Below are 57,671 nucleotides of genomic sequence, written 5' to 3' on the forward strand. Positions count from 1 at the left end.
CCCCCCCCCCCACTCCTCCGCCGCCTCCTCCGCCGCCTCTCCCTTTTCACAAAAAGGCTATTAATAAATTAAAACGCATGGCTAGCTCTTTTTTACAAGCTAGAGGGTAGATAGCCACTGTTTCACACCCACCACACAAGAGAACAAAGCGATCAAAAAAATTAAGCGCATATCCACCACCGCCCTAAAGTTCGTAAAGATGAATACTAAAAAGTTGTGAAAACTATTTTCACATGTTACGATCTGTTCTTGGGCTTTTGGGAACTGTACCTATTGCAAGGGTATAAATATCTTTTTGCATACTTTATTAATGTGTAGTAGAATATTTACAAAGTATCCTAAAATTTGCATGCACGTTGTGCAGTCAAAGGCAAAAAATTGCTCCCGTCCAAAAATTAACAAAACCTACATGTTTTCCACGAAGCGCCAATTGTAATGGTATTTTTAGGCGGTTAACTTGATTGTGAAAATAAACATGCTTAATTCCGCCCGCTATAACCTTGATAGAACCCTCTTTGTCTTTGCTTAGGTAAGAACTTCTCTTTTTAATCTCTATGTTAGCAATTTCTTTTAACTTGAACAACTCCCAACCATTATCAAGATAGATATGTAAATTTTTTATAGCTTGCATGGGAGAATGCAAGACTAGGCCGGCCTTGATAAGGACAATCTTTAAAAGGTCTTAAGTCTCTCTTATTGATCTTGAATAGCCTTTACCTTATAATTTCCCTGTTAAATGCCTTCTTAGAACCTCCTCTTTTTGTGTTTCTAGGCTTGCGATCTCGCTCTCTAGGGTGTTTATCTGGCTTTCTATTGTTTCTACCACTGTTACGATCTGTTTTTGGGCTAAAAGAGGGGGGAGGGGGATTGTAAGATTTCTGATAAAACTTAAGTTAGCCATCACAAAGTCGCCCAATTGTTTAAACTCAGAATCAAGCCCCAATGCTGCAAAGTATAAAAATTTGTCATTAAGAGTATTTTTATTTAAGGGATATAATCCTGCTATATTTTGGTTTGTTGTGCTTTCAAAAGTGAGATAACCAACTTTACCAATCGTTGCTCCGACCAATGCAATTAGCACAGACCCTTTTTTAAATATTTTTGCTGAGGATTTGTTTAGTCCTAATTCTGTGATTCTTTCTTTAATTTGATCTTCATAGATGTAACAATTTTGGCACGCTTCAGACCTGAGCCAATTTACATTTCCATTCCAATACGCCATAATCTTTCTATCTGGAGTACCTCCGCTTTGAATGTCTGCTACCTCCCCCAACTTCTTAAGCTCCCACCCCTCCACTGGTGGCACAGGCAAAGCTTCTAATTGGTTTTGCAATTCTTTTAAGTTAGGTGGCTTACTTGCATTTTTTAAAAGCTGAAGTTGCAGATTTTCTAGGGTTTTTAAAATCTCTAAGAGGGTGTTTTCTAAGCCACTAGAGGCAAAGTTATTCCCCCCCCCCCCCCCCCCCCCCCCCCCCCCCCCAATTAAAATAGCTTGAATCAATTTTTTATACTCTTCTATACTCATGCGTACCGCTTTATAGCGCTCCTCAATGGCGCTACATTCTGCCACGATCTGGTGCTGGATTTCTAAGGGGGGTTTTGGAATACGCATGTCTTGTAAAATACTTAGATTAATATTTTTTTGTGAAGTTGTGATTACTTTATCAAAAAGTTGGAACTTATAGTAGCCAACAGCATACATCAAATACTCACCTATAAAATCTTTGTTCGGGATAATAGCAACTATAGCTTGGTTAGTGGCCATGTCTGCTCCTAAAATCCCTACCCTACCAATGGTTGCATAGATAGATACCACCACAGCGCCTTTCTTGATAATCTTGGCACTAGATGCTTGTAGTCCCGTTTCTGTAATCCTTTCCTTTGTTTCGGTGATGCTTTGGTATTCTATATAATCGCCTATAGTAAGCCACTTGATATTTCCATTCCAATACTGCGGATTTTTTCTTGAAGGTGTGCCTCCCATTAAAAACTCGCCACAAGTGTCTAATCTAACAATAGAGTATAAAGAAATTATTTCTTGGCATGTTTCCTTAGGATTTAAACTAATCACCTTATTAAAGCTAGCTTTACTAAAATCTAGCATTTCTCTAAAACAGGCTTTAAAGAGTGTATAACCACAGGTGTTTTCCTCTAATTTAGCGGTGTCATCTTGTAGTTTAAAGGGCTTATTTTCCATGCAATCTTGCATAAACTGCGCTAGTACAAAGGCTAGCTTAGTTTCATCCTCTGGGTTAGTAGGGTTATACAGAGGCGTATCAATGTTTTTAATAGATTGCATGTTTTTTATCGCCTGTTGATCTTGATCTAACTCCTCTTGATTCTTTTTATCAGAGGGGCTATTATCCTGCTTAATTTTATATTTAATCCCCTCATCGCCCTTACGCGCGCTCCACTCATAACCTAAAAATTGGGTGATCTGCTTTTTATCACTCTGCGGACTTTTTAAGATCAAAACTTCCTCATCTTTAATCAATGCAAAAAAGTACATCTTCTCTAATTCTAGTTTTTTGATCTCCTCTAAAAAAATTTGTGTGTGCCATTTTTGCGCGGCATTTTTATAATCTTGACTTTGCTCAAAGCTTTTAAATCTGCTTTTATACTCTTCACTCTTTTCAAACCATTTTTCATCGTTCTGTGTAAGTTCTTGGCTCTGCTTTTGTTGCTTTCTATAATCCGGTTGCTTTGCAAGAAATGCTAAGTAGCCTGCCTCATACAAAGGAGAATTCCTAAACCACTCTTGCTTATCCTTTTCTGTAGGCTTTCTTTTCTTAAAGACTTTTGGATCTTTGCTTTCAAAATCGCTAAAATACTCTTTAAAGACAGGGGCTTGTTTGAGTGTTTCAGAGAGACAAAGACTAGCAAGAAAGGCGCGGTATTCCTCTGTATTATATTTCATAAAAGCGCAGTACTGCTCTAAAAAATCTCTCTCTTTAAAATCCCCATCTAAAGCCTGTTTAGAGAAATTCTCCTTTTTGAGTTTCTCTACTAAATCAGTCCCGTATTGTGTTACTTTTTGTGCCCATAACATAATGGTCTGCGTGCCTGTACTCCCAAAGGTGCGCGCATTGAGTTCTACAATACATAAAATTTTAAAGTGCTCTAATAAAAACACGCGGGTTTTTTCATAAATCCCGCTCTTTTGTAAAATACTCACCGGTAAAATTAAGGCAAAAATCCCCCCTTCTTTTAAAAAGTAATCAGCGCGCTCTATAAAAAAGCATTCTATGGCGTTATTACTCTCATAACTCTTTTTCTCTATACTTTTAATTAAGCTAAAGGAATTAAGCACGCTTTCCTCAAGGGTGCTTAAAAACCCTTTAACAGAGTATGGCGGGTTACTCAAAAGCAAATCAAAACTACCCTGTTCGTAGCTTTTCTTATATTGAGGCTGGATAGAATCTAGGGCGTCTTGAAAAATAATATGGCTATTGCTCTTAGGGTTATGCAAAATACAGGCTAATTTAGCCACTTTAGAGAGGTCTTTATTCTTTTCAATGCCATAAACCTCTGCGCTAGAGTGATAAGCTCCCATCTCTGTTAAAAAATGCCCCGCTCCACAAGCAAAATCAAGCACTTTAAGATGTGAACTGAGTTTGGGCAAGGAAGCAATCATGAAATTAGTAAGAGGCATGGGAGTGAAAAAGCGCCCTTCTGTTTGGTGTACTGAGCGGTTTAAAAACCCTTCAAAGAGATCGCCTAAAAATTGGTTAGATTCGCTTTTACTCAAGTATAAATCTTGAATGAGTCCAGATACTTGCACTAACACTTGGAAGTTTAAGTAAAACTCCTCAGCGTTTTCTACTTCAATGAAATTAAACTTTTTGATATTGAAGTATTTTTGTTGATCAAAGATGTTATCTAGCTCTTTTTTAAACTTGCCCTCATAGCGCTTAGCTTTTGTAAATAACCTGCTAATTGCGCTTTTTTGCACATTCACTACTTTTTTGTTAAATAACTCTTTAACGCCCATTTCATAGAGATTTAATAGCCGATCACAATAAGCAAAAGGATTATCTGCAATTACACCCTTGTAGGTAAATTGCAAATCCTCTGGGTTTTTGATCTCATCTATTACTTTACATAAAAACAAATCCACTAGAATATAAAAACTATTCTCATAATTGCCAATGGAGTAGTGGCGTAAGATTGTGGCAAATTCGTGGTAAATGCTTGCAATTTGATCTTTAGAAACAACAGATAAATCGCTTATTTTGTATTTTTCCTTGCCAATTTTATAGGCCTCTATATCTGTTTCAAAAAGGCCTTTAGTGGTGGAGGCTGTAGAATAGGTTTCCTTCCACACTTCAAAATAACTTGTAGCATTGGTATTAGCCGGATCATTAAAACCGCGCTTTTTATCCTCCTTTTTAAGTGTAGCGTTGATGCGCTCTAAGTGATCTAAATTATCCTGCATAGAAATTAAGTGCATTTCATACTTGTTTTCATTTTCAAAGGCTAGTAAACACAGATAGGGGGTTTTATTCACCGCATAGTAACTAAAGAGTTGGCCGCCATTTTTAAGCATGTTATTCCACTCCTTACTAAACTCGCTCCCATAGGTTTTATTCTCAATTAAAACTAAGTTTTTAAATTCCTGATCAAGCACTAAAATATCGCCATAAACCTGTTGGTTATGCCCCACTTTAAAGCTAGGTTCTAAGATAATATGCTCTGGCTTATAGCCTTTTTCTAAAAGTTTATCTACAGCCACTAAACACACAAAGTTTTCATTAGATTTAAAATTAGTGGTGGTGTTTCTATGGATAATAAAACCCTTGCTAGGCTTATCCAAACTTGGATATTCCCCCTCTTTGAAGTCTGGATCAAGGGGTGTATATGTGATGCTTTTCTTTGTAAAATCCGCCTCAATCCTAGCCCCCACTTCATAGGATTTTGTAAGCACACTATCCCCTTTAAACCCTAAAGCTAGAAGTACCTCTTTTAAATTTTCTGTAGTAATCATCAATTAGCCTTACTCACCTTTTGCTAGTTTGCCTTTGTTAGTTTTTCTAATCCATGCAAGTACTCTATTGTGTTCTCTTTTTTAGGGCTAGAACTGGCTTTAAAGCGGTTATACACTTGGCTTTTAAGGCTGTAGTTACCATGTTTACTAAAGAGAGTTTTAATTTCCTCTAAATTTAATAACCCCTCATTGTTATAACTTAAAAAGATAAAGCGTGCGTTGGTGTGTTCAATCACATATTCTAAGGCCTTGTATGCGGCGTGTTTGTTGCACCACGCAGATTTTTGATAAACCCTAAGACCGGTTTTACCTTGCGGGATAAAATCATCATAAATAGCAATGCTGTTTAGCACATGGTAATTAGCCCCATATTCGCGTTGGTTATAGGGGGGGTCTAAATATAAAACATCGGTTTTAATTTGTCTAATAAGCTTACTAGCATCAGTTTGGTAGGCATAGTGAGAATTTGTGCTTAATTCTAAAGCAGCCGGGTATAAAAACAAATCTTGTTGTGCACTTTTTTTAAGGTGTTTTAAAAAGGCGCCATAAATAGAGGCCGTGTTAGCCACTTTATCCGCACATTCTAAAAGCGAGGTGAGTAAAAAGTAAAATTCGGCTTGGGTGATGGCTTGTTTTTCTTGCCAGTGCGCAATCTGGGTACGCATGCTATCAATTTTCATGGCATTTAGATCGCTAAAATACTGCCGCTTCTCACCGCCCCCTAAAGCGTAGTGTTTATAAATTTTACCCTTGATAGGCCGGAGATGATTAAGGGTATTGATAAGTTTGATAGCCCGCTTTAAGGGTTGTGTGTTTTCAATATAATGCTTGGCTAGTACAAAGCTATAAAATTCTTGATCATTACTCAGTACTTGTTTTACATGGTTTTTAAATAGCCTCCCTACTGCTGCTGTTCCGGAAAAAAGGTCGGTAAAAACGCAGTCTGCAAGGTAAACCCCATGGGATTTTAAAGTATCCTGAATACTACTCAATAAAAAACTAGATAGCCTGCGTTTAGAGCCAATGTAATTCACTACATGCCTTAATTGGATTAAGATTTAAGGGTGCGTTGGCCATTTTGATTATGCGTATAACCTAAATGATCAAAATATTCTAAATAGGCGATGCAGTATTTGCGTGAGAGAGATAGATTCTCTTTAAGTAAATGGATATTTAAACTCCTATGCGTGTTTAATAAATCTCTCATTAAACACACCATCTCCTCTAAAGCTTCTTTTTGCACAAACACATTATGGCATAACCGTATCACCTTGCGTTGTTGGCATAGAGTTTTTAAAGCTAGATCCCCAACTCTTCGATCCACATCTAAGAAATCGTAGAGATTATAGGGAGCTTGGGGGCTAAATTTAGCCTGCGCAATGAGTTGATAAAGCTTATCTTGGAGTTTATCTTGTAATTTTTCTAAAATCAGACCCTTTAAAAACCACAGCCCTTTTTTTTCTTGTAATTGCCCTCTTTGTTCTAAAACTTTAAACGCTAGAGTGGCCAAATAAGGGCTAATGTAGTTGTGTTTAGAATTGAGGCTCTTAGCGCTTAAAAGCGCTTGGGGGTTGTTTTTATAAATGTTTAAAAGAGTGTGGATTACATTTTTAAGAGTGCTAGGGGCATAGAGTACACATTCTTGTGAATCTACTAAAATATCCGGAAGTGTACTAGCTATTTCTAAGGCTTTATGCGTTGTACAACCAAAGCGTTGCATAGAGGAGAGTAACCCAAAGCCTTTTTTATGGGCTTTAGTTAAAATATTAAAACTTTGGGCTAAATCTTTACAAGATAGCGCTTTAAGTAAAGCTAATTTGATAGGTTTTTTGAGTAAATCAGTAATGGGGTTAAGTACTAAGGCTGCTCCCCAAACACGCTGGTTAATGCTAATCATGATTAAATCTAAATAACATGCAAAGATTTTTTGGCTACAGATTAAGGTAGCATAAGGGTATTGTAAAATCAATACCCTAGCTTGTAGTTTGAGTGTCCCAATTTGTAGGGTGATGTGTTGGTTATGCTTGAGTGCGGGGTTATTGTAGGTGCGCAATTCTACATCAATGCTATCAAATCCACGCAAATAACCCTTAAGGGTTAAAAGCATGCCTTCTTGTAATTCTGTGGCCTTTACATTTTGTAAATGCAATGCCACCCGTTCATGGATGTGAGCTTGTTTAACTTCCTCTCCATGTTGGTGCAAGGTTTTAACGCTGACTTCTTTAGATAAAGGCGCGATCGTGATTTTATCCCCTTGTTTAATACAGCCTCCAAGCACCGTGCCGCTTACAGCCACCCCTCGCCCCTGCACCATAAAAACACGATCAATATAAAGCCTAAAAAGATGGTTTAAATCTTGGTTATTCTGGCGTTTGCTAAAGGGATATTGGAGTAAAAAGTCTTTAAGCGTTTGGATACTCTCAGGGTTATAAACACTACAGGCTAACACATCTAAAATACAAAGAGAATAAGGTTTAAGCGCTTCTATTATGGCTTGTTCTTGAGCCTTAATATCCGGGCATTTATCGGCTTTGCTTAAAATAATCAGACAGGGGATTTGTAATAATGCAAGCACTAAAGCATGTTCAAAACTTTGTTCTTTTAACCCCTCAAAGGCATCTATGACAAGCAAGGTTGCATCTAATCCAAAACTCCCCCCAATCATCGTAGAGACTAAATTTTTATGTCCGGGTACATCAATAAAACCTAAAGTTCGTTTAGAGGTTTTTAAACTTGTAAAACTTAAATCAATGGTGATGCCGCGCATGCGTTCATGTACACTAGTGTCTCCATCAAAGCCTGTTAATGCTTTAATCAAAGCGCTTTTGCCATGATCAACATGCCCACAAGTGCCTAGTAGAAAATATTGCATCAGCGCTTGAGAGGTTCTAGCCAAACTTTAATCCCTCCCTTTAAAACAAGAGGGTTATTCACATCACTGACCCGCACGAAGCGTACCTTATCTGTAATATCTAGGCTAATTTTTTCTGTAGGGGTATCTGTGGCTGTGTAGTTTAGCATGTGCAACATGGCGTCAAAAAAACTAACTTGGGGTTGCCACTCCTTATCATTAGCCGCTATAATTAATTTACCACTATCAGTCATGTCCAGCCAATACACCCCGCTAATTTCTTTTAACTCTATTCCATCATTAACCGGGATAATGGGGGTGGCATGGGCTAATTTTGGGGTATTAACTTGGAAGGTATAATTCCAGTCTTTAAGGCTATTGCGCTTTAAATCTAGGAGTGTAAAGCCTTGTTTGGCAAAGAGTTTAGCAAGAAGGGTAGGATCAAGGGCATATTCTGTAGTGAGGGCAAAGGTGGCGCTACTATCATCTTGATTATGCGTAACCTCTAAAATGGGGAAATAAGCATATCCCATAGAGGAAAGTACGCTTCGAATCGTTTTAAGTAAAAGAAGTGGGGGGGTTTTTGCCTCAAAACGCACGCGTAAAGAGCCGGGTTTTTTAAACTTAAGGGGTAATAGGCCATTTTCTTTAAGAGCATTGATCACTTTTTGAATCTGTAAAGTCCCTTGTTCATAAAAGGCCTCTTTATGGCTAAAGACTCGCTGGATAAAATTTTTATTGGTTTGATAAAAGGTGTGATCCATGAGACTTTTAATTTTGGTATCTAGGGCATCAGCGCTTAAGGAGAAATAAAACGCGATGATGAGTAAAACCAACCTCACCGGCTACGCTCTTGGTAGTGGGCTAGGCTAAGGCGTCGTAACCCTCCTTTTGGGGTATAAAGAAAACGCAAGGGACGCTCGCGACTAAAGTCTAAGAGTTTGCCATTAGCTTTAATGGATAAATTCCCATGCCCAAAGGCTAAGAGCCACTTATGCCCCTGTGTGTTTAAGCTAAAAGGTTCTTTAAGGATTGTTTGCTTTCTATCCCTAGTGTGTAAATCAATGCTTTCCATCCACACATCTTCTTTAGGGGTGATCTCAATAGTGGGGTATTTTTCTGCCTCTTCTGTGGGGGGTTGCTCCTCTTTAGAAGGGGGCGATGGTGGCGTAGCTACACTTTTTAAATCAGAGTGGGAAGGCTTTGAATCTAAAGATTCTTGAGCGGTTTTTAGCTGTGCTTGGTTTTGCTCTGAGGTTTTGGTTTGCGTGCTTTGTTCTTGTGGAGTGGGGGAGGATTGCGTACTAGGAGAGGTTTGAGGCTGAGGGGGAGGGGGGGAATCTAGGGTTTTTGTTGGGGGGATATTTTCTGCGCTCTCTTGGATAGTATGGGTGTTATAGTGCAAATACAAACCAAGAGCCAGAGCTAGCACGATGATAGGGGCGATAAAAACCCATTTAGAGGTTTTTTGTTCATAGGAGATTTTAGGGGGGGGTAAATCCCCCACGCGCTTGGCGTCTAAAAAAGGCAGGGGTTTTTCTTGCTCCTGCTTGGACTCTTTTGGCACTTTTTGCTCTTGTGGCGCTGGAGCGGGATTTACTTCTTTAGGGCTTTCTTTAGGGCCGGCAAAAGAATTTTTTTTATCGTACTCCACCAACCACTGGCTTAGATCAATCCGGTACTCTTTTTCTAAAATCTGTAAAAACCCTACAGCATGCACTCTTTGCAAAGAATTAAAATCTTTTTCTAAAATTGCCTTGATTCGTGGGTTAGCAATCTTAGTGGTTTGTACAATCTGAGCAATCCCTTTTTCTTTTAACATGGCTAGCGCCTGATCTAGCGCTTCTATTTTTTCTTGTTCATTCATCCTCTTACCCTATCCATTAAAATTGCCCCCGCTACACTCACATTTAAAGAATCCATTTTACCCTGCATTTTGATATGTAAAAGCTGATCCATTTTATTTAAAATCCTAGAATGTAAACCCATTCCCTCACTGCCTAAAAATAAAGCTAATGGGTGTGTAAACACTACATTTTTCACATCTTGCCCCCTAATATGCGCTCCATAGCAAAATACCCCCACCTCTTTGAGTTCACAAATAACATCTAAAATATTTTGGCACACACAAAAGGGTACATCATACAACGCCCCCAAACTAGAGCGCACTAACCCCTCATAGGGCATGTGCAAATCTAAAATCACCCCCTCAAAACCCAAAGCAACTACACTTCTAAATAAAGCCCCCACATTGCCCACATCGCTTAACCCGCAAAGCACTAAAATTTTATCAAGGGTTTTAATATCTCTTAAGGTGCTTTTTTGTGGAGGCAAAACTTCTGCTAAAAAACCTTGATGATTAGCCCCTTTAGCCATTGCTTGGGCTTTTTTAAAGTCCAGATTAATAATTTGGCTTTGATACTTCCCTTTATGTGCTCTAAATAAGCTAAAGGTTTTTTTATCCACCTCTTTAGCCAGATATAATACAGAAACCCTATCTGGATAATGCGTGAGCATGTGCAACACGACTTGTTTACCAAAGACAATCATGGGTTTTTATAAGCGCGCGTATACAATTCTTTAGGGCTTATCTGTGCTAATTTAGCCAATAATTTAACCTTAATCTTAGGGGGTAAATCCATGCGCTCAATTTCTATAGCCGATAAACTAGGTTCTTGATTAGTTTGGCTTTCTACCACCAATACCCATTCTCCTTGCAAAGCCTTAGCACTCGCACCTCTAAGTTTGTCATAGACAACAGAGATCTCTCCTTTATAGTATTGTTGGTGTAATTTAGTCATTTCTTTAATGACAAATACTTTCGCATCTGAGAAAATCTCTTTGAGATCGGCTAGCATGTCTAACAGACGCTTAGGGCTTTCATAAAAAACTAAAAGGGGAGCAACACCGCGTAATTTAGTAAGTACAGCGCGCCGATTCAAACTCTTAGGGGGCAAAAAGCCTACAAAATAAAAAGAAGGGGATTGAAAACCACTGGCGCTATAAGCATTAATACACGCGCTTGCCCCGGGTAAAACATCATAGGCAATCCCATGTTCTTGGGCAAATGCCACTAATTTAGCCCCCGGATCGCTCACACAAGGACACCCCGCATCGCTAGCAAATACCACATGTTGGCTAGTGAAAAAAGAGGGCTCTACTTGGTTTAAAAACGCCTCTTGGTTATGAGAATGAAAGGGTAAAAAGCGTTGAGGTTGCGTACTTTTTAACGGGGCTGCCCAATCTTGTTGTTTGAGTAAAAACACTAGCCGTTTAGTGATACGCACATCTTCACACAAACAAACATCACAATTAGCCAAAGCCTCTAGCGCGCGCATAGTCATATCTTTAAGGTTGCCAATAGGAGTGGGTAGCAAAGTGAGCAAAATTATTGCATTTTGTATTTTTGTCTGAATTTTTCCACGCGTCCGGTGGTATCGGCAATTTTATCGCTACCTGTGTAAAAAGGGTGGCAAAAGCTAGAAATATCAATCCTTAATTCGCTTTTAGTGCTCAGTACTTCAATTTCTTTGCCACTAGTTACACAAGTAACCTTACATGGAATGTATGCAGGATGGATGCCTTTTTTCATGAAAATTCTCCTAAAAAATTTTTAAGATTATATCTAATCTTTGCTTAGTTGTGAGGCTAAAAAATTGATTAATCGCCACACTATAGCTAGGACTAACAGCTTTCTTTTTAGAGTATAGCCCTCACTTTGGCGGTGATAGTACAAAACCTTTAGTGAGTGTTTCAATTTATTTAGCCTTGCGGGTTTATAGCTAGGGGTAATTTTCACTTTTTAGGTATGCTACTTTGTTGGAGTGTTTGTAATAAATGCGCCACCCCACCCTTAGAACTCATTTTTTTAGCTAAATCTTTCACTTGATCAAAACGCTTTAAAATGCGGTTAATCTCAGCTACTTCTAATCCGCAACCTAAGGCGATGCGTTTTTTACGGCTTCCATTTAAAATACTTGGATCGTTTCTTTCCTTAGGAGTCATAGAAGAAACCATCGCTTTGATTTTCTTAATTTCTACTGAGTTTTCTAAATCCGTTCCCTTAAGCGCACTAGCCACATTATTTAGCCCGGGGATCATGGAAATTAAAGAACTCAGAGAACCTAATTTTTTAATCTTTTCAATTTGTTCTAAAAAATCATTAAAGTTAAATTGCCCTTTTTTGAGTTTTTTAGACAGCGTTTTAGCATCTTTGCTATCAATCACACTCGCCGTTTTTTCAGCTAAACTTGCAATATCCCCCGCTCCCATTAAACGATTAGCGATGCGATCTGGCATGAATATATCTAAATCCGGGATCTTCTCCCCATGCCCGATAAAGCGCAAGGGGATTTGTAACTGGTGGGCAATGCCTAGCGCAACGCCGCCCTTGCTATCGCTATCAAACTTACTTAAAACCACCCCACTTAAACCTATTTCTGTGTGGAAAGTTGCAGCTGAGCGCACCCCATCTTGCCCACTGAGCGCATCGGCTACATAAAAGGTTTCTGAAGGTTGGATTAAAGTTTTTAAAGCCTTAAGTTCTTGCATTAAAGCTTGATCAATGGCCAAACGCCCCGCACTATCTACAATCACCACATCAAATTGGCCTTCTTTAGCACGCTCTAGCGCTCCCTTAGCAATTTCTAAAATTGAGCCTTCTTGGTAAAAAACCTCTACTCCAATTTGTGTACCTAAAACCTGCAATTGTTCCACAGCAGCCAAGCGTTCTAAATCACAAGCCACTAATAAAACCTTTTTGTGGCGGGTTTTAAGATAGTGTGCTAGCTTAGCACAAGTTGTAGTCTTTCCTCCTCCTTGTAGCCCACACATCAAAACAATAGTCGGGGGAGTGGGAGCATAAACAAATCCGCTAGAACAACCCGGTACACTTAAAATTTCTAATAAACTCTCTTGCAAGGCATCAAAAAATTGTTGCTTGCCAATGCCCTTAGCTTTAGTTTTAGCCTCAATATTTTTAACCAGTTCTTTAACCACTTTATGGTGGACATCATTGCGCAAAAGGGCTTTTTTTAGCTCCTCTAAAGCTTTTTCTAGAGCTTTTGTATCGTCTTGGAAACGGATTTTAGCGAGGGCATTTTTGAAAGATTGGGTTAGCGTATCAAACATTTAATTATCCTTGTAATATTTTAAGTTCTTTTTCAATTTGGGTTTGTCTCTCTTGGATTTCTTGCAGGCGTGTTTGTAGTGTCTCTAAGAGAGCTTTGGGGGCTTTAGCTAAAAAATTAGGGTTATCTAAATTAAGCTTGCTTTTTTCTTTGTGCAGTTTTTCTAATTGGTTTTGCAAACGCGCAATGAGTGCACTCAGATCAACCCCCTCTAAACTCACATGTACACGCCCTAATTCGCCTGTATCACTCAAGCTCTTAACAGGTTTACTATCCACTAACTCTAAATGTGAGACTTTACTAAGTTTGCTAATAAAGTGTAAATCCTCTGTTTGTAAACCCACTTTACTTTCTAGATACACCTTTTGAATTGGGGCATTTAAAAGAATTTTTAGCCGCCTAATGGCTGTAATAGCCTCTTTAATCGCATCAAAACGCATTTCTAGTGTGTGATCTAAATCCCCTCCTTTAGGATAGTGGCTTATCATAATGGAGGGGTCTTTTTCTAAAGAAGTTGCGCTTAAATGGTGGTAGAGATATTCGCTAATAAAGGGCATGAAAGGGTGGAGTAGCAATAAAGCTTCTTTAAACACAGAAATGAGCTCGCTAAAAACTTGGGGGGCTTCTTGGGTGTTTTTGCTAGCCTTAGAAAATTCTACCACCCAATCGCAAAATTCCCCCCAGAAAAAACGATATAGAATCGTAGCCGCATCATTAAAACGATACAGTTCAAGCGCAAGGCGCACTTCTTTAGTGGTGGCATTTAAGCGCGATTTGGCATACCGCCCTAGTGTGCTATGACACTCTATTAAATCTGTTTGCAAATTCCCCCCCGCCTCTATCAAACTTTTAGATAAAAATAAACTTGCGTGGTAGAGTTTATGGGTGAAGTGGCGCGCTTGGGTGATCACTTCTTTATTTAGGCGCAAATCTCGCCCCTGCACACAAAGCATAGCCAAAGCAAAGCGTAAACTATCACTCCCCTCTGTATTAATGATCTCTAAAGGATCAATAACATTACCCTTAGATTTGCTCATTTTCTCGCCCTTTTCATCGCGCACGAGGGCGTGTAAGTAGATATGCTTAAAGGGCAACTCGCCCAAGAAACTTTCCCCAGCTAAAAGCATGCGCGCTACCCAGAAAAATAAAATATCAAAACCGGTGATTAAAACGCTATTGGGGTAAAAATCTTTTAAATCATGCAGATCAAATAAAACCCCCTCTAAACCTAGATTTTCTTGAGCCCAGCCTAAAGTGCTAAAGGGCCAAAGCCCTGAGCTAAACCAAGTATCTAGCACATCAGGGTCTTGTTCTAAATGGGTATTAGCACATTTAGGGCAAGTTTTAGGCGTATCTAAACTGACAAATTGGTGGTGGTTAGCACAGGTAAAAATAGGAATACGATGCCCCCACCAGAGTTGGCGGCTAATGCACCAATCGCGTAGTTGCTCCATCCACGCGTTGTAATTATTGCGCCAATGGGAGGGAAAGAAGTGCGCTAAGCCTTGCTTGATTTTTCTAATAGAATCTTGTGCCACCTCTTTTTTAACAAACCACTGCTTAGAAATATAAGGCTCAATAGAATTATTACAGCGATAACACTTGCCCACTTGGTGGGTGTGATCTTCAATTTTTTCTACAAAGCCCCCTTTTTGCAAGGCTTGCACAATTAAATCTCTAGCCTCTAGGCGATCGTGATTAGTAAATGTACCTGCATGGCTATTTAAAATACCTTTTTCATCAAAGATCACTAAAGGGTCTAGCTGGTGGCGCTTGCCCACCTCATAATCGTTAAAATCATGCGCGGGCGTTACTTTAACACAGCCACTCCCAAAACTAGGATCTACATAAGAATCAGCAATAATAGGGATAACCCGCCCATTTAAAGGCAAAATAGCCTTTTGACCGATGAGGTGTTTATAGCGTGTATCTTCGGGGTGTACCATCAGCGCTACATCGCCAAATAAGGTTTCAGGGCGCGTAGTGGCTACTATGACTAATCCGCCTTGCTCTAAAAAGTAGCGTAAATGATAAAGCTTACCCTGTTCTTCTGTATATTCCACCTCAATATCTGCTAAAGCCCCGTCTTTACAACACCAGTTGACCATGTAAGTCCCTTGCACAATCAGACCCTGATCAAACCATGTTTCAAACGCTTGTTTAACCGCCCTTTCTAACCCTATATCCATCGTAAAGCGCAACCGACTCCAAGCACAAGAAATACCTAGTTGTTGCATTTGCTCTACAATCTGCCCTCCGCAAGCCTCTTTCCATTCTAAAACCTTTTGGATAAAAGCCTCACGGCCAATATCCTCTTTTTTAATCCCCTGTTCTAATAGTTGCTTTTCTACGATATTTTGCGTGGCAATGCCGGCATGATCTAAACCGGGTTGGTAGAGTACGCGATAACCGTCCATGCGTTTAAAGCGCGCTAAAATATCTTGCAAACTAAAAGTGAGGGCATGCCCCATATGCAAGCGACCGGTGATATTAGGCGGGGGCATCATGAGGGCAAAGGGGGGTTTATTTGTATCTTTATCTACTTCAAAATAGCCTCTGTCTTGGCAAATGCTGTAATAATGCTTTTCTAAGGCTAGATCAAAGGGAGGCAAATCCATAAAAATCCTTAGAATTTTTATTTTATTCTAACCTGAAGTGGCTTAAAAGAGTAATCTCTACCTTTGTAGATCAATAAAAAACTCCACATTGCCCTCTTTACCCTTGAGGCTTGATTCTTCTATCCGCACCACTTTTAAACCATAGCCTTGCGCTTTTCTTATAAAGTTTTCTAAACACTGCCTTGTAGCGTTTAAATCCATAACCACCCCTCTTTTATTGCGCTTAACAAAACGACCCACTTCAAATTGGGGTTTAAAAAGCAAGAGATAGCGCTGACTTAAGGGTAAGAGAGTTTTTAAAAGCAAATGCAAAGAAATAAAGCTCACATCACAGGTTAATAAATCATGGATTGTACTAGTTTTAAAATAGCGGATATCACACCTTTCATGTAATTCAATTTGTGGGTGGGTTTTAAGGCTTGGATCTAACTGATCTTTGCCCACATCTACACATATAACCCGCATCGCCCCTTTTTCTAAAAGCACTTGTGCAAACCCACCTGTACTAGAACCCACATCTAAAACAATTTTATGATAACAATCAATGGGGTATTTTTCCAGATAATGCCAAAGCTTTTGGCCTGCACGGCTAACAAAACGCTTAGGTATAAGGGTTAGATTTTGCTCTAAACTTTCTAATAGCGCTCCCTTAACCTCTAAACTAGGCTTACTAAGAATATAGCCATTAGTGCAAACCTTCCCCTCTAAAATCAGTTGCTTAGCCCATGTCCGGCTCTTAACCAGCCCTTTTTCAACCAGATATTGATCTAAACGCATTTAAACCTGATATTACACATTTGCTTAAACTCCTATCTAGGTGTTATAAAAAACCAGCTAGCATACAAAAAACTTGTTTTCATGTTATGATAACGCGATTAGATTACAAGGAGTTATTGTGAAAAAAATGGCATTAGGCGTCTTATTAGCATGTGGGCTAGTCCATGCAACTAGCATTGATACCACTAAGGTTAGCATGGGCTTTACAGCTTTTAAGACCGCCAAAAAGGTAGGGGTAAATGGGAGTTTTGATCATGTGGCCTATCGCTTTGGTAAGGACACTTCTAGCATCGCACACATGCTAGATAAGGCAAGCGCTACTATTGATGTTTCCCATGTCAATTTAAACGATCCAGTTAAAACTAAAAATGTTAAAGAGGCGTTTTTTGATCTATTCAAAGATAAAACTCTCAAAGTCATTTTTAGAAATGTGGTAGCAGGCGATGGACAGGGCAGTATTTTAGCTAGCGTGCGCATGAATGGTAAAAGTGTAAAAGTACCCATGAGTTATCACATTACAAATAAAGAACTTGTAGCTACTGGCGTACTAGATATTTTAGAATTTGGGTTACAAAATGAGTTTGCTAAATTAGCCGCGCAGTGCCATGCCCAGCATGAAAAACTCACATGGTCTCAAGTAGAGATCACTTTCAAAGCCGCTCTTAAAGAGTAATTACATGGCAAAAAAAGAGTTGGAACACCCGCTCTTACACAGTATCAACGATTTTAATGAAGCTAAACAGGTGATTGTGGGGGGGGTTAATTCGCCCGTGCGGGCTTTTAAAAGTGTAGGGGGAACTCCCCCCTTTATTTTTAAGGGCAAAGGCTATACCCTCTTTGATGTAGATGGAAACACTTATGTAGATTTTGTTCAAAGTTGGGGTCCTTTACTCTTTGGGCATGCTGATTCTGATATTGAGGCACAGGTAATCACCACTTTACAAAGAGGTTTAAGCTTTGGTGCGCCTACTGAGTTAGAAACCACTTTAGCTAAAAAAATCGTGTTGAGTTATGAGGGTGTGGAAAAGGTGCGCTTGGTCAGTAGTGGCACAGAAGCTACAATGAGTGCAATCCGCCTAGCTAGGGCCTTTAGCGGTAAAGATGATATTCTTAAATTTGATGGGTGTTATCACGGTCATAGTGATAGTTTATTAGTGAGCGCAGGCAGTGGCTGTGCTACTTTTGGCCATCCATCATCTTTGGGAGTACCAGAGGATTTTAGTAAACACACTTTAGTAGCCCGTTATAACGATATAGCCTCTCTTAAAGCTTGTTTTGAAGAAGGAGATATTGGCTGTGTCATCATTGAACCCATTGCGGGTAATATGGGGTTAGTGCCGGCTAAATTAGAGTTTTTACAAGAATTACAGCATCTTTGCCAAACTAAGGAAGCGGTACTAATCTTTGATGAGGTGATGAGTGGTTTTAGGGCATCTGCTAGCGGATCACAAAGTTATCACCACCTCGTGCCTGATTTAGTAACCTTTGGTAAGGTTATTGGGGGGGGCTTGCCTCTAGCTTGCTTTGGAGGGCGCGCAGAGATCATGGATATGCTAGCTCCTATCGGGGGGGTTTATCAGGCGGGTACGCTTAGTGGTAATCCAGTAGCCGTAGCAGCCGGTATTATGGCCTTAGAAAAAATCCAGCATGATCTTAAACTCTATTCTCGCTTAGAAACACTGGCCACACAATTTACTCAAGGGTTGAAAACAGCGGCGGCCTCTTGTGATTTAGCGTTACAGACTTGCGTAAGAGGGAGCATGTTTGGGTTTTTCTTCACGGATAAAGAGGTACAAAACTTTGAAGACGCCCAGCAATCAAATACCGCCCTATACGCTACATTCCATCAAAAGATGTTACAAAAAGGGGTGTATTTACCCGCCTCAGCCTTTGAAACTAGCTTTATTTGTACACCTATGGATTCTTCTATTTTGGAGGCATGTTTAAGCAGAGCTCAGGAGAGTTTTTATGAAATCGCCCATAAAGTCTGATCCTAAATTTAAGCCCGTTGTAGAGGGGGCAAATGCTTTAAGTTTAGGTATTTCTATTGTGGTTGCGCTTTTGCTAGGGGTTGGTATTGGCTATGGTCTTGTTAGGCTCACCAAAATCTCTTGGCTCTTTTGGTTAGGGGTTTTTTGGGGAGTGGGCGGGGCTATTTTAAATGTGTATAAAGCCTACAAACAAGCCAAAGCAGAGCTAGATAGTTTAGCCTCTGATCCAAAATACCAACACCATAAAGTCTAATGTGTTGCTTAAAATGTACTCTGCTACTTTTGCTTTATAATGCCTTACTGACAACTTTAATAGCCCTAAAATGGGGAATGAGTGGAGCTATTAATTTTGAGGCTAGTTTTTTAGGTTTTTTAGGCGTTTTACTAGCCGGCTATAGACAACTTGAAACTAGGTTAAAAAATAGAGCTGAAATCCCTCCCAAGTTTTCAGCCTTTATTTTGGGGTTAAAGACCTCCTTTGGGTTTTTAAAACTGGGAGCATATGCGCTATTTCTCTTTATTCTTTTCTATCTCTTACACATTCATGTTTTCATGCCTAAACCCTATTTTTTAGGACTGGGAGGTTGTTTGGTGGGGGTGTTGGTTTTACAAGCGTTGCGTGTTAAAAAATAAAGAACATGGACAAATACCAAATTGTGATAGAGAGAAACTCGTTTTATTTTTCAAATGCAAGAGTTGCAAGGAAGAAATTTTTGTAGAATTTATCCAAAGCCATGAACTTGGCTTAGAAGCCCTGTTAGTACTCAACGCCCTAGCCCATGAAAATCTCAAACGCATTCTCACAATAGCAAGGATTGTAAAGGATAGAGAATTATCTAAACTTTTGTTGCTAGAGGAATGGGAATATACAGAAAATGAGGGAGAGATTAAAGAGTGGGGTAATATCAAGATAAAAAATCTTATTAGAGATAATAAGGGTTTTGCTCGTGGGCTTATTAATTTATTTTTCAAAGGCTCTTCTAACCCCTTTCTAGCCAAAACCCTACCCTTATTTGAATTAAATAAACTCAATTTATTAAAAATAAATTTTGAACCCCACGCTATGCTAGATACTTTAATCCGCTACAGACAAAAAGGCTCTTATAGTGGCTCTATGGCTAATAACCCTGAAGTAGCGATTAAAGAAATTTTAAAAGCCTGTGAAATCTCTTTTGAAAGTGGGGATTTGCCTCTTTTAAGCGCGCACGAAGGACTTAAAAAGCGTACTATGGATTTTATTATCCCTAATAAAGAAAACCCACAAATTATTATTGAATCCTCATTTTTAAGCACCACAAGTAGCGGGCAAGGTGATAAAGCAAAAACAGAACTAGCAATCTCACATCTTATTAAAAAATATTATCCTAAGGCTAAGTTTGTAGGTTTTACAGATGGTATTGGATGGTATGTTAGAAAGCAAGATTTAAAACGCATGGTAGAGGCTTACCAAGAAGTTTTTACTTTTAGAGTAGATGAGCTAGAACGCTTTAAAGTATTTGTACAAGAGAATATTAAATAACTCATTTGCCTTTAAATCAAATTTTACATGGGGATTGTTTAGAATTATTTAAAGAAATTCCTAATAACAGCATTGATTGTATCTTTGCCGACCCCCCTTTTAATCTCAAGAAAAAATATAATTCCCATAAGGATAAATTGGAATGTTCAGAGTATTTACAGTGGTGTCAAGAATGGATTGGTGAATGCTTAAGAGTGCTTAAAAAGGGTGGCTGTCTTTTTTTGCATAATATCCCCAAATGGCTAACCTTTTACGCCTCTTTTCTTAATACGCGGGCTATTTTTAGGCACTGGATTAGCTGGGATGCGATGAGTGCGCCTATGGGTAAGACTTTACAACCCGCTCATTATGGTATTTTATTCTATTCTAAAGGAGAGCTAAAGGGGCGTTTTAAGGAAATCCGCTACCCACATAGAAGAGATAGGAAAGGCACACTCTTAAAAGACTATGGAGGCAAAAAGCAAATGCTACACCCCTTTGGACCGCTTTGTTCAGATGTGTGGAGCGATATTCATAGAATCCGCCATGCTAAAAAGAGAGATAAACACCCCTGCCAATTACCCCCGCATTTGCTAGAACGGCTTATATTGATGAGCATGGAAGAGGGTGAGGTGATCTTAGATCCTTTTTTGGGTACAGGCACTACAGCCATTGCTGCTAAGAGATTACAAAGAAACTTTATAGGCTTTGAAAAGGATTGGCAATATTGCCAAATAGCCCGCGAAAAAGTGGATACAGAAAAATTTATCTCTAAGTTAGGGAATGTTTATGTGAGTTTTTATCTCCATGAAGTGATCACGCTAAGAGAGTGTGATTGGCCAAGTAGTGCGCTTTTAACCTCTTGCGTGATATTGGCCACTCCCATTGGGGTAGTAACGCTATTTGGCAAGTTTTCAAGCGGCGGAAGATGTTTTCTTAGATAATCTAGTGTAAAACAGCCCACAGCATAAGCCGCATAAAAACGCATAAGCAAAAGCGGATTAGTGCCGCGGATTAGTGCCGGCCGGGATTTTTGGCACAACACTCAAATAATCCGGACGCATGTTGCGCCTTAAAATGATCGCGTTTTCTATCGTTAAAGGCTCTTGGAGTTGTATAACTAGTGGCCTACATGCAAATAAAAACGCATAGCTTAGCGTATATAAATCATCGGAAAAATCCGCATAAAAGCTATTGAATTCATCTTGCAATTGTTTCACCATTTTTTTGCGCTTCCATAGTTAATCCTGCATTATCTGAAGGAGCTAGCGCGGCCATTAATTGGTAGTTTGTAGCTTGAGAGATCAGAAAATACAACACATTTCTAACATCATCATTTGCGTTTGTTTCTTGGGTATAGATTTGGCCTAAACCTAACACAAAACTATAAAACACGGAGGCCATGCCGCCATCTTCGCCAAATATATACTTAGTATCAATCTTTCTAAATTGTACTAAATTTCATGGCATCATACATAACGGCTAAAGCGCTAACACTATCCATGCCGCGCATATAATCTTTAAAGGCTGTGGTAAAGGCCATGTTTTCTTGTTGGCTGTCCCAAACGATTCCATTAAAAGGCTCTATGTTTTCAAAATGCAAACCTAAAGGGGCTAAATCATCATTGGTAATATTTCTAGTAACAATCAACCTATTGATAAGATTTAGCCGCTCTTGTCTTTCTGAATCGCTTAAGCCGCTTTGAGTGGGCGCGTTTTGGGTTGTTTCAGGCGCGGTGCTTTGTGTAGGCGCTTTAGTTTGGCTATCCACTTGCGCGCTAGTGTTAGCCACTCCGCTAACTTCAGGGGCTGGCGTTTGTGTTGTTTGTGGATTAACAAACTTAATAAGCCGCCCCCGCATGGTATTAAGCCCACTAATACGATCATCTAGTTTCTGCAAAGCTTTAGAAATAGACATGTATTGTTTCTTCCTCTTTGCTATCTTTCTCTTTGTTTTCTTGCGCGCTTAGTAGCGCGGCTTCTAAATTCATGCTAGCTAAGGCGGCGTATTCTTTGGAGAGCTCCACCCCGATAAAATCTAGCCCAAGTTCAGCACATGCCACCCCAGTTGATCCACTCCCACAAAAACAATCTAACACTACCGGAGGCTCTTGTCCTTCATCTTTTGGCACTACCGCTAAAAGGTGTTTGAGTACTTCTAAGGGCTTTTGTGTGGGGTGTTGCTTTTTTTGTGGGGTGGATTTTGGCCTCAATGTAGCCGTAGTGGTATGTATTACATGAATAATGCGGATTTGAACGCGGATTGTTGCTATATTTACCTTTACTCCAAAGAATGCAACTTTTCAGCCACCTCTAAGCCTCAGAATAAAACTTGACACCAGTATAACACAAAAAATCCAAAATTTTGTCAAGCTATCTGTAACGGCAATTCTTATTAGTTCTAGTGATTGTTACGATAGTTCCAAATGATCTAAAGAGCAGTTCTGGTATAATTTTCTCGTAAGTTCCTACTATACTGCCACCTAGTTCCCTATCAACTCCAAGCTAGTTCCATAGATGCCCACTCAGTTCTTTTAGATTTTCTGGCAAGTTCTAAAATCTTTTTTATTAGTTCTTGGTTTAACCCTAGTTCCTAGAAGCTAAACAATGGGAGTTCTTGTATGGGTTAACGGCTAGTTCTTTTGGATTCACTTGGAGGACTTTTTGCGTCTTTGGAGGGAGAATTTCGCAGCGCTTTTTTGACAACAGAGCTCTAAAAAACTTTGAGGCAAGCACTCTAAAATTTTGCAAAATTTCACTTCTTTTCACGCTAAGTTTTCAAGCTCTTTATCCTGAAAATTTCACAACAGAGCTCTAAAATTTTCACAATGAAGCTCTAAAGATTTTCACAACAAATCTCTAAAAAATTTTTACAACAATCCCACACGCTAAACACCAAAAGCTTTTGCGCACAACACCTCAAAAACACTCCAAAAACACCTAGAGGGGCTAAAAACGCGTGAAAACCCCGCTGTGCAGGGCTTAAAACCACAAAGTGATCTACCACTTTGTGTTATCCTGCACGCTTAAAAATTTTGAAAAAATTTAAGCTAAAATTGAGCCAAAAGAGCAGGGAAAATAAAGGGAAGTTTTGGATAGCAAGATCAAGGACACACCCCTAGATTACAAGCCTAATTTAGACTGGATAGATGAGATAGTTAGACCCAAGAGGGCTAGGCCCAATACGGATACTTATGATGCCAAGCTCTTAATCCGTTTCAATGATTTTGTGCAAAAGGGTGCGCCTTCTGCATTTAAATATTATGAGGGCAAGACCCCCGTTGTCATCAAAAACATCGGACAGATGAAGTGCACGCATTTAAAAAATGCCTTAGTATATGCGCTCAAAAACACAGACAGCAAACTAGCCTACACCCAGTGGTTTGATCAAAGCAGATTGGAGGATATTTTAGAGGAGTGGACACCAGACTTTGATAGGCTCAAAGACTGCAATGAGGCGATGCATCTAATCTTTTCTCTCAAAGAAAAACCCGATGAGCTTGTGATGCATGGATTGCTCCACGCCACCTTTGAAACGCTTAGAACTTGTATGCCTGATTACAAGTTTGCCTTAGTGCCTCACTCTCACCAACAACACGCCCATGTTCATGTCTTTATCAACAAGACTAACCAAATCACTAGAAAGAGATTACGCTTTGCTACACGCACAGATTGTAAAGAGTTTTTCCACGACTTAAGAGAAGAATTTAGTTATCGTATCAATGCGTGGTTACAGACCCCTGAGCATCTCTATGTCAATCAACCTAGCCTAAAAGTCCTAGACAATCTAAAAGAGCGCTTGCGCGCCATTAGAGACGAGGAAAAACAAGCAGAAAAAGACTTGGCTAGCAAAGAAGAGCACCTCAATCACTACAATCAAGAACTCCTCAGCATTGGCTCGTCAGCCATTCATAAACGCATCAAGCACCTAGAGCAGCGCACTAAGTTTTATGAGGATAAGCTCTTGCGTGTCAGACAAATCTTAGCCAAACGCACTTGGGAAAAACCGGGTTGGTTTCCCCCCAGTCCAGCAGAACTAAAACGGCGCGCCACTCTCTCCAAAGGCTACAATGAGGCTAACAAAGAACACTTTGAGCCTTTAGATGCCCTAGATGTCCCCACACTCCAAGATTTAAAAGCCCACTTCACCCAAGCTTTAGAACAACACCAACACCACACCACCCACACTCAAGAGAGCTTGCAGGCTTGGCTAGACTACACTAATACGCTTTTTGAAAAACAAACCAGAGGCTTCACTCTCTTGCAAAAGAAACAAGCCATCTATGAGCAATACCAACGCCTAGACAAACGCTACTTAGATAAAAACACCCTTGTGTTTATCTCCCAACTCAAAAGTGAAATAGAAATGCAGCGCATTACACAAGAGAGAAACTTCATCAATCCTAACTTCTTAGACCACATCGCTCAAGCTCTAAACCACCAACAACCCACCCTCAAAAATCTCAAACACCACTTCTACAAACTCAAAACTTTAGCACACCTTGTGCCCCAGCTCAAAGAAGTTAATCCTAATCTGCAAGAGAGACAACTCTTCACTATCCAGAGCAACCAGCAAACCCTGCTCAATATTGCCAATGAAAGACTAGCTTTCTTGGTGCAACGCTTCAATGCTCTCCAACAAGAAAAAGAGGACTTGGATCGTGTTTGGAATGAGTGGGCACAACAGCTCAAACAAGCCACAACCCAACAAGAACAAGAAAATCTCTTGCTCCATCCAAACCATGTCCAGCTCAACCGCTCTCTAGAGCGCACCAGCAAGAATCTATTTTACACTGCTAGAGAGATTTTAAGTGCGAACCGCTTTGTGAATACCCACGCACAACACTTGCCCCTCATCTTGCAAGATGCCCAACAGCTCTTACAAAAGCTCAAGACAGAATCAAAAAAACTAGAGACTTTCAAAATCAATAGCACTTCTCAGCAAAATCTACAACAACATCCACAGGGACAAACACCGACCAACAGCACACCTAAACAGAGTGCTAAACCCAGCCAGTCAGATCAAGAGATAACTACCACACCAACCCCTCCAGAAAACCAACAGGCTGTGCAGATGGGGCAAATGATGGCACAGATGATGCAGATGTTGCAAGAGCAACAGAAAGTGATGCAAATGTTACAAGAACAAGACAAAACTATCCAGAAGATGGCTCAAGACATTACATGGCTCAAGCAGCAGCAAGCCCAAAAGCCCGCAGAGCTTGGATCAACACAGCAAGACCCAAAAGCACAGCCAACACCACAAACCCCACAACACCATGAGACCCTTACCAAGAAAAAAGGCAGGGGGCAGTAAAACCCTAGTTGTTCTTATTTAGAGCAATACAAGCAGGGCATCATTTAAACGCTCTAAGCTCTCCCTAGAGCCACACACAAGCAAAACCATAGAGATATACTAGCCACCTTTTTCAAAAGCGTTTAAAAAGCCTTGTAGAGCTTAAAGTTTGCTAATTAACTTGCCAATGCACCCCTTGGCACATATCGTGCCACACTCATAACATTTCTTGCAATTCCATAGTCTTTATTTAGAGAGATTAAGAGAGATTTTTGATTGGCAATAGCTCTTTGAAAAAATCTTTTGCTTGCATGCCATGTGAAAAACAAGCAATAGGTGGGAAAGAAGCTAAAGCTTCTTTCCCTTATTAATATTATATTTGGGCGGAAAAATTTTTCCGTTTTCTATTAGTAATCCCGCACTCAAGGGAGGTGTTTTTAGGCATTCTCATTTTCTCTTAAAGTTGCAGAGAGCTCTTCCTCTCTTAAAGTTGCATTCTTTTAACAACTCAATAAGGGAGATGAAAATGGCAAAAATAACAACCAATCCAGCTTTGCGCTTGAGTAGGACACAAAGAGAACTCTTTGAAAATATCAAGGCATTCTTACACCACAAAATCAAAAACTTTACACCGGTGCAAGCTTTAGAGGATGTGGCTAAGGTGCTCTGCTACCAAGAGGAGATTTTAAAATGCCAACATATCAGCGCATTAGAGAGTCTGTGCCATAAACTCTACAATCAAGGCATCAACCACATTTTGATGGTGCGCATCTTGTTCTTGTTTTTCACACATTTTAAAGCCCATATCAAGCTAAAGAACTTGAGAAGCCTCACAGAGGAGCAAGTGATTAGCTTTCTCTTTGAGCTAGCTCAGACTAGAAAACCTAGCTCTATGGCTAAGTATGTGATGTATCTACGCCAATTCTTTGACTATTTGGACAGAAAACGCGGATACAACTTTGACTTTCCTCTAAAAAACCTCGCCTTTGCACAAACAACACAAGCTCTACCCAAACACCTAAATGCCCAAGATTTAAAAGCCTTCATCCAAACCCTCTTAGAGTATCAACCCCACTCTAGCTATGAGAAACGCAACAAGTGTATCTTGTTGCTTGTGATACTAGGAGGTCTCAGAAAATCTGAAGTCTTCAATCTTGAGCTCAAAAATATCAAGCCTGAAGAGCAGAACTATTCTATTCTTGTGCTGGGCAAGAACAAGCAAGAGAGAAAAGCCTACATTAGAAAGTCCATCTTAGAACAAGCTTTGCACGCTTGGATGGATGATGCCAAAAGACTCCAACACTTCAATGGGGCGTTTCTTTTCAAGAAAGCCACATCATCCCAAAGGACTTGCCAACTTCAAAACTTCATCGCTAAGATTTTCAGATATTCTAATATCAAACACCCTGAACGCTATGGCACAGGCTTGCACCTCTTTAGGCATAGCTTTGCTACGCTGATCTACCAAGAGACACAGGATTTAGTCCTCACTAGCAGAGCTCTAGGGCATAACTCCCTACTTTCTACTAAAATCTACATCCACACCACCCAAGAGCACAACAAAAAGGTTGCCTGCGTGTTTGACACGCTTTTAAAATCTTAAGATGGGGGTGTATAATAAAAAGAAAGGAGAGTTAAGATGCTCAGAATGGCTTACAAACCTTTCCTTTCCCTTATTCTCTCTAGCACTCTTGTCTCTAATGCCTTAGCTGCTGGTATGCTCACCTATGATGCAGAGGCTAACGCTCACCTAGCCACTTCTAACAGCCAACAAACCACCATGATAGGCAAAATGGTAGATGGGCTTAGAAAATATGAGGAAATGATTTCTAAAGCTCAAGAGCAAATTGCCCAGTTAAACAGGGTTAATAACCTGATGAATAGGGCAAATGCTTTAATTAGTGGGAGTGCTATTACCATTGCTAACCCTATGAGATTGCTCGATCAATTCAAAAACCAGATAGCCAGCATCCAAGCTAACTATGAAGACCTGAAACAGGCGGTGCAAAATTTTGATATTAGAGATAAATTAAGAGACAAGTATTTAGAGAGAAAATGTCCATGGCTAGATGTGAGTAAGCTCACCCATAACAAAGTCCTAGACTTTCATAATCTGAGCGCAGCTATCTCTCAAGCTGGGAAACAAACAGCCCTGATCAAAGATGCACAAGCTCTTATCAAACAATTAAGTGAAAGCACTTATTCTAATTTGCAAGGCTTGGAGGGGGAATTGAGCGGGGCAGCTTTGGGGGCAATCCTATGTGAGCAATTAAACAGATATGAAGCTGAAGTTAATGAGCAAAACTATAGCATTGATGAAAGCCAAGCGATCATGCGCGGGGACTGGCAAGCAGTGAGAAAGGCTAGGTTTCAAAAAACCCTCGCACGCATCCAGCAAAAAATCAAAGAGGAAAACGCCCTCCAATTAAAAATCCAACCTTTAATGGCAAGATTAGATACACTCAGAGCAGAGTTAGGCGTAACCGATAAAAATGCCAATGACAATAGACAAAAAATCCAGTATTGCAAGGAAAATCCAGAAACCCACACCTGCGAGCCTATCTTGCTCACTAAAGACAAGCTTTCTAACGATTTAGATCAAGCCACTAAGGAGTTTCAAGAAGCCTTAGTTGGTGCTCAAGACAAGGATGCCCAATCTCAAGTTCTTGCAGACTATAACCAAAAAATCAGAACTCTCACTCTCCAGTATTTAAGAGAGATCACTAACCAGCTTTTGTTTTTGAATAAGACAATGGCGATGCAATCAAACCTCATGGCTTTTCTCACCCAACAAGATCGCACCACGCATGTTAGCGATAGCCTCAACACAAGCAAGATGGAAAATGCCAAGAGCAGGAGCTCTATATGTCAGAGCGTGCAATGCCCCGTGTTAGAAAAAGTCAACAGAGATGCCCAAGGGCGTATTGTGTGGCAATGGGGAAATTCTAGCTTCTAGCAGAGACTGGGTGCTAGTCAGGGAGACTAGGTGCTAGACCAGCATCCATCTGTGTCTTGCATTCTTTTGCTGTTGTCTTATCCAGTGGGGCATAGCTGTGATTTTTGGCAAGATTTCGGGCAAACACCCTATAACACCTGATGAGTTTTGTTTTATCTCCTTTGGGAGGTCCATCCCAGTTGGGTTCTCCATCAGTCTTTGGAGCAATGAATAACACGGGCTCTAGATCGCGGGTGATAAGAAATGAAGGAGGGTGCATTCTATATACGCTCATTCTAACATACGCCCTACAAGTTTTATCACCTTTGATGTAATCCTGCCCTTTTGCTAATCCATCCGCCATTTTTAAATAGCATTGAGACAGGGTCATAGCTATCTTTTCGTTTCGTTTGTTACTTTTTTGATTAGCCAAGCGATCTTTGTATAATGCCCTACCATGCTCAGCACTCTTGCACATACTCTCTTGCTCCTTGCTTAAGTTTTTTCCTTGTTGTAAGGCATCCATAGCTAGTTCATCACATTTTTTCAGTACACTTTCACGCTCCTCATCGTGGGTAGCATAGTATTCAGCACTCTTAAATGCCATTAGAGGAGAGATAAGACAAGAAGCCAGAGCCACAGAGCCTAAAACACATGAAAAAACCCATCGCATACCAAGATTTCCTTTTGTTTTTATTACAAGTCTTGATTGTAGCATATTTTCCACACTTAGTTATGAGAAGCGTCGTAACCTTGTTGTATAATACCCCTGTTCCCAAAAACATACACGAATATACATAATATGCTTTTGGGCATTTCGCTCTTCGTTAATAAATCATTGAGATGACTTTGCAACTGAAGTCTTGCGCACAGTAGCCAAGCGGTAGCTATCAGTCCGTCTTAGCAAAATAACTTTGACTTCTCTATGAGGTGTGAACCTAGAGATTTCTTTATCAAAATATCTAGCTAAGATGTTTCTAGCAGCATTATAATCAGCCTGCACCACTTCCCCGTTTTCACGATAAAAGCAATTGCCTTGCCTATAACCTAAAAGCAGGTTATGACAAAAGCTATCACATTGCGAAGTGTAGGCAGGATTGATAAGATGCAGTGTAGAACCTCTACACTTAGAAACAAATTCTAAAGCACTAGCAATAGTTCCCTTAACCCAAGAATTTAGCCTCCTATTAGTGTTTTTAGAAGTAGATTTTTTAGAAAAACTAGAAGTCAAATCCTCACAGACAATAGATTTAGCTTTATCTACAACTTGATGACAAGCCGTCCAAATCATCGTTTTTAGTTTAGATTTCTGTCTAGAATAATGCTTATTAAGTTTCTTTCTACCCAGATTATTTTTTAGAATAGAGCTAGCTTTAGACTTTTTACCTAGTTTCTGGTATTTTCTAGCAAGGGATAATAACTTTTGCCGTCTCTGGTTTTTAGTTTTTAGAAAATCGCTTTCTTGAGTGAGGAATTTGCCTAGACCTTTTCCATAAAAACAGCCCTCGCTGTCTACAAAAACTTCAGAATATCCCTTATCAAGACCTAAAGTTTTATCGCCACAATCCGCTTTAGATTCTTTTTCATAAGAGTGGTGAATTTCTAAGATGTCATTTCTAATAATAAGTCGTAAAGTTCCACTAGGAGCAAATTGCCTAGTCGTATTAAGAGGGATTTTAATCCGCTTGCCTTTTATCAAAGAAGGGATAGACAACCAGCTTTGAGAATTTAATTCAAAAACAGAATAATCATCGCTCCGCACAATGATTTGGTTATAGACTTTATTTTTTCCGTGTTTGAAAGCTTTTCGCATACACCGATGGAGAAAAGAATCAGAAAGCCAAGTGTCTTTTTTAAGTTTGATAAAAGCTTCTTTTCTTTCCTTATCTGTTTTGTAGTGGTTAAATATAGCTCTATGGATACTTTTTTTAGCAGCTTCTTTATAGAGGTTAATGGTGTTAAAGCAATCCCGCAGAGTTTCTTTCCAAGGAGTGGCTAGAACTTTGAAATCCCGTTTTTGAGAGATCCATAAGTCCCTAATAGCTCTATCTGTTATCCCTAGACCTTTGAGTGCGCCGTATTCTTGCCAGATCATAGAGCGCACAACTCCTAGTCTTTTAGCTTGTAATTTAAGCTGTTCTAGCTTCCCTTTATTGAGAAATTTGGCGTATAGAACTCTAGTAGCTAGCATTATTCAGACTCTAAAACAGCAGTCTTAATTACTTTTTTATATTTCCTCAGACCATAGAGTCTAGAAGAAAAGCAATGGATAATAGATAACAGATCTTGAGTCATTTCCTCATGAGGGGATAAAGAAACTTGGTTCATCACGATAATCTCGCAACCATGCTTTCTAGCAAAAGATTCAAAGAATTCAAAGCCAAAACGCACCAGTCTATCTTTATGCGCAATAATAACTTTAGAAATCTGTCCTAGTTCTATTTGGTCTAAAATGAGAATAAAATTTTTTCGTCTATAGTTTAGCCCACTCCCTATATCAGAATGCCATTCAGAAACAGAAAAACCTTTAGAACGGCAAAAAACTTCTAAAGCTTTTATTTGGTTTTCTAAATCCCCTTTTTGAGAAGCACCAGAAACCCTAGTATAAACAACGAACATCCACTACCTTGTCTTTGAAGACGCCCTAAAGACCATGCCCCATCTCATTCCTAAGCCCATTGGGGCTTTTAGAAGCAATGAAGCTAGAATTGTCGGCTCTAGTGTGAAGATCACTCTACCCCATCTCATTTCTCAAGAATTAGAGAATCTGCTTTTCAAATACCCTAGCAATAATCTAAACCTAGAACAGATCGCTCTCTTCCATGCACGCTTTGAACAAATCCACCCCTTTAGCGATGGCAATGGAAGAACAGGGCGACTTATCATGGCATACCAAACTATCCAAAACGATCTCATCCCTCCACTTATCCTCAAGGAGCAAAGGACAGAATATTTAAACCTTTTAGAAAAATGCCAAGTGCAAGACAATTCAAAAGAGTTTGCGCATTTTCTACAACTTTGCCAACAACAAAGTTTAGAGTTGATTAGAAAAACTCAAGAAATATCCTCAGAAAACCAAATGAACTCTAAGCATAGGCGTGGTAGGAGGTAATTGTCCCTACTCTTACTAGTTGCTCATTGTGAAATATTTCTTTCAGTCGTGTTTTCACCACCCTTAGCATTGCCAGCACTCACACTATGACTTACAGATTCAGGATGGCTACTTTGTCCCACATTGAAAGCACTTTTGATACTCTGCACACCAAACTTAACCCCAGAACTTAGCGCCTCTTTGTCTGTTAGAGCACTCAAGCCCCCTGTTGCTCCCATTGTAGCTAGAGCCCCTAGACCTGCTCTTAAGCCTGCTACTCCCCCTCCAGCACTCTGGTAAGCTTGGCTCATTTTATTAGCTGCCATCACCATAGAACCCCCCACAATCACACCTCCAGCTGTCATGCTTATCTTTTGCATCATTTCAGTGATAGCCCCCACACCTCCGCTTGTACCAAAAATATTGTTGATAAAGTCTGGGATGCGTTTGACAAGATAGAAACAAATCATAGAAGCCAAAATAATGATAATGAAGTAGCCTATGATGTCTAAAAATTCTCCCATATCCTTGTTTTGCTGTTGGAGTAATTGATTAGCCCCATTAAATGCTCCAGCCTCTAGCTCATTTCTTGTAGGAATTCTTATCGTGATGAAGTTTAAAACCTGCAAATTGAAAAATGCCACTAAAGTCATACAAGGCTGGTAGAAGGTCAAAGACACTAATTTTTTCAAATAGCTAAACAACATTCCTTTAGTTTGGGGGAATAATGCTAGGGGCAAGACCACAATGCCCAAAGCTAGCCAAATAGCCATTTCCACGGAAACTAATAACACAATAATAAGCACCAGTCCTAAAAACAAGATTTGTGCCACAACCAATAACAAAAACACGATTAGTTGTGGAAAAACTTGAAAAAATAGCTTGAAACCTAAATCATGAAATACAGAATCATAGAGGTGTGTAATAGTGTAATAGGTGCTATCCACCAATGTTCCTAAAGATTTATCTAGGGATGCGGAGGGAGTATAATTTTTTAAAGCTACGATGTTTTTGTTGATAGCAACACTAACCACATTGCTCAAGGCATTGGCAGGTGCAGTAATGATCTCTCTTGTCTTTGTCATAAATTCTATAGGCTGTTCTATCGCCCAGTTCAACACTCCCATGAACACAAAAAAAACTAATACACCCATCAAGGTTTTCAGTTGGAAAATATCGCCCTCTTTAAGCCGCCGATATGCCCACCACATAAACAAAAAGGAGATGATAATGTTCAAACTCAGTTGGACATGGAAAAAGTCTGTCATAGATTTTGCTAAATCACCCGTTAGCTTTTGTGAGGGTGAGACAAAGAAAGATAAAATGGTGTCGTATATGCTTAAATTCTTATCTATGCTATTTTCCATGCCATCTCTTTTTGAATTTTGATTCTACCTGTGTGCGCGCCTTTTCTAATCTGTTTGTAGTGCTGGTATTAAAATCTTTGATTGTGGCAATATTTTCTAATTTCTCTAAAATCTCTCTCTTGCTCTTGGTATAGACATAGGGGCTTTCTAACTGCTCAAGTCCCCTAGAAACATACCCATACACACTACTGGCGTTTGCACTTGTTTCCCCTATAATCTGGCTTAGTCTGAGATCATCGTTGCAATCTTTGGCAAAGGGGGTGTAGATTTCTGGTAATTGATTGGTAAGATTGAATAGTATCTCCTCTAACACCTGTGTGTAGCGTTGCCCCTGCTCATCATTATCACAAGCTAAAATGATATTGACAGATAAATCAGGGGGATTAACTACACTAGGAGGGGTGAATACTTGTCTAGGAACTTTCTTCTCAAAGAGATTTTGAGAGACTTGCTGTTTGAAGGGCTCTATGTCTAATATCTTGCCTTTCACAAACACAGACTCGGCACTCTCAGGGCTCTTATAATACGCCCTTCCCCTATCCACTAAGACTTTCTTGTCTACATAGGCATATAAGCCCAAAGTCTTAGCCACCAAGCTATTTAATCCCACAAAGCTTTCTGTATCTAAACAGCCTAAAGACTGCGCTGTGGGGATGAGGATACGATACCTATCAGCGATGTGTCCGTTCTTTTCTATCTGATGGCTCTTAGAGGGCATCACCAAGCTTTCAATGCCCTGTTTTTCTAGTAAATCTTGCGCTTGTTTGAGAGGGAGTTGGGGATTATACTTGTCATTATCAATATCATAGATTAACAGATTGGTAAAACTCTTAGCATTAGTAGCGTTGCGATAACCCTTCTCAAACACTGCACTAGAATAAGGGAAAGATTTTATAGCTTGTGCTAACTCTGCTAGAGTATTCACACTCTGTTCTTGCCAACCTTGCACGGGTATATCTTTAGGATTGTGCTTGTCTGCGTATTTGGGTCTTGAAAAAGTAATCTTTAAAGTCTTGCTTATGCTAGGTTGCGTGTCTTTAGGCTTTTGGGCTTGCTCTTTTTCATAACGCTTCCACTGCTTATAGGCTTGCACATCTTGCACATACTGCTGATAGGCTTGATTCTTGTCTTGTTCTATGTCTTTGAAAAGCTGTTTGAAAAAAGCCTCTATCTTCTCTAAGGCAAATTGCCCTGCACTGCCTAGTAATAGAGTTGTATCAGGGCTCAAACCTTTCATCTGCAAATAAGCCATACTATCCAAGATACTCTCTGTCATCACAATAGACTTCACAGCTCTCAAGCCTTCACTAGGCACAAGCATTTGCACGCCCTTAGAGCCCTCACAAAGCTCTTTTAAGGGCTTTTCTCTGGGTGAGCCATCTATATGGGTGTTGAGTGGCTGATTCAAGCGTTTGCTAATAGCGCTCAATACAAGTCTTTGATTTTCACAAAGATAATTAGGCACACAGAGATTATTATATTTATCAGCCCTCAAAGAGTGCTGGTAGCTTTTAAAGAGTGCGTCTTGAATACCTCTTTGTAAAAGTAGTGGGCTCTTGTCTAAATCATAGAGGGGTAGAGATTGAAAGACTTCTTTAACGCTTTTGTGTTCTTGTTGGCTAGTTTGAGCGATTGTAGGGGTCTTGGGTCTGTAGTGTGCCTCTCTCTTAATCAAATCCTCTAATCTTAACCCGCGTTTTTGGCAAAAGTTAATGATATTGCCCTTATCACTTTTATCCTCCGTGTTGAAGTAGTAGTAACTCCCGGCGCTGTTTTTGATGACAAGCTTGCCTTTTTCATTAGGGTGCTTGAGCACAGGGTTGTTTAGGCTGCTTTTTCCTTTATCTAGCACATAACCAAAATCTTGCAAAATGCTATCTAAGGGCAGATAAATCGCATCTTTGATATAAGCCATTAACGTCTTCTGCCTCTAGGTTTTGCTGGAGCATCTAGCCAAGGTTTTGGAACTTCTTGCTGGGCTGTTTGCGCATTGGATACTTGTGCATCTTGTGTCTGCGTCTCTAACCAAGGCTTGCTAGAGTTTTGGGATTCTATCCACGGCTCAGGTATGCGTGTAGGTGTGTTGTTTGCCACTGGTTGGGCTTGAGTATTGGTCTGTGCTTGTTGGTCTAGTTCATCTGAAGTGGTGTAACTATTTGTTGTAGCAGACCCTAGATGAACACTGGGCTTTTGTTCTACCTCCTGCTGGGCTGTGCTGTTTAGAGTAGGGGTTGTTTGTGCTTGGTTGTTGGTTTGAACTTGGTTTGGGTATCTGTCTATGCTTAGCGGTGTGCTATCTAGGCTTTGCTCTGGGGTGGTTTCTCTTATTTGAACGGCTTCTTGCTGGCTAGTTTCTCTGCTCCTTTGCATTTTTGCTAAATATTGATGCATCGCACCAGCAACTTTACCATCCATAGGCTCTAAGCTTGCTTGGCATTGTTGCACATAGCTTTGGATGGTGGTGTAGTGTTCTGCCTCCAAGGGGTATCCTAACACGGCTTTAACACTCAGTTGCAAGCCTCTATCTTGCATGTGCTTATTGCCATGAGCCTGCTCTAAAGCGTCATTAATGAGATTGCGGTGTTCTTGGGTGAGCTTGCTGGGTTGCTTTTGAGAGAGCACCAATAGGACTTTGAGCTCTGCCTCTGTCATGTGGGATTTGGCATAGTTTAAAAAGCTCTCTTTAAAATCGGACTTGGTCTTGATGCGCTTTTGCTGCACATCCAACTCTACTTGCTTGAAGTAGCTGTGTAGTTTGGCATATTTGTTTTCTATGTCTGTGGCTTGTGGTGGAGTCTGTTTGGGCTCTGGGGTCTCTGATGTTTTATTCGTTATCTCTAGGCCTTGTTCTGAATTGTTGAATAGCTCTGACTGGCTCTCTTGGTTTTGCTCTGTTGGGTTTTTGGCTTTAGCAGTGTCTAACTCTTGCTCTAATCTGTTTGGTTGTTCTGTTACTATCTCTTGGATTTCATCTTTAAAAATTGAAATGCTTTGTAGGAGCTCTTGTTCTTCTAAGCTCTCTTGGAGTTGTGGGATTTTGAGCTGTGCAATCTCTTGAGCTATCTTGTGGATTATTTGTTGTTGCTCTTGGAGCCCTTGGAACAACGGCGTCAATTGTTGGGCCTCTTGTTGCTCTATCTGCCTAGTAGCGCTCTTACTACGCTCTGATAACTCTGGCTTTATCTGGGCTTGCTCTAAAGTATTGTCTAAAGTGTGTTGCATCTCTTCTTTGAGAGTGTCTATATAATCACTAACTGCCAAGATGTCTTGTTGATCTGCTACACTTCTAGCAGTACTCACAGCCTGCATTTCTTGTTTTAAGAGTGTAAAAAAATGTTCTGAATCACGGGGTTTAGCTTGTTGCACTTCCTGCAAGAAAGCACGCATAAAAGCCTCCCTCCCATCACTGCGCCAAGAGCGCCACGCTTTCAAAAAGCCATTGAGGAAGTTATCCATCAACGACCCCTCCCCTTAGAGGGTGTTGCAAAGTGCACTGCCTCTAGGGCATTGTTTTGGGTGTGCTGTTGCTGCTTGAGCCATGTAATGTCTTGAGCCATCTTCTGGATGGTTTTGTCTTGTTCTTGTAACATTTGCATCACTTTCTGTTGCTCTTGCAACATCTGCATCATCTGTGCCATCATTTGCCCCATCTGCACAGCCTGTTGGTTTTCCATAGCGGTTGGTGCTTGTGGCATCGCCATTTCTGGATTGTATGGGTTTGTCTGGTTGTTGTTTGAGGGGGCTTGATGGTATGGTTGGTTAGACTGATTTGCATAGCGTGGCACATTGCTTTGAGTGGACTGGCTTGGCTTAGGTGTGTTTGCCCCTGTATGCCTTTGTGAGGGCTGTTGCGCATTTCTGGCGTATTGCTGGTTGTGTTGGTTATACTGGCTTGCATAGTCTAACACTCTTTGGTATTGTGGTGTTGTGAGTTTAGCAGAGAGATCGTGGATGACTAGATTCTTGTTTTCTACAGAAAAGTATTGTCCAACATACATGGGTTTGAGGCTCTTAGAATCTAAGGGTTTTAGGCGTGTTTGATCAAGGCTCTTAAAGCATTCTATATTGTAGAGGTGCTTGATCTCTAATCTAGGGGGGATTTCTACGCGCACTTTTTCCATCTCAAACAAGTATGTGCCATATCTGTCATGGAGTTGGTTGCCATTGGCATCTAGTAAGGGAATGGGGTTGTCAAAAGCATCTTTCTTAGGGACACTTTGTATTTCATGGGTCTTAATATAGCTAATGCTCGCCTTTTTGATTGAGCCTTGAGGGTTTTGGCTAGACTCTGTGTTGTTGTGGATAAACTCTAACTCTCTAGCATCTGCTCCTAAGTGTTGGGCTTCCTCAAGACTAATCCACGCATTGCTAGTATAATTGCCCTCTTGCTGTTTAGCATCTAAAATCAAGGCGTTCAAGCCACTATAAGCACTACCTGAATAGGTGTTATAGGCTCTGTTATTGGGCTTGAAGGTTAAGCCTTGCTCAAGAGCCAAATTAATCTCATTAGCTAGAAAATCTCTAAACATCGCCTTTTGTTCGGCTACACTCATTGCTTCCCAAGATTTGCTCATTTTTTCTCTCCCTTATTTTTAGTATTTGTGATTTGGCATTGCTTTAAAACTCTTGCCCTTCATCCTCTGTGTCCATGCTATCTAGCCAAGGCTCATCAGGCAGTGTAGGAGCGCTTGGTGTTTGGTGTGTAGGCTCTAGCTCCTCTTGCAAAGGCACACCATATTGTGCCCACTCTAAAACCTCCTCTTTTCTTAGTGGGTAACTGCCCTCTGTGAGTGCTAGGGGTTCTGTTTGTGCTTCTGTCTCTGGTTTTTGCATGTGGCTATCCTTTGATGCTAAATATAACCTTGAGTATGGCATTTTTAGATGAAAGGCACAAGCTAGCCAGTGTCAGATCAAAATTAAGCTTAAAATTTAAAGCGTGTATCCTTACTAAAGTGCCTAAAATAGGGAAGTTTATCTGTTTTTCTCAAGAGATGCTTCTAGTTTTTAAGCTAATATTAAGATACTAAGAGAGGGGTTTAAAAGTGCGTGTAGTAGGGCTTTTACAAGCTTTTAGCACAAAAGTAAATGGATTGAAAAAAATATCTTTTTCTTGCACATGCGCACTATAGGGCATTTGCACGCCCTAAGAGTGAAAGGCAAACCTTAAACGCAGAGATTTTAAAATGTTTAAAATATTAAATAAAATTAAATGCTTGTTCACATAAACCAAGCTTTGCAACTATGCTAGTATGCGTGTTACAAGAACAAGCGCATCCTAACTAGCGTAACATCTTTACAATTTGGCGCTTGATATAAGAGCTTACACTCTCTGCCTCCTCATAGGCTAGTTTTCCTAGTTTTTCATATTCCTCTTTTGAAAAGTATAACTGCACGGTGTAGTTCTTTTTTAGTTCTTCAGTAGGGATTTTCTTGCGTCCAGGCTTTTTTCTCTCTGATTGCTCCTTGTTTTGAAAAGTGTCTTCTTGTGTGATGGGATGGTTTAAAGCTGCATCTATGCTATCCATGTGTGATTTTCCTTATTAAGATAGAGTGTTTAAAAGGCGGGTGTATTCCTCTATGAAGTGCTTGTAAGCATTTTTAGCCAAAGGACTAAGGCTAGCAAGTTCTGTAAAGCTCAAGCCCTGTTGCATGCTATTTTCTAAGATTTTAGAGTGCTTGAAGTAAAAGAAAGAGAGATGTTTATATTTTTCTTGAATCTTTTGGGCGCATTGTTGCCTTTCTGACAAGCTAGTCCAATTTGTGATGAGGACAAAGATGTTAGGATTGATGGGGTGCAACTCCTGCAGACTCTCTAAAGTGCGCAAGATAGAATTATAAAGCGGGGTGCAGGGCATAAGTAGCACATCACTGGCTTTAAGAATCTCCAACACACCCTTTTGCACAAACCCCCCAAAGTCATAGACACAATTAGCAATCAACTTAGGATAAGCACTGATCTTAGCTTTGCCCGGATAAAGCTGCTCAATAAGAGAATTGTCATTACTTTGTAAAAACAATCCCAAATCCTTAGCAATAGAGAAGCTAAAAGCGCTCTTGCCTACACCTCCTTTTTTGTTGATCACAGAGATGATCATGTGCTTTAGCTCCTTTGTATAGAATGGATACAACTAATACGAATGTATTATACAATATAAAAATGATTTAAAATCTTAAAAATATTTAAATGTTTAAAAAATTTAAGAATGTATGAGATATTTTAAAATATATTAAAATCTATTGAGAGTGTAGATTTCTAGCGTCCTCGTCCTTTGCGTTTTCTAGGCTCTAGCCAATCTGATTGGCTAGAAGAAGTGGCGTTTGGTACTTCTATGCGGTGTTTGTTTTGTTCTAAAAAACTTTCTATCCTCTTTTTTTCTATTATCTGTGCTTCTTTAGCCAGTTGGGTTAACTGCTCTGTATTCTCCGTGCGCATAGCCTGCATGTAGGTATCTTTTACTTCTTTAGTGATTACAAAGGGCATAAGATTGTGTTCTAGCACACTATAAAAGATCAAAGAACGCCCCGTGCGCCCATTCCCATCACTAAAGGGGTGGATGCGCTCAAATTTAATATGGGCATCCATGATAATAGCTAGCTTCTGATCATCGCTCTGTGCACGATCTAGTTGGTAAGCAAGATTATCACACCAGTCTTTGAGTGTTGTGGGGACTCTATAAGGTTTTTCTGTTTCAAAGTCTGCACCTAATACGACATTTTGAATGGTCTTAAACTTTCCGTGGTTGTCAATGAGATGTTGCATGAGAATAGCATGGATTTTTTTGATAAACTCATTGTCTATATGTGTTTTACTCTCTAAATTTGTGAGCAAAAAAGGCATAAGTTGCTGGTAGTTTTTAACCTCATAGTATTCTCTCTCATTCATTGCCCTAGGGATAAAACCCTCCACTAAAATACTTGCTGTTTCATTCTGTGTGAGAGAATTACCTTCAATGGCTGTGCTGTGGTGTGCCATTCTAATGGTAAGATCGAGTAAATATTCTGCGTTGGTAAGAAGTTGTTGGTAGTCCATTTATAGCCTTTTGTTGTGTCTGTTGTACATAAAATCCATTATAAAATATATTAATATTTTTCAATATTTTAAAATATTTAAAATATTTTATAACATTTAAGACTTTTAAACATTTAAACTTAAACTTAAACTTAAATAATATATTATTTATTGTAAAATATATTTTACAATGCTGATCACCTGTGCCTGCGTTTAGAGGGTGTGGGGGGTTCTGGATGCTGTGGTGTAGCAATGGACTGGGAATGTTTATTATGCAAATCTATTGCCATTGCATTAAGCTCTAAAACAATTATTTCTGTATCCATAATCTTGTTTAAAATGGAGTCGTTTTTTGCATTATTCTCGTATAGGCTGACTAATTCATCTGGGTTTTTGCTAAACTCCATCAAACGCCTAGCAAAATCAGGCGTGAAATGTTCAGCATAGTTTTTAGCTAGAAAATGCAAATCAAATAGGTCTCTAGCCTTAACCCTTGTGTTTTTTCCATCAAAGGTGGCGCGCAACTTGTTATCAATCAGACATTTGATAGATGCGATTCGCATCCCATCAATAAGATTAACTTCGCTCTCAGGTGGAGCATTCCTGTAAGAAACCTCCACTACCAGCTGTCTAGTTTCTTGAGCATCTTGAGTGTGGTAACTCACCACATAACGCCCTGCGGTGTCTGTGTCCTTTTTAGTGTAGATTTCATTTAGAATGATTCCATCAGGAATGGCAGACTTAAGCCTGCCTACCAGATTTATCTTTTTATGGCAATCAAAATCTAAGTCTTCAGAAAAGCGATTCAAGCCATAGCCCAAATATAGGGCTGTCCCGCCCTTCAAAATCATTGGCGTGTCAGCAAGCTTCCTTAAAATGCTCACCATCAACTTTTTATGATGGGTTTCCTCTGGTGTTAATTCTATTCCGCTATGGGGTTTCTTGCCATCCATGCCTTTAATATCTCTTTTTCTTTAGGATTTAGTTCAGGTTGCATGGCTTCTAATAGAGTATACACTCTTTGTTTGTCTTCAATGGTGGGAAACCACTCATCCAACATAATCTCCCCCAATATTCCTGATTGCAGGACAGAAGTATAAAGATAATCCACACACGCCCTAGGGTGATCAGCAATATAGATAGGTGCATTTTCAGGGTAGTAACCCATATCATTCAAGCGTTTAGTGCCATCAATTACACCTAAATCATCTAGTAGATGATTAGTGTTATATTTTTGGTTTTTGCCATAGATATAAATATCCATAGGGAAGGCATTCTCTCTGAGCGAACTTGAGCTGTGCCAATCACCTGTTAATTCAGGGCAATAGATATTCAAAGCCACAATACCACTTACATACACCTCTTTAGATGTGGGTGGAATATGCAACATACGATCTCCTTCATATTCACTTTTCCCCCATTATACCCTTTCTCTTTATTTCCCCCTCCACTCCTCAATAAAACTACTACACACCTGCATATTACTCTTGTAATCTTTAGGCAACTTCACATTGTATTTTTTAGACAAGCTTTCAGCAAAGGCAATTTGCTTTGTAGTAGCGGGTTTATTTGCAGGAGCACCATTGCCTAGATAACCCCCTTCTTGTTTAGCCTTTTCTCTGATCTCTTTGTGTTTAGGGATGAATTTGTCTAAGAAGGCCTTAGCCACTCTATCATCTTGAGCATAGCCAGCAAACTCACTGGGTAACTCCATATCCAAATCCCTTAAAATATCCTGCACATATTTAATCTGGCTTTCTTTAGGAGCTCTAGGTGGATAGGGCTCTCTTGGGGTTTTGTTTGGCATCTTAGGGCATTTCTTAGCAATCATTTGCATATACTCCACATAGCTACACTCCTCTCTAGCAATCTTGTCTAAAAGCTCTTCTATCAAGGCAGTAAATTGGGTATCTACAATCCAACTATAAGGGCTCTTTTCAAAAATACTAATAACCTTTTGCCCCTTATGGGTAGCATTCACAACGCGTTTTTTATCTGGTGTGATGTAGATGTATTCTCTACTGAGGAGCTTGGGCAAGTAACTTGCATAGGTGCTGGGTCTACCTATGCCATTTTTTTCTAAGACTTCTATGAAGCTTGCTTCTGCGTAGGCACTCTTAGCATGTTTATGGATTTTAGCCATCTCTAAAGCTATAAGACTAACTACGCTCTCTACTTTTAAGTCCAAATGCGCATTCTGCTCATTCTCTGCTTGCTCTGCACCTTTTGTTTGCTCTGTGCGTTTAAACATGGCTAAATACCCCGCCTCTTGCAAAGAGCGCACACTGCACTTAAAAAAGCCATCTTTGACTTTGAAAAGCAAGTCTTGCTTGGTATAGATAGCTACTTTGCCCTGACTCTCTAGTGTCCTTTGGAAAATCAAAGTGTAGAGGGCTTGCTCTTGGCTAGATGTGATGCCTGCTTGGGCTAAAACATTCTCTGTGTCTTCAAATTTGTGGCAATGGGTAATTCTAATGGCTTCATGTGCCTCTGCTTGGCTATTTTTTGCCTTGTAACTCCTGCGCTCATAAAAATTTGGATAAATAGACTTATAAAAGCTTTCTGCTTTCTCTAAAAACTCTTGGCTAAGTGTCTCTGCATCGGTTCTAATGTAGGTGATTAAGCCTGCTTCAAAGAGCTTTTGAGCGCACTCTTGGACTTGTTGGGTGCTCAAACCTAACTGGCTACTGCCTGCCTTTAAAAGGCTAGAGGTGATGAAGGGCTTGGAGGGTGGGCTTGAGGTTGTAGAATGCTGGACATCTAACACTAAAGCCACTTTGCACTCTTTAAGAGGTGCAAGCACTGCTAAGGCTTGCTCTTGGCTTTCAAACTTGATTTCCTTACCCTCACTATCACAATGCCTCAAGATGACCTCTTTATTGTGCGCATCATAGATTTTAGCCTGCATTTGGTAGCTCACCCTCTGGCTCTCTGGCAGGGCTTTAAAAGCCTCTATCTCTTTGTCTCTATCTACAATGAGTTTCAAACAAGGGGTTTGCACCCTGCCTGCACTATTGCCCTTTCTTTGTTGCAAACAATCCCCTAAATAGGGAGAGAGTGTGAAACCAATATAATAATCGCTCACACTCCTAGCTAAAAAGCTCTCATAATAATTGAAGTTTGTGTTTTTAAACAATAAGGCACTTTGTAAGCCCTTATTAATCCCACTCTCTGTAATCTCGTGAAACTGGGCTCTAAACACCTCTTTGGCCACATTTTTGATCTTCTCATAGAACATGTAGCCAATGGCATAACCCTCTCTATCTGGGTCTGTGGCAATACAAACTTTCTTGTTTTTGCATTGCTCAATCATCGCATAAATCTGTTGTTTCTTATCTGCTTTGTAGGCAAACTTAGGCGTAAAGTTTTCTCCCTCAATGCCCTCAAGCTCCATAAAATGCCCTATGGTGGCTAGGACTTTAGCTCCTGTGATGCTGGCAATCTTTTTGATTTTATTGGGGGATTCAATGATGATGATGTCTGGCTTTTGCATGGTTATCCTTTTCCTTGAAGGTCTCTAGGGTATTGGCTCATCTTCTGCCTTTTGATTTTTTCTTGTGTTCTTGTTGCTCTAAGCCTTCACACTGCCTGCTCTCATTAAGACAAACTAAAGCCTCCTTCCCTTCTTCAATACAGCGTTTGAAATCCTTAAGAAGTTCTTTCATCATGCCTCCGCCTACTTCAGGAGCATTGTAGGTTGCAAAAAGTTTAGGCTCTGCAATCTCAAACATCAACTTGGCTAATTTCTCTGTTTTAGCTTGGTTGAGGGAATTTTGTTCATAGCCTAGTAAGAGATTGTCTCGTTCCTGCTTGTAGTTTTCTTGGCGTTGTTTTGCCTGCTCTAAGATTTGTGTTATTCTATTTTGCTCTGCATCAGAAGGGGTAGTAACGGCATGCCAGCTCGCATTATCAGAGTATTTTGGTCTAAAGGTGCTAATGTAGGTTGGGTCTTCTTTAGTGCGCTCTATTTCTGTGAGGATAGCTTCATGATCAAGTCTCAAAGATTTTAAATAACAGATTCGTGGATAGGCATTTTTGAGTTTTTCTTCGTCATGGGATACCTCTGCAAATCTCACATGTTCTTTTAGGGCTTTTTCCTGTTGCTTTTGTTCTAAATTAAGCCGTGTGCACTCTTGCTCCAAGTGTTTTAACTCTTGTGGCAGGATTTCCTCTTGGCCTTCTTCTGCTCTTTTTATGCGAAATTCTATAGAACTACATTGACGCCAAAGCTCCCAATATGCCTGTTGGTGTTCTAATGCCTTTTGCATCCACGACTCATAAAGTGGCTCTTCTATTGCTAATTCAGCTCTCAAACGCGCCTCCTCCTCTATCAAAAAGGCATTCATAGCTTTGATTTCTTCTAAATAGACATCTCTTTGTGTGGCGGGTTCTTGTGTTAGATGCTCTTGGGAGTTTATATTAGTCTCTCCACTTGTTAGAGTGCTCTCTTTACTTTCTGGCTTCTCTTGGGTGTCGTGTGGTGTAATATTGTCTGTTGTTGTGTTTTCTGTTGTTGTATGTTCTTGTGTGGTGTTGTCTTGTATGGCATTGTATGTTGCTGTAATTTCTTGTGTATCCTGTTGCATTGTTTTTCTATCAAACTTCTCAGCCCTAGCTACAAACCCACTTTTATAATTCCTATCTGCACTGCATTTAGCAATTTCTTTTAAGAGCTCTTGATGATCCTCTTTGAGGGCTTGTAGATAGATTAATTTAGGGTATTCTCCTGTCTTTTCTAGCAATGTCTCTAAGCTTTTAATCTCTTGTTGTGCTGTTTTCAAGTGTTCTTGCTCTCTTTGAACTTCTTTTTCTAATCTCTCTAAGCTATGGTTACACTTGCGCAAGAAACTTTTAAACTCTATGTCTTTGAAACTCCCTGTATCTAGTAGACTTTGTTTGTCTTTGCTGTAGCTTAGATTATCTGGCTGGATATAGCAATGAGGATTATCAGGATGGCAGATATAAAACGCTAGCTTGTTTAAATAGCACATGACCTTAAAGCGCAAGCCTCTATAGCCCATCACATCTATCTCTGTGCCTTCATTCTCTAGGGCATTTTGCACCAGAGATTTAAAAAGGGTTTCTATACGCTCTAGATTCTGTTTGCTTGACTCATCAGATTTTAAGAGATGAAAGACTTGTTTCTGGCTTGCCTCCTCATAAAGCTCAATCTTTACAGACTCTTTTCTAGACTCTCTAAGTTCTAAAAGAGTGTTTAGAATATCTAGTTGTTCCTGTGTGTGCTGCAATATGCTTTTATGCCTTGATAAACTCTCTTGTTTGAAGTGCTGTTCTTTTAAAAAAGCCTTATAGAGATTTTCCTCTCTCTTTAGTGTTTGTCTAAGTTTTACCTCTTGCACAATCAAGGGATTACCTGTTGCTAAAGCCTTCATCTGCCCAGCATCTGCACTGCCCATACTGATGTCTTCTAACTCTCTAATGCCTAATTTATGGGCATTTCTAAATTGCTCTAAACTTTTGCTCTTGCTCTCTATGATTTGCCACATCCTACTATCATAGGTTTGCTCTGTGGCGTATCTAAAGAGTTTGATAGTAAAGTGTTCAGGCTCTCTTTCAAAGAGCACATTACCTTGTCTAATCAAGCGCCCTTCCATTTGTAAGAGCTCATCAGGCCTCCAAGGACAATCTAAAAAATGCCCTGCTACTAGGCGCTCTTGCACATTTGTGCCCACCCCCATCTTAGCAGGACTACCCAGCAACACCCGCACTTCTCCAGCATTAACTTTTTTAAAGAGTTCTTGTTTTTGTAGCTCACTCTTGGCATCATGGATAAAGGCAATTTCAGATTGGGGAATGCCAAGATTAACTAGCTTTCTTAACACATCGCTATACACATCAAAGCGCGCATTTCTAGCTACTTCTGTATCCAAATCTAGGGCTTTAGATTTTTGTTCCTCTAATGCACTCTCTAATTCCTGCTGGCTAGGAAGTGTGATTTGTCCCTGCTCATTATATTCTGTCAAACTCTCTAAAAGTTCTTGCACACTATCTTGAATATTCTCTTGAATATTCTCTTGGCTATTTTGCATATCTTTTTGCCCATTCTCTTGGGCACTGCCCTCTAATAACACCCTTTGGCTATGCACCTTAGGAGTGGAAAGACCAATAAAAACTAATTGCGTGCCCTTATCTTTGCTACTCTCTTTGTATTGCTCATAGATTTGTTCAGCCATAGCTGCACTCTTAGAGTATGCATCTTGCACCTTTGCATTTGGATCAATCAAACGATAATCTAGTGCGGCTTTTCTAGCATCTGTGGTACACGCTAAAACATTATCCTCTCCCTTTTCTGCTCTTTTGCCCTTGCACTTCTCCATGCGATCTACAATGCTGCCTTCATTAAATTTTCCATTCTCATCTTGCACCCCAATAAAGCGCGCCACATCCTCACTTCTTGGCACAACAATATTAATAGGCTTGCCCCCCTCTATGGGTGGTATAAAGTGGGGGTTAAGCTTTTGGATGTCTATATTGCTAATGACATCAGCAAAACTCCTATAGAGCGTGCTCAACTCTTGCACATTGTTAAATTTAGAAAAACGGCTCACCACCTTATAGTTCTGTGCGCTGCTATCTAGTTCTAAATCTGCTTGGATTTGCCCAAAGGTCTGTGCCCAGTCATCAAAGTTATCAACGCCTTTAGTTTTAAGTTCTTCTGGCTGTAAATACCTTTGTAAATGATAAAGCTCAGCAATGCTATTAGCAATGGGTGTGCCGGTCAAAAACATAATCTTAGCCCCCTTGCTGTGTAGGTATTGGGTCTTGACAAAGAGATCGGTGGCGCGTTTAGAGCCCTGTTTGTTGCCTAGTCCTGCCACGCCTTGCATATTAGTGCTAAAGCCCAAATTCTTAAACAAATGGGCTTCATCTACAATCAAATTGTCAATGCCCATCTGGCTAATATCTATTCTAGATTTATTTTGTGCTAACAACTTAGAATACCTAGCCCCTATGCGCTTGATAGCCTGTTCCTCAGCGCGCACACTCATCACGGCTGATTTATCCAATAAACCTTTCTGCACTAGATTTCTGAGTGCTTTATTATCACTACGCAACTCATCCTCCTCCTCAGCCCACATATCCATAATGACCTGCTCAGGATTGGCTAAGAACTCTAACTGGCTATGAGCAATGATCACGGCATCATAATTATTATTGGCAATTTGGTTATAGAGTTGCTCGCGGTTTTTAGGATTAAAATCCTCACCTTCTACCACTAAGAGATTAGCATTAGGATAGGCTCTATAAAATTCTTGTGCCCATTGTTTTGTGAGATGATTAGGCACAGCAATTAGACTTTTATTGATTAACCCCATACGCTTTTGTTCCATGCAGCTTGCAATAGCTACTAAGGTCTTGCCTGCGCCCACTTGGTGATCTAAGCAAACTACCCTTTCTTGGATGGCTCTAAAGATAGCATTCTTTTGGTGTGATCTAAGATCAATGTTTAAATTAAAACCCTCCAAGTGCACATGCGATCCCTCATAGTTCTTGAGCACATCGGTATTAAAGGTCTCATTATAGATTTGCTCTAAATGTGTGCGCCGCTCATAATCACTATAAATCCACTCCTTGAAAGCCTCTTGTACTTGCATGGCTTTTTCTTGAGCTAGGGTGGTTTGTTCCTCATCTATCACCATGACAGGCTTGCCATTTGCATCTGTTTTATCAGAATCAGGGTATTTAATCTCAAGAGGGCTATTGTTTAGCACGCACTCTAATAAATGCGCCCCACTCATTTTCATTCTATTAGCATTATTTTTATCTCTAATGCCTAAGAAGTCTAATTCTTCTGTGTTATTCACATGAAAGCCCCTAGAATTTTTAGCCGTACAAAGGCACTTTTCTACATACTCTTGATAAAAAACCCCCTCTTTACCTGATTGTTTGTAATTCTCTCTGACTTGCTCTAAAAGAAATTGTTCGTAATATTTAGGTGGAATCCAAGGCGTGCCTAGATGCAGGGCTATATCTATAGCCTTAATGTCTGCTGGAATAACTGCCTCTAGGGCTTTTAAATTTTCTACTAAGTCCTCTCTGCCTGCTTGTATAGCTTGCTGCACTTCTTGTAGTTTTTGTTTGACATTGCCACTTAAATAATCACTAGCCAAGACATAGCTAGGACTCTCTGTGTGGTTTTTAAAAATGAGTTTTTGCTCTAAGAGCTCTGAGAGGGTTGTTTCTATGTCTTGAGTTGTGAAATATTTAGCCATGAAGGCTAAATCTAACCCCCCTGTCTCACTCACGCTAGCTATTAAAGCTTCTTTAGCATTACTAATCACAAATTCTTTTTTAGGGCTTAGGGTGCGCTTGTTAAAAATATCGGCCTTTTTAGCACTAGGCTTTTTAACAGCCAAACCTTGTATTTGAGCCTGAGCTTTATTAATGCCCTTATCAAACTCTCTTTCTAAGCCCAAGACCTTAAAACCATGCAGGTCCTCCTTAATATCTTTGCGGTTTTTATTTTCATTCAAATAGCCAAAGACCTTAACAAAGCCCTCATAAAGACCATTAAGCTTGGTGCGTTTTGTCTCTAACTCTACATCTGTGCTTAAAGGGTTGAGCTCTGCTTTGAGCAAATCATTAAGCGCGTCTCTTAGAGGGATAAAGGCTTGGATACGCTTTTTTTGCATGTTTGTTTTAATTTTAGGCGCGTGCTCTAAAATAATATTTGTGGTGTTTGATTCATAATCTATTTCTTTTGATCTGAGTTTATAAATCTCTCCTTCAAACTCTATAAAATTACCTGCCTCTATACTTTGATAGCTTTGGGCATATTGGGTAAATTTATGGTGTGAACGATTCAAAATCAAGAGCTCTTGAGGGTATTCTGTTTTTCTATACTGGTAGATATCTTGGGGAAAAGTTTTTATGATAGAAGAGATAGCCTCTTTTAAATTTAAGGAAGATTTGGGGGTGTTAGTAAGCTGAGGGCGTTGTAAGACTTGTAACTCTAAATTGCCCAGCACATGTTCAGGGTGGTTTTTAAAATAGGCATTGATCCTAAAGCTTTGCAAATTTTTATGTTCTACTAAAAAGTTATCAATAGCTTGCATCTGTTCAGGTGTATAACCATAAGGCTGATCACTCATGCTAAGGCTAGGCTCAAACTTTAAGGCCTTAGCCACCACATCTATAATATTTTTTCTATCAGCAAAGGGTTTTGTTTCAAAGCCTGTTGCGTCATAAAAAGGCACACTCTCTAAAAATTCTTGGTGGAGCTTTATATCTTGTCCCTTTTTAAAAAACACTAAGTCTGTAGTAACTTCAGTGCCTGTGCCTTTAAACACATTATTAGGCAATCTAATTGCGCCTAAAAAGCTAGCTTGTTTGGCGATGTGCTCACGCATAGTGATATCTTTTGCATCTAAGAAGGAACTAGAAATGACAAAGGCTAGAATGCCATCTTCTTTTAAGTGCTTGAGAGCTTTACCTACAAAGTAGTTGTGCACACTAGCCCCGCTAGGTGTATCTTGATCAAAGATCACATGATCACCATAGGGAGGATTGCCAATAAAGGCATCAAAATCATGGGTAAAATCAAATTTTTCAAATCCCATGTGCTTGATGTTTTGGTTAGGATGGAGCTTGCATGCAATTCTTACACTCACATCATCTACTTCTGTGGCACTAAAGTGGTAATTAGCATGTAGTGGGGCATAGTTTAGAAAATTCCCAATCCCTATACTAGGCTCAAAGATTTCTTTGGTATGGCCATCCTTGTTAAACCCAAAATGCTCCAACCCCTCATAGATGGCATTTACAATCACTTTAGGGGTGTAATAGGCATCTAGCGTTGATGCGCGGGCTTGGTAGTATTGTGCGGGATTTAGAAGTGTTAAGAGCTCTAAAAACTCTTGGCTTTCTTGACTAGAATCAAAGAAGTTACTCATAGAGCCCCAACCACTATAAGCGCTTAAGATTTTTTGCTCTTCTAGGGTAGCCTCTCTTTGTTCTATTTCCAGTTGTTTTAAAAGCTTGATAGCTGCTATATTGGCTCTACAGCGCTTTTTAGGTGTAGTAGGGGTGTATTCCTCTTGAGTTCTAAAATCAGTCTTAGAATTGTCTATTTCTTGGGTATGAGTGGTATCCTCTGCTAGTTTGTCTAATAAAGGTTCAAGGCTATTTGTTTTAAAGATAGCCTCTTGATCTAGCCAATTAGCTCCTCTAGGCTCAGGTTGGAGTGTTTCATTAACTCTTTGTCCTTCTTTAAACACTCCTTGTAATTTCTCCCCTTGCTGGGGGGTTCTAGGATCAAATAATGATAGGGATGAATCTGTGCTTCTTGGAGTATCTCCATATCTGTTATCCCCATTGCGCGCTGAATCTGTGCCTGTGTTCGATCTAGAATCGCTAGCTCCATCCTTGTTTGCTCGATCATGATTGAAAATAGAATGTCCATGTGCAGATGATAGATCATGTTGGGAAACCACGCTCTCCAGCGATCCAGCAGCAAAAACTCGTAACCCTCCATCTTCTCGTGGTTGTATAGCCACATCAGTTGTTCCCAGCGTTCTATATTCACTTTCTGCATTTTCTCTTTTAATGTCCTTAGATGCAATGGATGGATGTGCATGCGTTCTAGTGGATAAATCCCCTTCTGGATTGCCTCCTGATACAGCAGAAGATCTGCGCGCTCTATCTCTTTCTTTCTTCTCTTCTCCTCTTGATGCTCCAAGACCCTCTCTAAGCCTATTTGGATACTCAATTTCAGTTGATCTTGGTAATGTCCTGCGCTCTCTCTCATTCCCTCCTCTCCTAGACTGAGAAAGTAACCCCTCTGTTGTGGACTCAACTCTTGGGCTAGTTTCTCCCACCACTGCTTGTGTTCCTTGTTCATTATTATGGCCTTCTGCACCCCTTGCATAAACTCCTCTGTACTCGCTTCTTTCATTGTCTTCTCCTAGTGGTGTAGATTCTACAGGCTCTGAGCTGATAACAGACTCATTAGGTGCTGGATTTGGGTGGTTTTGGGTTTTGGACTCTAAAGACTTTGCCAATTCTACCTGTTTATAAGTATGTTCTAAGTAATCTCTCATAACATGGCTATATATTCGGTTGCTGTAATATCCTAAAGGTGAGCTATAGTCTTGTGCTAAATTCTCTAAGGAAAGATAGAGTTCTTGTGCTAGAACTTCTATAGGGTTAGAATCTGCCTTGATAGCTGCTTGCAAATCAACATCAAAAGCAAAGGGCTGGGGCGTGAAAGGACGATACTTGCCATAAGCATCACGCTCATAAAGCATGCTAGCTATCCTCAAACCTCTTATTAGATGCTCATTTAGTTCATCAAGAGGCAAAGCCCCTCTAATAGCGCTATCAGGGATAAAAATTTGCTCTCTATTTTCATCAAAAATTTGAGCTAAAATATTCCCTACTCTGGCCATAGGTGTGTAAAACTCAGGGTGTGTGATAGGACTGATAGCCTCTTTTCCTACATAATCAACTTCATAGTAATGGCGCTTATACACCTCTAAGAGTTGCCCTCTTAAGCGCACATCTTCAAGATAGGATTTCCCTTGCTCTAAAGACACACAAATAGCCTCTAATTTTTCAGGGATTGTATAGACTGGCAGATAGTAAGGGTTGTTAAAATAGAACTCATTGAGGCTGTTTATCAGGACTTCTTTTTGTTTTCCCTTATCTGCTTTGAAAAAATCAGAACCATGCATTAAGGCAAAATCAGCTGACAAGTAATCCCCATACAAAGTTACTATCTTTTCCTTATCATAAGAAAAATGGCTTTCTGCTACTATCTCTTCTAAGAGCTCTTGCCATGGCCAAAAATCCTGCTGATCTGCGCTCTTTTGTAATAACATGTTCTCTTGCTCTGCGTTGCCTGTAGTTGCGTTATTCTCTAGTGCGCTGTTCTCTACTGCTATATTCTCTTGTGCTAGGCTTTTAGGTATGGCATTCTCTGTCTCTAATTCCTGTGCGCTACGCTCCTCTTGCTCTATGGTATTGAGCCCTTGATTAGGGAGTGGGGGCGTGGTATCTTCTGTGTTGGTTGCAGTGTTGTCTGGTGCTATGTTCTCTGTTGTGGCATTGTCTGGTGCATTGCTGTCATCTATTGTATTGTCTGGTGTAGTGTTTTCTTGTATGGTATTTTCTTGTCTGTTATTGTCTGATATTGTATTTTCTTGTATGGTGTTGTCTGCTGTGGTATTTTCTTGTATTGTATTTTCTGCTGTGGTGTTTTCTTGTATGGTTTGGATGGTTGCGGTGCGTTCTTGTTGTGTGGGAGGGGCAAATTGCGCCACTAACTGCTTTAATTGCTCTAAAATCGCTGTGTTTTGAGCCTTGAGCATCTCTAACTCTTTGGTGTGCTCCTTCACATCAGCCTCACGCTCTGCTTGTAATCTCTGCACTTCAGCCCTTAAGGTTTGCACTTCAGTTTGCAGGGCTTGCACTTCAGAAACACGCTCTGTGCTTGGTTGCTCTATTGCAGGGGCTCTAGCCTGCAGATACTCTTGTAGCTGTGTGTAGTGTTCCGGTTTTAACTCATTTTGTAAATCAGAAAGGCGCACCTGCGCGCTGTGCTCTTGTCTGTATAAACTCTGAGGATTAGGTTCTTTAAAGCGGCTGGTATCTAAGGTGGAAAATACTTCCACATTATAAAGGTCTGTGGTGTTGAAAATAGGCTCTGCTAGGACATTGCCCTCTTTATCTTTTCTCTGTAGATATGAAATACTAACCTTTTCTATACTCCCTTGTGGGTTTTGTTTGTTTCTAGTATTTGCCTTGATATAGGCAAGCTCTTTGGGGTCTGCACCTAATAGCCTTGCTCTATTTAAAGAAATCCACTGGTTTTTGCTATACCCACACTCTAACATCTTAGCATCTAGGGCTAAAGCGTGCAAGTCTGTATAGTAATTGCCCGTGCTAGGGTTATAGGCTTTCTCTAGGCTCTTAGCCTGATCTAGGCGGATATTTTTGTTTGTTAAATGTTTTTGTAATTCTTGAGCCTTGAAGTGTGTGAATGCGCTCTTGCGTTCTGTAAAGGACATGTCTTTCCACATCTTTAATCCCCTAAGTTTGGATTTGTAGTTTGAAGTTTCCAGCCAACCCGTCCTAATAATTCTTTATCCTTGAAATAGAAATTAGCCTTGAGCTTTAAGGGGGTCGCCTTTTTGCCCGTAACCACGATAATCACTTCATCATCCGGGATATTTAAAATATCTTGAGGGGTGAGCAATTCTTTGCCCTCTAAAGAATAAGAGCTTGTGCCTCCAAAAACAAGTTGTCCTCTCTCTGTAGAGGTGTTTTTGCTCAAGCGGGTAAATTGCCCCACTTCTTTAGAGATAATCTCAGCATCCTCGGCACTATTCATCTTAAAGACAATGTTATAATGCACCACCCCCTTTAACACCTTGAGCTCGTCATCGCTGTAATACTTCCTAATCATCGCATAGTCCTGTGTGATGAATAAGGGGACGACATTGTAGCTCCTACACAGAGCCGGCATCTCTAGCAAAAAGGGGAGCTTGCCAAAGCGCACAAATTCATCCAAGATAAAGTAAATACGCTCACTGGGCTTTTTGCTCTCCTCAAGCAATAAGTTTTTAGCGATGCTCTCTAAGAGCGTTCTAATAAGAGGAGCTAGAGTGGTGATATCTGTTTGGGCAATTTTGATGTAAAGCGTGATGTTTTTCTTTCTAAAATCTGCATATTCAAAGCTCATCTTAGAAGTGGCTTCTTTGACTTGTGGGCTTTTAAACACGCTCACAAAGCGATTAAAGGTAGATTTGATGCTCGCAAATTCCTCTTCAGCTGCATTTGCCCAGCCCCGCGCATCATTTCTAATAATCTCATCTAGCACCCCCTCTGCGCGGTGCTCAGGTTCAGGTTCATTAGGATCGTAGTTTCTAGGATCGTTTACATCTATGTATTTTTGATCGCTCACTTGCAGATAAAAGAGCTGGGCGGGATTGGCATTGGGATTTTGCACCAAATTACCATTCTGATCGTGCTGGTAAAGCATCTTGTAATACTTGCTTTGAGGATGGATTAAAGCCACAAAATCTTGATTAGGACCCATGGCAATGTCATAGAAGTTTGATTGGTTCTTAGTGCAAACATCATAGAGCGCATAGAAAGAGAACAATTCCCTAGCCTTAGCCACCCAGTGATCCTCTTGTTTGTCCTCTTGGATAAAGATATTATTAGCCACTTCTTGCACTAATCTAAGCTTAGCATCAAAGTTCATCGGTTCTATTAAGCGCTTGTCGAAGGGATTAAAAAAGCAAGTGTTGTCCTCTCCAAATGGATTAAAGATGAAAATCTCATTGCCTAAAGCCTGTTGTCTATAACCTGCACTCACAGAGCAAAGCTCGCCCTTGATGTCTGTAACAATGCAAGAGGTGGGCAAACTCAATAAGTTAGGGATGGCAATGGCGGCTGTCTTGCCCGCTCCGGGGGGTGCAACAATCATTGCCCCTAAGGGCTTGTCATAACACACACTTTTAGCAAAAGGAAAACCAAACTTGCCCAAGACAAAGCCCTTATTAAAGCACACACCTAAAGGATGGATAGTTTTAAAAAAGCCCTCTTTAGAGTAGATCTTAAAGCATTCAATGTCTTTCACCCCTGCCCATTTGGCATAGCCATGGGTCTTTTTGGAGGTCTTGGGCATGAGCAAATAGAGAGTGGCGATTAAGGGCGTGAGAGCCAAAAGTGCACTGATATAGACTTCAAATTTCAAATCTAACACACTTGCTCCTTGTTGCAAACCCAAGATAATGGAATGTGAAAAGACATAGGCATCGCTAAAACTATGCAAACCCTCAAAGGCATACCAATTAGCCAGTATGAAAAATACCGGTATGCCTAACACGCTTAATAACAAGCTCATCCAAGCAATGAATTGTTGTTTCATAGTTATCTGCTTGCCTGTGGTTTTAAAAGAGCAAGGGCTCTTTTTAGAGCACTGGCTTTTTCTTTCTCTTCAATGTCTGTATAGACTTGATATAAGAGTTCTAATAGCAACTTTCTTAGATGCCAAATGTTCTCATCTATCTTTTCTATTAAAATGAAAGCCTGCTCCCAAAAAGCAGGTTCTAGTAGCTGGTTCTTTTTCATAGCCATGTTGGCGTGGTGCATCATTTGATTCAAATTAGAAGCATTGGCATTCATCTGCACATACAAGTGCTGGTTAAGTTCAATAATTTTGAAAATACTTTCAAAGTAGGTTCTAATGGGTTTTGGAGGTGTGCGATAAGACCTAGGATTAGAATTTAAAATTAATCTTTCTATGAGAGCTGTTAGGCTTATATTTTGGTGCTTGAGCATCTGTTCTTGCAGAATGGTTTTGGCCTTTTCTCCTACATAGCACTGGATTCTAAGTCCGGTGATTCTTTTGCTCTTTTTCATCAAATATCCTTGAGATTGTCTAAATCGCTTGTCCACACCACTTCTTGGATGTATCTTGTGTTAGTGGTCCTATCGTAGTGAATCTGCACCACGACATCAATGGCACTTTTAAAAAAGTCCCGCACCACCTGCAACTCCATATCCACGCGATTCATCCGCAAATTAAGCGCGATAGCTTCTATGACTTGGTATACACTATTAGCATGCAAGGTAGAGACCATGCCCTTATGTCCGGTATTGCCAAATCTTAAAAATAACAAAGCATTACGCGTATCAATCTCGCCCACCATTAATCTATCCGGACTCATGCGCATTGCCATATTCAGGGCGTTTTCATAAGTGAAGTTTGCCCCCTCATTCTTGCCCACTAACAAAGACTTATGGTTTTCAAAAGCCCTCAAGTCTAATTCTTGGCTATCCTCTATGCTTAAAACTCTGGTTTCTCTAGGGATATAGCCTATCAGGGCATTTAAAAAGCTTGTCTTACCTGAGCCTGTGCCCCCACTAATGAGCATGTTATGCCCTTCTAAGGCGATGTGTTTCAAATCATCGTAGCTGAACTTGTCATCTCTGAGCGCAAACTCTTCTAACTCAAACTTTCTCTCACTGGGCACACGGATATTTAAAGAGGGCTGATCATCTGCAGCGATGCTAAAGTGGTTCACACTCACGCGATAACGCGTGAAAGGAATAGAGGTGTTAAGTGTGGGATAGGAGTGGTTAAAAAATAAATCTCTGTAGCTAGCTAGTTGTTCTGCAAATCTAATCAGAAAGTCCTTAGTGAAACTCTCATCCTTGATTTTTTCACGCATGCCATCTAGTCTATAAAGCCACAGCTCTTTTTCTGTATTGCAGATGAGCTCTGTAATGCCACTTTCTAAGTAGGGCAGAAAGCTCTCAATGCAGGCTTTCAGGTTTCTGTATTTAGCAAGCGGGCTTAAATCTAACATCTAAGTCCTTTTTTTCTGCAAGCTTTCTAGCTCATCGCACAATTCCTTAGCCTTGAGTAGTTGCTTGTGGTGTTCTCTTTCATAAGCTAAAGTGGTGCTCTGGATTTTGGCATTCAATTTTTCTATCTGTTGGCGCAATTTCTTTTCTCTTTGATCTATAAAGCTCAAGGCATCCATGCGCTTTAAAAGCGCTTGTGCATCTATGGCTTGGTTTGCTGTGCTAGGGTTGTTATCCATTTCGATCCTTTGAATGGGGTTCATCTCTTGCTTTTGCATTGCATCTTTTCCTAAAACAGATATGCATAATTCAAGCTGATATAACTGCTATTGCTAAGCTTTGTTTTAAAACTATCAAATAGCACCTCTGCTTTAAAACGACCGCTTTTTTCTTGAATAGTGCTCTCTACGCTGGAGGTGTAATGGATCGCTCCTCCAAAGCGATAGTTGATGCCAAACTGGTGGTGGTTTAAGTAGTAGTGCAAACCAATGGTAGGGTAGAAGCCTTGATTGAAAATATTTTTAGGGCTGGTAGGCGTGAGAACTCCTATGCGTGTGTGAAAAGCTTCAATGCTGGCAAAGTATTCATACATCCGCCACCCAGCCCCCACAGACAAGCCCAAAGTGTGGCGGTGTTTGCCGATGTGGTTGAAAAAATCATAGACATACTTCACATCTAAACCAAAGCTTAGAGGCGTGTAAGTGGTAATCAGGCTTGTTTTGGCATCTATCATAGGTGTATTCACAACACTAGGCGTGCCTCCATACAAGTGTGCACTCATCTTAATCCCGTGCTTTTGGGTGTTGCCAAAGTAGTGCTGATAACCCCCCACTACTCCCATGTTAAAATTCGCCCTCTGCGCTCTGCCCTGATAAAATACTAAAGTATCTGTTGCTCCATTCAACCTGCTCAAATCTTCTCTTAAATCTGTTCCACTGATAGTTATCTCAGTGCCCAAGAACCAACCATTTTTGACGAGTACCGCTCTTGCTTGGCGCTGTGCTTTAATCTTTTGTTTTTCTTGCTGGATCACTTGCTTTTGCAAGGTTTGTGCGTCTAATAAGGGTCTCTCTTGAAGGGTTGGTATCTGTTTTTTCTGCGTTTTTACTAGCGCTTGTTGTGTTTCTACTCTCTTTGGAGGTTCTGGGGCATTTTCTGTGGGTTTTGTAGCATTAGGCATGTGAGCTAAAAAGCCCTCTGTATCCTCTGTAGCGTACAACATCCCTAAGAATCCTAAAATGAACAATGATGGCTTGCACATAAAACTTCCTTTGGCTAAATTAAGGTAACACAAAGTCATTGTGCTGGGCACAACTATAGTTGGCATCGGGAGTCTCTCCCCAAGTGCAATACTTAGCCTTGCTACTAGGCTTCCAAGATTCTCCACTGCGTGTAGAATAATTCAGGCACAAATTGCCATTGCCCGGATGGTAGTTTTGTTGCTTCCAAGTGTTAAATTCAGGTGTGTTGATAAGTCCTAAGACTCCTGTATTCAAATTGAGCTTTTTAGACAGAATCACCAACTCTACATTGTGGCGGTAAGTGTCATCTAGGTTGCGCGCGTTAATATCTATTGACAGAGGTGTGCGCTTGAGCTCCTTTTTAGCCTTAGAGACATAGTAAAACTTATAGGTGTTGTATTGTGCCTCACCATCTCCATCATTTCTAGGGCGGATGTAAACCTGTGTTGTACCCGTGTTGATGGTTTTGTACTCTGTGCTCCATTTAGCTATGGTTCTTAAATCGCCATTGTAATAAGCTGTGTAGTCTTTTGATTTTGTCCAGCT

Annotated in this window: 46 protein-coding genes and 1 pseudogene (1 of these 47 running past the window's edge); 10 read left to right on the plus strand and 37 right to left on the minus strand. The window is 40.1% G+C overall.

Features of this window, described 5'->3' with window-relative positions:
* Positions 1-364 precede the first annotated feature (364 nt).
* The 12 genes from G6Q06_RS06205 to tlyA all read right to left on the minus strand — a co-directional run bounded on the left by G6Q06_RS06205 (position 365) and on the right by tlyA (position 16,359).
* Positions 365-631: a restriction endonuclease subunit S gene (locus G6Q06_RS06205; protein WP_163533254.1), complete on the minus strand. Its 267-nt coding sequence runs from the start codon at positions 629-631 to the stop codon at positions 365-367.
* An 87-nt stretch (positions 632-718) separates the two neighbouring features.
* Positions 719-4,984 carry a restriction endonuclease subunit S gene (locus G6Q06_RS06210; RefSeq protein WP_163566050.1) on the minus strand — a complete coding sequence of 1,422 codons (4,266 nt, stop codon included), beginning with the start codon at positions 4,982-4,984 and terminating at the stop codon, positions 719-721.
* Positions 4,985-5,007: 23 nt separating this feature from the next.
* Positions 5,008-6,018 carry a DNA adenine methylase gene (locus G6Q06_RS06215; RefSeq protein ID WP_163533251.1) on the minus strand — a complete coding sequence of 337 codons (1,011 nt, stop codon included), beginning with the start codon at positions 6,016-6,018 and terminating at the stop codon, positions 5,008-5,010.
* A gap of 17 nt (positions 6,019-6,035) precedes the next feature.
* Entirely contained in the window at positions 6,036-7,880 is a 1,845-nt protein-coding gene (gene selB / locus G6Q06_RS06220; protein WP_240329296.1) for a selenocysteine-specific translation elongation factor, read from the minus strand.
* Positions 7,856-8,677 (minus strand): hypothetical protein, encoded by an 822-nt coding sequence (locus G6Q06_RS06225; RefSeq protein ID WP_240329297.1) that lies wholly within the window; start codon positions 8,675-8,677, stop codon positions 7,856-7,858. Before G6Q06_RS06225 ends, selB begins: the two co-directional genes overlap by 25 nt.
* Entirely contained in the window at positions 8,674-9,702 is a 1,029-nt protein-coding gene (locus G6Q06_RS06230; RefSeq protein WP_163566051.1) for a hypothetical protein, read from the minus strand. The genes G6Q06_RS06225 and G6Q06_RS06230 overlap by 4 nt, the downstream gene beginning before the upstream one ends.
* A complete protein-coding gene (gene rlmB, locus G6Q06_RS06235; RefSeq protein ID WP_163534774.1) occupies positions 9,699-10,385 on the minus strand; it encodes a 23S rRNA (guanosine(2251)-2'-O)-methyltransferase RlmB in 687 nt (228 codons plus the stop codon). The genes G6Q06_RS06230 and rlmB overlap by 4 nt, the downstream gene beginning before the upstream one ends.
* Complete coding sequence (rsmI, locus tag G6Q06_RS06240) at positions 10,382-11,221, minus strand: 16S rRNA (cytidine(1402)-2'-O)-methyltransferase (protein ID WP_163566052.1); 840 nt, start codon at positions 11,219-11,221, stop codon at positions 10,382-10,384. Before rsmI ends, rlmB begins: the two co-directional genes overlap by 4 nt.
* Before the next feature lie 2 nt (positions 11,222-11,223).
* Entirely contained in the window at positions 11,224-11,427 is a 204-nt protein-coding gene (gene rpmE / locus G6Q06_RS06245) for a 50S ribosomal protein L31 (RefSeq protein WP_163533247.1), read from the minus strand.
* A gap of 203 nt (positions 11,428-11,630) precedes the next feature.
* On the minus strand, positions 11,631-12,965 hold the full coding sequence (ffh, locus tag G6Q06_RS06250) for a signal recognition particle protein (RefSeq protein WP_163566053.1): 1,335 nt from the start codon (positions 12,963-12,965) through the stop codon (positions 11,631-11,633).
* A 4-nt stretch (positions 12,966-12,969) separates the two neighbouring features.
* Complete coding sequence (locus G6Q06_RS06255) at positions 12,970-15,582, minus strand: valine--tRNA ligase (RefSeq protein ID WP_163566054.1); 2,613 nt, start codon at positions 15,580-15,582, stop codon at positions 12,970-12,972.
* Between the two features lie 57 nt (positions 15,583-15,639).
* Positions 15,640-16,359, minus strand: coding sequence for a 23S rRNA (cytidine-2'-O)-methyltransferase TlyA (gene tlyA, locus G6Q06_RS06260; RefSeq protein ID WP_163564562.1), 720 nt, complete (start codon positions 16,357-16,359; stop codon positions 15,640-15,642).
* Between the two features lie 118 nt (positions 16,360-16,477).
* Between tlyA and G6Q06_RS06265 the strand changes: the two genes are divergently transcribed.
* From G6Q06_RS06265 to G6Q06_RS06290, 6 genes are all read left to right on the plus strand, one after another.
* Positions 16,478-17,032 carry a YceI family protein gene (locus tag G6Q06_RS06265; RefSeq protein ID WP_205435958.1) on the plus strand — a complete coding sequence of 185 codons (555 nt, stop codon included), beginning with the start codon at positions 16,478-16,480 and terminating at the stop codon, positions 17,030-17,032.
* A 4-nt stretch (positions 17,033-17,036) separates the two neighbouring features.
* Positions 17,037-18,350 carry a glutamate-1-semialdehyde 2,1-aminomutase gene (gene hemL / locus G6Q06_RS06270; RefSeq protein ID WP_205435961.1) on the plus strand — a complete coding sequence of 438 codons (1,314 nt, stop codon included), beginning with the start codon at positions 17,037-17,039 and terminating at the stop codon, positions 18,348-18,350.
* Complete coding sequence (locus G6Q06_RS06275; RefSeq protein WP_163533243.1) at positions 18,328-18,603, plus strand: AtpZ/AtpI family protein; 276 nt, start codon at positions 18,328-18,330, stop codon at positions 18,601-18,603. Before hemL ends, G6Q06_RS06275 begins: the two co-directional genes overlap by 23 nt.
* 77 nt (positions 18,604-18,680) lie before the next feature.
* Entirely contained in the window at positions 18,681-18,983 is a 303-nt protein-coding gene (locus G6Q06_RS06280) for a hypothetical protein (protein WP_240329299.1), read from the plus strand.
* The gene (locus G6Q06_RS08430) at positions 18,970-19,869 is read left to right on the plus strand and encodes a DpnII family type II restriction endonuclease (protein ID WP_205435963.1); all 900 of its coding nucleotides are present in this window, start codon (positions 18,970-18,972) and stop codon (positions 19,867-19,869) included. Before G6Q06_RS06280 ends, G6Q06_RS08430 begins: the two co-directional genes overlap by 14 nt.
* Before the next feature lie 5 nt (positions 19,870-19,874).
* Entirely contained in the window at positions 19,875-20,792 is a 918-nt protein-coding gene (locus G6Q06_RS06290) for a DNA-methyltransferase (protein WP_205435969.1), read from the plus strand.
* 57 nt (positions 20,793-20,849) lie between these two features.
* Here the strand turns inward: G6Q06_RS06290 and G6Q06_RS06295 are convergent, their stop codons facing one another.
* Genes G6Q06_RS06295 through G6Q06_RS06310 form a run of 4 tightly spaced genes read right to left on the minus strand, consistent with a single transcriptional unit; the run spans position 20,850 to position 22,061 of the window.
* Entirely contained in the window at positions 20,850-21,059 is a 210-nt protein-coding gene (locus G6Q06_RS06295; RefSeq protein WP_163566056.1) for a hypothetical protein, read from the minus strand.
* Positions 21,049-21,252 carry a hypothetical protein gene (locus G6Q06_RS06300; RefSeq protein ID WP_163566057.1) on the minus strand — a complete coding sequence of 68 codons (204 nt, stop codon included), beginning with the start codon at positions 21,250-21,252 and terminating at the stop codon, positions 21,049-21,051. The genes G6Q06_RS06295 and G6Q06_RS06300 overlap by 11 nt, the downstream gene beginning before the upstream one ends.
* Positions 21,253-21,292: 40 nt before the next feature.
* Positions 21,293-21,766 (minus strand): hypothetical protein, encoded by a 474-nt coding sequence (locus G6Q06_RS06305; RefSeq protein ID WP_163533238.1) that lies wholly within the window; start codon positions 21,764-21,766, stop codon positions 21,293-21,295.
* Positions 21,753-22,061: a site-specific DNA-methyltransferase gene (locus tag G6Q06_RS06310; protein ID WP_240328661.1), complete on the minus strand. Its 309-nt coding sequence runs from the start codon at positions 22,059-22,061 to the stop codon at positions 21,753-21,755. The genes G6Q06_RS06305 and G6Q06_RS06310 overlap by 14 nt, the downstream gene beginning before the upstream one ends.
* An 878-nt stretch (positions 22,062-22,939) precedes the next feature.
* Between G6Q06_RS06310 and G6Q06_RS06315 the strand changes: the two genes are divergently transcribed.
* From G6Q06_RS06315 to G6Q06_RS06325, 3 genes are all read left to right on the plus strand, one after another.
* On the plus strand, positions 22,940-25,165 hold the full coding sequence (locus G6Q06_RS06315; protein WP_163566058.1) for a hypothetical protein: 2,226 nt from the start codon (positions 22,940-22,942) through the stop codon (positions 25,163-25,165).
* A gap of 505 nt (positions 25,166-25,670) precedes the next feature.
* Positions 25,671-26,747, plus strand: a complete 1,077-nt coding sequence (locus G6Q06_RS06320; RefSeq protein WP_205435973.1) for a tyrosine-type recombinase/integrase — start codon at positions 25,671-25,673, stop codon at positions 26,745-26,747.
* Between the two features lie 36 nt (positions 26,748-26,783).
* The gene (locus G6Q06_RS06325) at positions 26,784-28,100 is read left to right on the plus strand and encodes a hypothetical protein (protein WP_163566060.1); all 1,317 of its coding nucleotides are present in this window, start codon (positions 26,784-26,786) and stop codon (positions 28,098-28,100) included.
* Positions 28,101-28,113: 13 nt separating this feature from the next.
* Here the strand turns inward: G6Q06_RS06325 and G6Q06_RS06330 are convergent, their stop codons facing one another.
* From G6Q06_RS06330 to G6Q06_RS06340, 3 genes and pseudogenes are all read right to left on the minus strand, one after another.
* Complete coding sequence (locus G6Q06_RS06330) at positions 28,114-28,752, minus strand: hypothetical protein (RefSeq protein WP_163566061.1); 639 nt, start codon at positions 28,750-28,752, stop codon at positions 28,114-28,116.
* 162 nt (positions 28,753-28,914) lie between these two features.
* A complete protein-coding gene (locus G6Q06_RS06335) occupies positions 28,915-30,270 on the minus strand; it encodes a transposase (protein WP_163566062.1) in 1,356 nt (451 codons plus the stop codon).
* Positions 30,270-30,692: pseudogene (locus tag G6Q06_RS06340) on the minus strand (IS607 family transposase); the annotation flags it as partial. The pseudogene G6Q06_RS06340 and the gene G6Q06_RS06335, both read right to left, overlap by 1 nt.
* A gap of 40 nt (positions 30,693-30,732) precedes the next feature.
* Between G6Q06_RS06340 and G6Q06_RS06345 the strand changes: the two are divergent.
* Positions 30,733-31,191, plus strand: a complete 459-nt coding sequence (locus G6Q06_RS06345) for a Fic family protein (RefSeq protein WP_163566063.1) — start codon at positions 30,733-30,735, stop codon at positions 31,189-31,191.
* A 23-nt stretch (positions 31,192-31,214) separates the two neighbouring features.
* Here the strand turns inward: G6Q06_RS06345 and G6Q06_RS06350 are convergent, their stop codons facing one another.
* The 18 genes from G6Q06_RS06350 to G6Q06_RS06435 all read right to left on the minus strand — a co-directional run.
* Positions 31,215-32,537 (minus strand): type IV secretion system protein, encoded by a 1,323-nt coding sequence (locus G6Q06_RS06350; protein ID WP_163566064.1) that lies wholly within the window; start codon positions 32,535-32,537, stop codon positions 31,215-31,217.
* Positions 32,527-34,452, minus strand: coding sequence for a hypothetical protein (locus G6Q06_RS06355; RefSeq protein ID WP_205435974.1), 1,926 nt, complete (start codon positions 34,450-34,452; stop codon positions 32,527-32,529). The genes G6Q06_RS06350 and G6Q06_RS06355 overlap by 11 nt, the downstream gene beginning before the upstream one ends.
* On the minus strand, positions 34,452-35,993 hold the full coding sequence (locus G6Q06_RS06360) for a hypothetical protein (RefSeq protein ID WP_163566065.1): 1,542 nt from the start codon (positions 35,991-35,993) through the stop codon (positions 34,452-34,454). The genes G6Q06_RS06355 and G6Q06_RS06360 overlap by 1 nt, the downstream gene beginning before the upstream one ends.
* Positions 35,993-37,111 (minus strand): ArdC family protein, encoded by a 1,119-nt coding sequence (locus G6Q06_RS06365; protein ID WP_163566066.1) that lies wholly within the window; start codon positions 37,109-37,111, stop codon positions 35,993-35,995. The genes G6Q06_RS06360 and G6Q06_RS06365 overlap by 1 nt, the downstream gene beginning before the upstream one ends.
* 43 nt (positions 37,112-37,154) lie before the next feature.
* Positions 37,155-37,370: a hypothetical protein gene (locus tag G6Q06_RS06370; protein WP_163566067.1), complete on the minus strand. Its 216-nt coding sequence runs from the start codon at positions 37,368-37,370 to the stop codon at positions 37,155-37,157.
* A 446-nt stretch (positions 37,371-37,816) separates the two neighbouring features.
* On the minus strand, positions 37,817-38,062 hold the full coding sequence (locus G6Q06_RS06375; RefSeq protein ID WP_163566068.1) for a ribbon-helix-helix domain-containing protein: 246 nt from the start codon (positions 38,060-38,062) through the stop codon (positions 37,817-37,819).
* A 15-nt stretch (positions 38,063-38,077) separates the two neighbouring features.
* Positions 38,078-38,632, minus strand: a complete 555-nt coding sequence (locus tag G6Q06_RS06380; RefSeq protein ID WP_163566069.1) for a ParA family protein — start codon at positions 38,630-38,632, stop codon at positions 38,078-38,080.
* Between the two features lie 158 nt (positions 38,633-38,790).
* Entirely contained in the window at positions 38,791-39,567 is a 777-nt protein-coding gene (locus tag G6Q06_RS06385; protein ID WP_163566070.1) for a Fic family protein, read from the minus strand.
* Between the two features lie 176 nt (positions 39,568-39,743).
* Positions 39,744-40,499: a nucleotidyl transferase AbiEii/AbiGii toxin family protein gene (locus G6Q06_RS06390; protein ID WP_163566071.1), complete on the minus strand. Its 756-nt coding sequence runs from the start codon at positions 40,497-40,499 to the stop codon at positions 39,744-39,746.
* A complete protein-coding gene (locus G6Q06_RS06395) occupies positions 40,469-40,936 on the minus strand; it encodes a hypothetical protein (RefSeq protein WP_163566072.1) in 468 nt (155 codons plus the stop codon). The genes G6Q06_RS06390 and G6Q06_RS06395 overlap by 31 nt, the downstream gene beginning before the upstream one ends.
* A gap of 45 nt (positions 40,937-40,981) precedes the next feature.
* On the minus strand, positions 40,982-43,039 hold the full coding sequence (locus tag G6Q06_RS06400; RefSeq protein ID WP_163566073.1) for a type IA DNA topoisomerase: 2,058 nt from the start codon (positions 43,037-43,039) through the stop codon (positions 40,982-40,984).
* A 37-nt stretch (positions 43,040-43,076) separates the two neighbouring features.
* Positions 43,077-52,574 carry an SNF2-related protein gene (locus G6Q06_RS06405; RefSeq protein WP_163566074.1) on the minus strand — a complete coding sequence of 3,166 codons (9,498 nt, stop codon included), beginning with the start codon at positions 52,572-52,574 and terminating at the stop codon, positions 43,077-43,079.
* Positions 52,575-52,588: 14 nt separating this feature from the next.
* Positions 52,589-54,442: a type IV secretory system conjugative DNA transfer family protein gene (locus G6Q06_RS06410; protein WP_163566075.1), complete on the minus strand. Its 1,854-nt coding sequence runs from the start codon at positions 54,440-54,442 to the stop codon at positions 52,589-52,591.
* A 2-nt stretch (positions 54,443-54,444) separates the two neighbouring features.
* Entirely contained in the window at positions 54,445-54,936 is a 492-nt protein-coding gene (locus G6Q06_RS06415) for a hypothetical protein (protein ID WP_163566076.1), read from the minus strand.
* Positions 54,936-55,886, minus strand: a complete 951-nt coding sequence (locus G6Q06_RS06420) for a CpaF/VirB11 family protein (protein WP_163566077.1) — start codon at positions 55,884-55,886, stop codon at positions 54,936-54,938. Before G6Q06_RS06420 ends, G6Q06_RS06415 begins: the two co-directional genes overlap by 1 nt.
* Entirely contained in the window at positions 55,887-56,123 is a 237-nt protein-coding gene (locus tag G6Q06_RS06425; protein WP_163566078.1) for a hypothetical protein, read from the minus strand.
* A 50-nt stretch (positions 56,124-56,173) separates the two neighbouring features.
* A complete protein-coding gene (locus tag G6Q06_RS06430; protein ID WP_240329305.1) occupies positions 56,174-57,145 on the minus strand; it encodes a hypothetical protein in 972 nt (323 codons plus the stop codon).
* A 19-nt stretch (positions 57,146-57,164) separates the two neighbouring features.
* Positions 57,165-57,671, minus strand: the 3' end of a protein-coding gene (locus G6Q06_RS06435; protein WP_163566079.1) for a collagen-like protein. The gene runs 1,680 nt beyond the window's last position; only the last 507 of its 2,187 coding nucleotides appear in the window; its start codon lies beyond the right edge, outside the window — the gene reads right to left on this strand; the stop codon is at positions 57,165-57,167.

It is taken from the genome of Helicobacter suis (genome assembly GCF_902196135.1).
GTDB lineage: Bacteria > Campylobacterota > Campylobacteria > Campylobacterales > Helicobacteraceae > Helicobacter > Helicobacter suis_A.

Coding starts and splice junctions, on each gene's coding strand:
- G6Q06_RS06230 (WP_163566051.1), bottom strand. CDS start 9,702: ATGAATGAACAAGAAAAAATAGAAGCGCTAGATCAGGCGCTAGCCATG.
- G6Q06_RS06275 (WP_163533243.1), top strand. CDS start 18,328: ATGAAATCGCCCATAAAGTCTGATCCTAAATTTAAGCCCGTTGTAGAG.
- G6Q06_RS06390 (WP_163566071.1), bottom strand. CDS start 40,499: ATGGATGGCAAGAAACCCCATAGCGGAATAGAATTAACACCAGAGGAA.
- G6Q06_RS06410 (WP_163566075.1), bottom strand. CDS start 54,442: ATGAAACAACAATTCATTGCTTGGATGAGCTTGTTATTAAGCGTGTTA.
- G6Q06_RS06205 (WP_163533254.1), bottom strand. CDS start 631: ATGCAAGCTATAAAAAATTTACATATCTATCTTGATAATGGTTGGGAG.
- G6Q06_RS06360 (WP_163566065.1), bottom strand. CDS start 35,993: ATGGATAACTTCCTCAATGGCTTTTTGAAAGCGTGGCGCTCTTGGCGC.
- G6Q06_RS06370 (WP_163566067.1), bottom strand. CDS start 37,370: ATGCAAAAACCAGAGACAGAAGCACAAACAGAACCCCTAGCACTCACA.
- G6Q06_RS06350 (WP_163566064.1), bottom strand. CDS start 32,537: ATGGAAAATAGCATAGATAAGAATTTAAGCATATACGACACCATTTTA.
- G6Q06_RS06400 (WP_163566073.1), bottom strand. CDS start 43,039: ATGCAAAAGCCAGACATCATCATCATTGAATCCCCCAATAAAATCAAA.
- G6Q06_RS06425 (WP_163566078.1), bottom strand. CDS start 56,123: ATGGATAACAACCCTAGCACAGCAAACCAAGCCATAGATGCACAAGCG.
- rlmB (WP_163534774.1), bottom strand. CDS start 10,385: ATGATTGTCTTTGGTAAACAAGTCGTGTTGCACATGCTCACGCATTAT.
- G6Q06_RS06335 (WP_163566062.1), bottom strand. CDS start 30,270: ATGCTAGCTACTAGAGTTCTATACGCCAAATTTCTCAATAAAGGGAAG.
- G6Q06_RS06320 (WP_205435973.1), top strand. CDS start 25,671: ATGGCAAAAATAACAACCAATCCAGCTTTGCGCTTGAGTAGGACACAA.
- G6Q06_RS06430 (WP_240329305.1), bottom strand. CDS start 57,145: ATGTGCAAGCCATCATTGTTCATTTTAGGATTCTTAGGGATGTTGTAC.
- G6Q06_RS06330 (WP_163566061.1), bottom strand. CDS start 28,752: ATGCGATGGGTTTTTTCATGTGTTTTAGGCTCTGTGGCTCTGGCTTCT.
- rpmE (WP_163533247.1), bottom strand. CDS start 11,427: ATGAAAAAAGGCATCCATCCTGCATACATTCCATGTAAGGTTACTTGT.
- G6Q06_RS06420 (WP_163566077.1), bottom strand. CDS start 55,886: ATGTTAGATTTAAGCCCGCTTGCTAAATACAGAAACCTGAAAGCCTGC.
- G6Q06_RS06395 (WP_163566072.1), bottom strand. CDS start 40,936: ATGTTGCATATTCCACCCACATCTAAAGAGGTGTATGTAAGTGGTATT.
- G6Q06_RS06300 (WP_163566057.1), bottom strand. CDS start 21,252: ATGGCCTCCGTGTTTTATAGTTTTGTGTTAGGTTTAGGCCAAATCTAT.
- G6Q06_RS06305 (WP_163533238.1), bottom strand. CDS start 21,766: ATGTCTATTTCTAAAGCTTTGCAGAAACTAGATGATCGTATTAGTGGG.
- tlyA (WP_163564562.1), bottom strand. CDS start 16,359: ATGCGTTTAGATCAATATCTGGTTGAAAAAGGGCTGGTTAAGAGCCGG.
- G6Q06_RS06415 (WP_163566076.1), bottom strand. CDS start 54,936: ATGAAAAAGAGCAAAAGAATCACCGGACTTAGAATCCAGTGCTATGTA.
- G6Q06_RS06255 (WP_163566054.1), bottom strand. CDS start 15,582: ATGGATTTGCCTCCCTTTGATCTAGCCTTAGAAAAGCATTATTACAGC.
- G6Q06_RS06375 (WP_163566068.1), bottom strand. CDS start 38,062: ATGGATAGCATAGATGCAGCTTTAAACCATCCCATCACACAAGAAGAC.
- G6Q06_RS06210 (WP_163566050.1), bottom strand. CDS start 4,984: ATGATTACTACAGAAAATTTAAAAGAGGTACTTCTAGCTTTAGGGTTT.
- G6Q06_RS06280 (WP_240329299.1), top strand. CDS start 18,681: ATGAGTGGAGCTATTAATTTTGAGGCTAGTTTTTTAGGTTTTTTAGGC.
- G6Q06_RS06355 (WP_205435974.1), bottom strand. CDS start 34,452: ATGGCTTATATCAAAGATGCGATTTATCTGCCCTTAGATAGCATTTTG.
- ffh (WP_163566053.1), bottom strand. CDS start 12,965: ATGTTTGATACGCTAACCCAATCTTTCAAAAATGCCCTCGCTAAAATC.
- hemL (WP_205435961.1), top strand. CDS start 17,037: ATGGCAAAAAAAGAGTTGGAACACCCGCTCTTACACAGTATCAACGAT.
- G6Q06_RS06380 (WP_163566069.1), bottom strand. CDS start 38,632: ATGATCATCTCTGTGATCAACAAAAAAGGAGGTGTAGGCAAGAGCGCT.
- G6Q06_RS06325 (WP_163566060.1), top strand. CDS start 26,784: ATGCTCAGAATGGCTTACAAACCTTTCCTTTCCCTTATTCTCTCTAGC.
- G6Q06_RS06385 (WP_163566070.1), bottom strand. CDS start 39,567: ATGGACTACCAACAACTTCTTACCAACGCAGAATATTTACTCGATCTT.
- G6Q06_RS06345 (WP_163566063.1), top strand. CDS start 30,733: ATGCCCCATCTCATTCCTAAGCCCATTGGGGCTTTTAGAAGCAATGAA.
- G6Q06_RS06365 (WP_163566066.1), bottom strand. CDS start 37,111: ATGAGCAAATCTTGGGAAGCAATGAGTGTAGCCGAACAAAAGGCGATG.
- G6Q06_RS06405 (WP_163566074.1), bottom strand. CDS start 52,574: ATGTCCTTTACAGAACGCAAGAGCGCATTCACACACTTCAAGGCTCAA.